Annotated in this window: 49 protein-coding genes (1 of these 49 cut by a window edge); 22 read left to right on the top strand and 27 right to left on the bottom strand. The window is 70.0% G+C overall.

Annotated elements, in window-relative coordinates:
* The coding region (locus tag H5965_RS11885; RefSeq protein ID WP_310969651.1) for an IS481 family transposase at positions 1-631 on the top strand (631 nt) is incomplete at its 5' end.
* Here the strand turns inward: H5965_RS11885 and H5965_RS11880 are convergent.
* The 3 genes from H5965_RS11880 to H5965_RS11870 all read right to left on the bottom strand — a co-directional run bounded on the left by H5965_RS11880 (position 628) and on the right by H5965_RS11870 (position 3461).
* Positions 628-1443, bottom strand: coding sequence for a GNAT family N-acetyltransferase (locus H5965_RS11880; RefSeq protein ID WP_310969650.1), 816 nt, complete (start codon positions 1441-1443; stop codon positions 628-630). The two genes, H5965_RS11885 and H5965_RS11880, sit on opposite strands and share 4 nt — an antisense overlap.
* A gap of 11 nt (positions 1444-1454) precedes the next feature.
* Positions 1455-1727 carry a helix-turn-helix transcriptional regulator gene (locus H5965_RS11875; protein ID WP_310969649.1) on the bottom strand — a complete coding sequence of 91 codons (273 nt, stop codon included), beginning with the start codon at positions 1725-1727 and terminating at the stop codon, positions 1455-1457.
* A gap of 114 nt (positions 1728-1841) precedes the next feature.
* Entirely contained in the window at positions 1842-3461 is a 1620-nt protein-coding gene (locus tag H5965_RS11870) for an alpha/beta hydrolase (RefSeq protein ID WP_310969648.1), read from the bottom strand.
* 191 nt (positions 3462-3652) lie between these two features.
* Between H5965_RS11870 and H5965_RS11865 the strand changes: the two genes are divergently transcribed.
* Complete coding sequence (locus H5965_RS11865) at positions 3653-3931, top strand: DUF3311 domain-containing protein (protein ID WP_310969647.1); 279 nt, start codon at positions 3653-3655, stop codon at positions 3929-3931.
* Positions 3928-5583 (top strand): monocarboxylate uptake permease MctP, encoded by a 1656-nt coding sequence (gene mctP / locus H5965_RS11860; RefSeq protein WP_310969646.1) that lies wholly within the window; start codon positions 3928-3930, stop codon positions 5581-5583. The genes H5965_RS11865 and mctP overlap by 4 nt, the downstream gene beginning before the upstream one ends.
* Here mctP and H5965_RS11855 read toward each other — a convergent pair.
* From H5965_RS11855 to H5965_RS11850, 3 genes are all read right to left on the bottom strand, one after another.
* A complete protein-coding gene (locus H5965_RS11855) occupies positions 5580-6182 on the bottom strand; it encodes a hypothetical protein (protein WP_310969645.1) in 603 nt (200 codons plus the stop codon). The genes mctP and H5965_RS11855 overlap by 4 nt on opposite strands.
* Entirely contained in the window at positions 6179-6754 is a 576-nt protein-coding gene (locus H5965_RS46130; RefSeq protein WP_396136895.1) for a hypothetical protein, read from the bottom strand. The genes H5965_RS11855 and H5965_RS46130 overlap by 4 nt, the downstream gene beginning before the upstream one ends.
* Positions 6755-6829: 75 nt before the next feature.
* Complete coding sequence (locus tag H5965_RS11850; protein WP_310969644.1) at positions 6830-7000, bottom strand: hypothetical protein; 171 nt, start codon at positions 6998-7000, stop codon at positions 6830-6832.
* Positions 7001-7079: 79 nt separating this feature from the next.
* Here H5965_RS11850 and H5965_RS11845 point away from each other — a divergent pair, with 79 nt between their 5' ends.
* On the top strand, positions 7080-7655 hold the full coding sequence (locus H5965_RS11845) for a peroxidase-related enzyme (RefSeq protein WP_310969643.1): 576 nt from the start codon (positions 7080-7082) through the stop codon (positions 7653-7655).
* On the opposite strand, the gene H5965_RS11840 is transcribed toward H5965_RS11845, so the two are convergent.
* From H5965_RS11840 to H5965_RS11825, 4 genes are all read right to left on the bottom strand, one after another.
* Positions 7652-8581, bottom strand: coding sequence for a bifunctional helix-turn-helix transcriptional regulator/GNAT family N-acetyltransferase (locus H5965_RS11840; RefSeq protein ID WP_310969642.1), 930 nt, complete (start codon positions 8579-8581; stop codon positions 7652-7654). The two genes, H5965_RS11845 and H5965_RS11840, sit on opposite strands and share 4 nt — an antisense overlap.
* Positions 8582-8805: 224 nt before the next feature.
* Positions 8806-8955, bottom strand: coding sequence for a hypothetical protein (locus tag H5965_RS11835; RefSeq protein WP_167344411.1), 150 nt, complete (start codon positions 8953-8955; stop codon positions 8806-8808).
* Between the two features lie 260 nt (positions 8956-9215).
* Positions 9216-10406, bottom strand: a complete 1191-nt coding sequence (locus H5965_RS11830; RefSeq protein ID WP_003058004.1) for an ATP-binding protein — start codon at positions 10404-10406, stop codon at positions 9216-9218.
* 508 nt (positions 10407-10914) lie between these two features.
* Positions 10915-11643 carry a MerR family transcriptional regulator gene (locus H5965_RS11825; protein WP_310969641.1) on the bottom strand — a complete coding sequence of 243 codons (729 nt, stop codon included), beginning with the start codon at positions 11641-11643 and terminating at the stop codon, positions 10915-10917.
* Positions 11644-11822: 179 nt separating this feature from the next.
* On the opposite strand from H5965_RS11825, the gene H5965_RS11820 reads away from it, so the two are divergent.
* Positions 11823-12362, top strand: coding sequence for a DoxX family membrane protein (locus tag H5965_RS11820; protein ID WP_310969640.1), 540 nt, complete (start codon positions 11823-11825; stop codon positions 12360-12362).
* A 44-nt stretch (positions 12363-12406) separates the two neighbouring features.
* Here the strand turns inward: H5965_RS11820 and H5965_RS11815 are convergent, their stop codons facing one another.
* A complete protein-coding gene (locus tag H5965_RS11815) occupies positions 12407-13696 on the bottom strand; it encodes an acetyl-CoA C-acetyltransferase (protein ID WP_310969639.1) in 1290 nt (429 codons plus the stop codon).
* Between the two features lie 92 nt (positions 13697-13788).
* Here H5965_RS11815 and H5965_RS11810 point away from each other — a divergent pair, with 92 nt between their 5' ends.
* Both H5965_RS11810 and H5965_RS11805 read left to right on the top strand, forming a co-directional pair.
* Positions 13789-15123 carry a 3-oxoacyl-ACP reductase gene (locus H5965_RS11810; protein ID WP_310969638.1) on the top strand — a complete coding sequence of 445 codons (1335 nt, stop codon included), beginning with the start codon at positions 13789-13791 and terminating at the stop codon, positions 15121-15123.
* A gap of 1 nt (position 15124) precedes the next feature.
* Complete coding sequence (locus tag H5965_RS11805) at positions 15125-15967, top strand: MaoC/PaaZ C-terminal domain-containing protein (RefSeq protein ID WP_310969637.1); 843 nt, start codon at positions 15125-15127, stop codon at positions 15965-15967.
* Here the strand turns inward: H5965_RS11805 and H5965_RS11800 are convergent.
* Entirely contained in the window at positions 15959-16615 is a 657-nt protein-coding gene (locus H5965_RS11800; RefSeq protein ID WP_043787198.1) for a TetR/AcrR family transcriptional regulator, read from the bottom strand. The genes H5965_RS11805 and H5965_RS11800 overlap by 9 nt on opposite strands.
* Positions 16616-16742: 127 nt before the next feature.
* Between H5965_RS11800 and H5965_RS11795 the strand changes: the two genes are divergently transcribed.
* The 3 genes from H5965_RS11795 to H5965_RS11785 are packed head-to-tail and all read left to right on the top strand — an operon-like array spanning position 16743 to position 19267.
* Entirely contained in the window at positions 16743-17405 is a 663-nt protein-coding gene (locus H5965_RS11795; RefSeq protein WP_310969636.1) for an SCP2 sterol-binding domain-containing protein, read from the top strand.
* A gap of 60 nt (positions 17406-17465) precedes the next feature.
* Entirely contained in the window at positions 17466-18017 is a 552-nt protein-coding gene (locus H5965_RS11790; RefSeq protein ID WP_310969635.1) for an SCP2 sterol-binding domain-containing protein, read from the top strand.
* Between the two features lie 53 nt (positions 18018-18070).
* Complete coding sequence (locus H5965_RS11785; RefSeq protein WP_310969634.1) at positions 18071-19267, top strand: YDG/SRA domain-containing protein; 1197 nt, start codon at positions 18071-18073, stop codon at positions 19265-19267.
* On the opposite strand, the gene H5965_RS11780 is transcribed toward H5965_RS11785, so the two are convergent.
* Both H5965_RS11780 and H5965_RS11775 read right to left on the bottom strand, forming a co-directional pair.
* Positions 19268-19744: an FxsA family protein gene (locus tag H5965_RS11780; protein ID WP_310969633.1), complete on the bottom strand. Its 477-nt coding sequence runs from the start codon at positions 19742-19744 to the stop codon at positions 19268-19270.
* Between the two features lie 41 nt (positions 19745-19785).
* Positions 19786-20337 (bottom strand): helix-turn-helix domain-containing protein, encoded by a 552-nt coding sequence (locus H5965_RS11775; protein WP_310969631.1) that lies wholly within the window; start codon positions 20335-20337, stop codon positions 19786-19788.
* An 80-nt stretch (positions 20338-20417) separates the two neighbouring features.
* Between H5965_RS11775 and H5965_RS11770 the strand changes: the two genes are divergently transcribed.
* Complete coding sequence (locus tag H5965_RS11770; RefSeq protein WP_310969630.1) at positions 20418-21317, top strand: zinc-binding dehydrogenase; 900 nt, start codon at positions 20418-20420, stop codon at positions 21315-21317.
* On the opposite strand, the gene H5965_RS11765 is transcribed toward H5965_RS11770, so the two are convergent.
* From H5965_RS11765 to pdhA, 5 genes are all read right to left on the bottom strand, one after another.
* Complete coding sequence (locus H5965_RS11765; RefSeq protein WP_310969629.1) at positions 21314-23260, bottom strand: ABC transporter ATP-binding protein; 1947 nt, start codon at positions 23258-23260, stop codon at positions 21314-21316. The two genes, H5965_RS11770 and H5965_RS11765, sit on opposite strands and share 4 nt — an antisense overlap.
* Before the next feature lie 20 nt (positions 23261-23280).
* On the bottom strand, positions 23281-23865 hold the full coding sequence (locus H5965_RS11760; protein WP_310969700.1) for a helix-turn-helix domain-containing protein: 585 nt from the start codon (positions 23863-23865) through the stop codon (positions 23281-23283).
* Between the two features lie 123 nt (positions 23866-23988).
* On the bottom strand, positions 23989-25317 hold the full coding sequence (locus tag H5965_RS11755; protein WP_310969628.1) for a dihydrolipoamide acetyltransferase family protein: 1329 nt from the start codon (positions 25315-25317) through the stop codon (positions 23989-23991).
* Between the two features lie 16 nt (positions 25318-25333).
* Positions 25334-26326 (bottom strand): alpha-ketoacid dehydrogenase subunit beta, encoded by a 993-nt coding sequence (locus tag H5965_RS11750; protein ID WP_310969627.1) that lies wholly within the window; start codon positions 26324-26326, stop codon positions 25334-25336.
* Positions 26326-27531: a pyruvate dehydrogenase (acetyl-transferring) E1 component subunit alpha gene (gene pdhA / locus H5965_RS11745; protein ID WP_310969626.1), complete on the bottom strand. Its 1206-nt coding sequence runs from the start codon at positions 27529-27531 to the stop codon at positions 26326-26328. The genes H5965_RS11750 and pdhA overlap by 1 nt, the downstream gene beginning before the upstream one ends.
* 360 nt (positions 27532-27891) lie before the next feature.
* Between pdhA and H5965_RS11740 the strand changes: the two genes are divergently transcribed.
* Positions 27892-29310 carry a M20/M25/M40 family metallo-hydrolase gene (locus tag H5965_RS11740; RefSeq protein WP_310969625.1) on the top strand — a complete coding sequence of 473 codons (1419 nt, stop codon included), beginning with the start codon at positions 27892-27894 and terminating at the stop codon, positions 29308-29310.
* On the opposite strand, the gene H5965_RS11735 is transcribed toward H5965_RS11740, so the two are convergent.
* Positions 29307-29867 (bottom strand): helix-turn-helix domain-containing protein, encoded by a 561-nt coding sequence (locus tag H5965_RS11735; RefSeq protein ID WP_310969624.1) that lies wholly within the window; start codon positions 29865-29867, stop codon positions 29307-29309. The genes H5965_RS11740 and H5965_RS11735 overlap by 4 nt on opposite strands.
* Before the next feature lie 81 nt (positions 29868-29948).
* Here H5965_RS11735 and H5965_RS11730 point away from each other — a divergent pair, with 81 nt between their 5' ends.
* Positions 29949-30947, top strand: coding sequence for a hypothetical protein (locus tag H5965_RS11730; protein ID WP_310969623.1), 999 nt, complete (start codon positions 29949-29951; stop codon positions 30945-30947).
* Here H5965_RS11730 and H5965_RS11725 read toward each other — a convergent pair.
* From H5965_RS11725 to H5965_RS11715, 3 genes are read right to left on the bottom strand one after another with little or no spacing between them, the layout of a single operon-like run.
* Positions 30944-31786, bottom strand: coding sequence for a transglutaminase family protein (locus tag H5965_RS11725; RefSeq protein ID WP_310969622.1), 843 nt, complete (start codon positions 31784-31786; stop codon positions 30944-30946). The two genes, H5965_RS11730 and H5965_RS11725, sit on opposite strands and share 4 nt — an antisense overlap.
* A complete protein-coding gene (locus H5965_RS11720; RefSeq protein ID WP_310969621.1) occupies positions 31783-32730 on the bottom strand; it encodes an alpha-E domain-containing protein in 948 nt (315 codons plus the stop codon). The genes H5965_RS11725 and H5965_RS11720 overlap by 4 nt, the downstream gene beginning before the upstream one ends.
* Before the next feature lie 10 nt (positions 32731-32740).
* Positions 32741-34399: a circularly permuted type 2 ATP-grasp protein gene (locus H5965_RS11715; RefSeq protein WP_310969620.1), complete on the bottom strand. Its 1659-nt coding sequence runs from the start codon at positions 34397-34399 to the stop codon at positions 32741-32743.
* Positions 34400-34548: 149 nt separating this feature from the next.
* Between H5965_RS11715 and H5965_RS11710 the strand changes: the two genes are divergently transcribed.
* The 5 genes from H5965_RS11710 to H5965_RS11690 all read left to right on the top strand — a co-directional run bounded on the left by H5965_RS11710 (position 34549) and on the right by H5965_RS11690 (position 40212).
* Entirely contained in the window at positions 34549-35487 is a 939-nt protein-coding gene (locus H5965_RS11710; RefSeq protein WP_310969619.1) for an ABC transporter substrate-binding protein, read from the top strand.
* A 15-nt stretch (positions 35488-35502) separates the two neighbouring features.
* Positions 35503-36435, top strand: a complete 933-nt coding sequence (locus H5965_RS11705; protein ID WP_310969618.1) for an amino acid ABC transporter permease — start codon at positions 35503-35505, stop codon at positions 36433-36435.
* Positions 36432-37205, top strand: coding sequence for an amino acid ABC transporter ATP-binding protein (locus tag H5965_RS11700; protein WP_310969617.1), 774 nt, complete (start codon positions 36432-36434; stop codon positions 37203-37205). The genes H5965_RS11705 and H5965_RS11700 overlap by 4 nt, the downstream gene beginning before the upstream one ends.
* Before the next feature lie 56 nt (positions 37206-37261).
* Positions 37262-39565 (top strand): oxidoreductase, encoded by a 2304-nt coding sequence (locus tag H5965_RS11695; RefSeq protein ID WP_310969616.1) that lies wholly within the window; start codon positions 37262-37264, stop codon positions 39563-39565.
* 164 nt (positions 39566-39729) lie between these two features.
* A complete protein-coding gene (locus H5965_RS11690; RefSeq protein WP_310969615.1) occupies positions 39730-40212 on the top strand; it encodes an SRPBCC family protein in 483 nt (160 codons plus the stop codon).
* Here the strand turns inward: H5965_RS11690 and H5965_RS11685 are convergent.
* The gene (locus tag H5965_RS11685) at positions 40202-40777 is read right to left on the bottom strand and encodes a hypothetical protein (RefSeq protein ID WP_310969614.1); all 576 of its coding nucleotides are present in this window, start codon (positions 40775-40777) and stop codon (positions 40202-40204) included. The two genes, H5965_RS11690 and H5965_RS11685, sit on opposite strands and share 11 nt — an antisense overlap.
* 165 nt (positions 40778-40942) lie before the next feature.
* On the opposite strand from H5965_RS11685, the gene H5965_RS11680 reads away from it, so the two are divergent.
* The 3 genes from H5965_RS11680 (at position 40943) to H5965_RS11670 (ending at position 45339) form a co-directional block, all read left to right on the top strand.
* On the top strand, positions 40943-42760 hold the full coding sequence (locus H5965_RS11680) for an NHL domain-containing thioredoxin family protein (RefSeq protein WP_310969699.1): 1818 nt from the start codon (positions 40943-40945) through the stop codon (positions 42758-42760).
* Position 42761: 1 nt separating this feature from the next.
* Positions 42762-43094 carry a co-chaperone GroES gene (locus tag H5965_RS11675; RefSeq protein WP_013230909.1) on the top strand — a complete coding sequence of 111 codons (333 nt, stop codon included), beginning with the start codon at positions 42762-42764 and terminating at the stop codon, positions 43092-43094.
* Positions 43095-43299: 205 nt separating this feature from the next.
* The gene (locus H5965_RS11670) at positions 43300-45339 is read left to right on the top strand and encodes a VanW family protein (protein WP_396136894.1); all 2040 of its coding nucleotides are present in this window, start codon (positions 43300-43302) and stop codon (positions 45337-45339) included.
* A gap of 4 nt (positions 45340-45343) precedes the next feature.
* Here H5965_RS11670 and H5965_RS11665 read toward each other — a convergent pair whose 3' ends face one another.
* Together H5965_RS11665 and H5965_RS11660 are read right to left on the bottom strand one after the other, a co-directional pair.
* On the bottom strand, positions 45344-46051 hold the full coding sequence (locus H5965_RS11665) for a leucine-rich repeat domain-containing protein (RefSeq protein ID WP_310969612.1): 708 nt from the start codon (positions 46049-46051) through the stop codon (positions 45344-45346).
* Positions 46048-46887, bottom strand: coding sequence for a helix-turn-helix transcriptional regulator (locus H5965_RS11660; RefSeq protein WP_310969611.1), 840 nt, complete (start codon positions 46885-46887; stop codon positions 46048-46050). Before H5965_RS11660 ends, H5965_RS11665 begins: the two co-directional genes overlap by 4 nt.
* A 111-nt stretch (positions 46888-46998) precedes the next feature.
* On the opposite strand from H5965_RS11660, the gene H5965_RS11655 reads away from it, so the two are divergent.
* Complete coding sequence (locus H5965_RS11655; RefSeq protein WP_310969610.1) at positions 46999-48402, top strand: MFS transporter; 1404 nt, start codon at positions 46999-47001, stop codon at positions 48400-48402.
* A gap of 61 nt (positions 48403-48463) precedes the next feature.
* On the opposite strand, the gene H5965_RS11650 is transcribed toward H5965_RS11655, so the two are convergent.
* Positions 48464-48621: the 3' portion of a GlsB/YeaQ/YmgE family stress response membrane protein gene (locus H5965_RS11650; RefSeq protein ID WP_176173976.1), read on the bottom strand. The gene runs 118 nt beyond the window's last position; 158 of the gene's 276 nt are visible here — the last part of the coding sequence; its start codon lies off the right edge, out of view; its stop codon occupies positions 48464-48466.

Genomic DNA, 48621 nt, shown 5'->3' with positions numbered 1-48621 from the left:
CACCGGCGAACCGCTGCGCCGCTACGAACACGACCACCCCGGCTCGCTGATCCACGTCGATGTCACCAAGTTCGGCAACATCCCCGACGGCGGCGGCCACCGCTACGTCGGCCGGCAACAGGGCGAGCGCAACAAACGCGCCACCCCAGGCCTGGCCCGCGGCGCGGACTACAAGCCCCGCACCGGCACCGCCTTCGTGCACACCGTCATCGACGATCACTCCCGCGTCGCCTACGCCGAAATCCACACCGACGAAACCGCCGCCACCGCCACCGCAGTCCTGCGCCGAGCCGTGGCCTGGTTCGCCGACCTCGGCGTCACCGTCGAACGCGTGCTCTCGGACAACGGCTCGGCTTACCGGTCCCACGCTTGGCGAGACACGTGCACCGAGCTCGGTGTCACCCCGAAACGGACCCGGCCCTACCGGCCACAAACCAACGGCAAGATCGAACGGTTCCACCGGACGCTGGCCGACGGGTGGGCCTACGCCTGCTTCTACCCGACGGAGACACTGCGGCGGGCGGCGCTGCCGGGGTGGCTGCACTTCTACAATCACCATCGACCCCACAGCTCAACCGGCGGCAAGCCGCCGGTCACCCGGCTGACCAACCTCCCCGGACATCACATCTAGCGGAAGTCGTACCCGCGGAACGCGGCGATCGGGACGAAGCCGAGGCGCCGGTACAGGGCGTTGCTCGTGACGTTGGCGGGATCGGTGTAGAGGACCACGTCCGTCGCGCCGGCGGCGAGCGCGGCCTGGCTCGCCGCCACCGTCACCGCGCCCGCGTAGCCCCGGCCGCGGAACCGGACCGGGGTGTAGACGGGGTCGATCCAGACCATGCCGGCCAGCACCGGGGTCGAGCCCGCCATGGCGACCGGAACGCCGGTCTCCCAGAACGTGAACCGCTTGCCCGCGAAGTTCGAGGCGGCCCAGGACCGCTCGTCGGCCAGAGGCGCGTCCCCGACCGCGGTGGCGAACTCGCTGCACCAGCGCACGACCTCCGCGTGGTCCGGCGCGGCCGAAGCGCGGCCTTCGGGCATCGGGTCGGGCGGGGTGAGCGTGCCGAGCCGGTGCAGGCGCACCCGCACGCCCGGCTCCGGTGTCATGCCGGTTCGGCGGTGCCACGCCTCGGCGAACGCGGTGGCCGAGTCGTCCTCCGCGGTCACTCCGCACAACGCGTGGCCGGCCAGGTCCGCGGCGAGGGCGTCGGCCTCGTCCGGTGCGACCGGAGTCAGGATCAGGCGTAGCGACGGGCGGAGGTAGCAGATCGCACGGACCTCGCCGTCCCGCTCCAGCCGGCCGAAGAGCGTGCCCTTTTCTTCTCGGGCGCGCAGCTTCTCGAGCCGGGTCAGCTGCGAGGTGTGCAGCGCGGGCCGTGAGCGCAGGAAGTCCCCGGCCCGGGCGAGGAAGTCCTCGATGTCGCCGGTGAGGTGCCAGCGCATGTCCGGGGCGGTCAGCTCGCCTGCGAAAGTGGCGGCGACGCGGCAGGCGTGACGGCTGCCCGCAACTCCTCCAGCGGCAGCCCGACGGCATCCGCAATAGCCGCCACCGTGAAGAACGCCGGCGTCGGAATCCGGCCGGTCTCGATCTTCCGGAGCGTCTCGACCGAGATCTCCGCCTCGGCGGCGACGTCGACCATGCTCCGGCCGGCGCGTGCCGCCCGCAGGGCCTGGCCGAGGCGTTCGCCCCGTTCGCGCTCTTCGTCCGTCAGCGGTACCCGCACCATGAGCGTGATTCTAATACCACTAGTTGTCCACGGCCTGTGGACAACTCTGTGCACAGGTGTGGAAAAGGCCCCGCCGAACCGGAGTTCGGCGGGGCCCCACCACATCTAGTGCCCTCAGGCGCCCGCAGGCACCGGAAGTGGCATGCCGGGCAGGCTCTGGTCGTTCGGCACCACGCCGTCGATCAGGTAGGCCTCCACGACCTTGTCCACACCCGCGTTGCCGCCGGCGTAGATGCCGTGGTCACCCTCACCGGTGATCGTCAGCATCCGCGAACCCGCGAACGCCTTGTGCGCGCGCTTCGCGCCCTCGATCGGCGTCGCCGGGTCGTGCTCCGACTCGACGATCAGCACCGGCGGGACACCCTTGCCGTCGAGCACGGGCAGCGGGGACGGCGGCTTCTTCCAGAACAGGCACGGCTGGATGAACCAGCCGGCCCCCAGGAGCGGCAGCTGCTTGTCGATCAGCTTCTGCGAGTCCTTGATGGCGCTGTTCGGCGAGCCGGTCCACGGACCCTCGTTGCACGGGATGGTCCAGAAGCTGGCGTCGTAGGAGTCGCCGTCGGCCGGCACCATCAGCGGCTGCGCGCCGTAGGTGACGGTGCTCTTGTCGGCGGCCTTGGCCTTCTGCGCGGCCGACGACTTGGCCGCCGCCGAAGCGGTGCCCTGGGTCAGCGTGCGGACGCTGACCAGGTAGTCGGCCAGGCCGGGGAAGGCGCGCTTCGAGTAGATCTGCGACGCGATGAACGAGTCGAGGCCGTTGGCCGAGACGGTCGAACCGTCGGGCAGGGTGACCGCGCCCTGGGTCAGGGCGTAGCGGACCTGCTCGTAGGTCTGGCGGGCGGCCTCGCCGGTGGTGCCGAAGTGGTAGAGCTTGTCGTACTTCGCCATCCACGGGAGGAAGTCCTGCCGCCAGCGGCGCTCGAAGCCGAGCGGCTGCCAGTCGAACGACTTCTGCCAGGTCGTGGTGAACTCGGTGGCCGAGTCGAGGACGAACCGGCCGGTGCGCGTCGGGTAGGCCTGCGCGTAGTGCGCACCCATCCAGGTGCCCGCCGAGTAGCCGACCCAGTTGATCTTGTCGCGGCCGAGCAGCACGCGCAGCAGGTCGATGTCCTTGACCGTCTGGTCGGTGTTGATCAGCGGGCCCAGCTCGCCGGACTTCTGCTGGCAGGACAGCGCCGCGTACTTCGTCGCCTGCAGGATCAGGTTCAGGTTGCCGCGGTCGCGGTCACGCGGGTCCAGGTCCGACCCGGTGCCGATGGCGCCACCGCAGGTGATGTTGGTGCTCTTGCCGGTGCCGCGCGGGTCGAAGCCGACGATTTCCTGGTGCTCGCGCAGCTTCGTCTGGTTGCGCAGGCGGGCCGGGAAGTTGCGGCCAGGCGCGCCCGGGCCACCGGGGTTGGTGACGACGCTGGCGGTCGCGTCCTGCGTCGCCTTCAGGCGGCTGACCGCGATGGTCAGGTCGATCTGGGCGTTCGCCTGGTACCAGTTGCGCGGGGTCTTGTAGGTCGCGCACTCCATGTCCTCGGCGCCCGCGGGCGGGGCCGTCGGCAGCTCGGAGGGGACAGCGCACTTGTGCCAGTCCAGCTTCTGGTTCGCGTACTGCGCCGGGATGTTCGTGGAGTTCAGCGGCTGTTTACCGGCCGCGACCTCCTGGCCTGCGAACGCAGGAGTGAACCCGGCCAGCAGGGTGCCGGCGATCGCCGGGATCACCACCGCGTAGCGGAGTCGTGTCATACGGTTGCCCCTTTTGGGTTTTGCGCGTGCGGAGTCGGCTATTGATATCGGGCCGGTACGGGCGGGGCAACCCACGTTCGTCGGAGAGCTTTGCGCGGGGCGATCAAATCGATATCGGACAAGCGTGACTCGCTGTCACCCAGGTCTTAAGGTCAGTCAGTCGGTTACGGAAGTGTCAAGGGTGAGGTCCGATGTCGACTGTGAAGCACGACGGAAAGGTGCGCGGGTTCCAGTTCAGCCCGTGGAACCTGCTCCTGATCGTCCCGTTGCTGGTCCTGGTCACGCCACTGTTCAACATGGACGGTCCACGGCTGTTCGGGATGCCCTTCTTCTACTGGTTCCAATTCCTCATGGTCGGCGTCGGGGTGCTCAGCACCTGGATCGTCTACCTGATGACGCGGGACAAGCCGACCGTCGACGCGCCGGACAAGCTGAGCGTCGAGGACCTGGACGAGGGGGACGCTCGATGAGCAACCTGCAGTGGCCCGAGCTGATCATCTTCACGCTCCTGTTCGCCCTGGTCACCGTGCTCGGCTTCATGGCGTCGCGCTGGCAGCGCGGCAGCACGCTGGACCACCTGGACGAATGGGGTCTCGGCGGCCGCAAGTTCGGCTCGTGGATCACCTGGTTCCTGCTCGGCGGTGACCTCTACACGGCGTACACGTTCGTCGCGGTGCCCGCGCTGGTGTTCAGCGCCGGCGCGCTCGGCCTGTACGCGCTGCCGTACACGATCGTCGTCTACCCGATCGTCCTGCTCCCGGCGCTGCGGATGTGGTCGGTTTCGCGGGTCCGCGGCTACGTGACCCCGGCCGACTTCGTGCGCGGCCGCTTCGGCTCGCCGATCCTGGCCCTGCTGGTGGCGATCACCGGCATCGTCGCGACCATGCCCTACATCGCGCTGCAGCTGGTCGGCCTCGAAGCCGTGCTGCGGACGATGGGCATCAACGGCTCCGGCATCGTCGGGCACCTGCCGCTGCTGGTCGCCTTCATCATCCTGGCCTTCTACACCTACCAGTCCGGCCTGCGGGCGCCCGCGCTGATCGCGTTCGTCAAGGACATCCTGATCTACCTGGTGATCCTGGTGGCGATCATCTACCTGCCCTCGAAGCTCGGCGGCTGGTCGCACATCTTCGACGCGGCGGCGAAGAAGCTCGGCACGCCGAGCCCGGCCACCGGCAAGCCGTCCGGGTCGATCCTGCTCACGGCCAACAACCAGCTGCAGTACGCGACGCTGGCCCTGGGGTCGGCGCTGGCGCTGTTCCTGTACCCGCACTCGCTGACCAGCGTGCTGGCCTCGCGCGGCCGCAGCGTGATCAAGCGGAACATGGTCGCGCTGCCGGCGTACTCGCTGGTGCTCGGCCTGCTGGCGCTGCTCGGCTATGTGGCGATCACCGCCGGTGTGAAGCCGCTGACGAACGCGGCGACCGGCAAGGCGGACGGCAACACGATCGTCCCGGTGCTGTTCGACAACCAGTTCTCGTCCTGGTTCGCCGGCATCGCGTTCGCCGCGATCGGCATCGGTGCCCTGGTGCCGGCCGCGATCATGTCGATCGCCGCGGCCAACCTGTGGACCCGCAACATCTACAAGGAGTACCTCCGCAAGAACGCGACACCGGCGGAAGAGGCGAAGCAGGCGAAGCTGGCTTCGCTGGTCGTGAAGCTCGGCGCGGTGGCCGTGATCATCCTGATCGACCCGCAGTTCTCGATCGACCTCCAGCTCATCGGCGGCGTGCTGATCCTGCAGACGCTGCCGGCCGTGGCGCTCGCGCTGTACACGCGCTGGTTCCACCGCTGGGGCCTGATCGCGGGCTGGATCGTCGGCATCGGCTGGGGTCTGATCATGCTGTACGGCATCCCCAACCCGGCCAACGGCAAGCTCCACTTCGGCGGTTCGGCGCTCGCACTGGGCAACATGTCGATCTTCGGCTGGCACCCGTTCGCGGGCTCCCAGGTCCAGATCTACGTCGGTTTCGTGGCGCTGATCGCCAACCTGGTGGTCGCGGCGATCGTCACCGTGATCGCCCGGCAGCTGAAGGTGTTCAACGGCACGGACGACACCGAGCCGGAGGACTACCACACCGACGAGCACGACAAGAACCTGCGCCCGATCGGCGTCCACTAAGTCCACTGAGGACGGATGATCGCCCGGGAAACGAGGTAGAGCACCAGCCCGTTGAGCAGGTGCCAGAGGAAGTGCGTGCCGGCCGGGACGTAGTCACAAACGTCCCGGTCGAGCGTGCGCAAGCTCAGTGAAAGCGCGAAAACCGCGCCCGCGACGGCGAACTGCGGCCAGGCGGTGTCGCGCTGGAAGGCGAGCACCACGGCGAAGACGCCGAGACCGATCAGCGCGGAGAGGTACAGCCCGCCGCCCAGCAACGCGGAGGCCGCGGTCAGCACGAGGAACGCCGGCGCGGCCACCCACGCCCACCGCCTGCTCCAGTGCTCCCGCACGAACACCACGGCGTACACCAGCACGAAAACGAGGATGGCGCCCGAGTCCGCGGCGCCGGCCCAGCGCGTCGCCAGCACGTGGAAGACGCTGCTGGCCACGAAGATGAGCCCGATCAACCCGGCGAGCACCCGGCTGGTCCGGTTCCCCGCCGCCAGCCGCCACACCAGCACCGCGGCCACCAGGAAAGCGAGGTTGCTGAGACTGTTGAGCGGTTCACCCCAGAGCCCGGGCGCGAGGCGTTCGCAGTACCCGTCGACGTAGTCCGTCACGCGACCAGCCAACCAGGGGTCACCCGCACGCGGCCAGCCGCTGTTCCCGGAACGCCCGTTGTGGCCGTGAAGCCGGCAAGGCCGGCGCGCGCCGGTAGTGGCGCGCGGCCTCGGTGGCGTCGCCGCCCCGCAGGTACAACGCTCCGAGCGCGGCGGGCAGCGGCAGGTGCCCGGGCAGTTCGGCGCCCAGCGGCGCCAGCTCGGCGATCCCGGCCAGCGGCCCTCGCTGAATAGCAGGTAGAGCACGTCGAGCACACCGTCGAGCCGCGGTTCGGGCGAGTCCGGCACTTCGACCGCCTCGCCGGACTCGCGGACGACGCCATGGCGATCTCACGCACGCCGAGCCCGCCGACGATCTTGAGCGTCAGCACGACCTGGGAGGCGCGCGGCAGGGCGGGGTGGCAGCACAGGAACGCCGGCTCGCCGTCGTCCGCCTCGGGCGCGTCTTCTGTCAGCAGGGGCAGCTTCGCCCGCAGTGTCCGTTCGCGGCGGACGACGTCGAGCGCCCGGTTGCGCGCGACCCGGAACAGCCAGCCGCGCGCATTGGCCGGTACGCCCGTGTCAGGCCACACGCGCAAGGCGAGTTCCAGTGCGTCGGCCAGGCAGTCTTCGGCCAGGTCCAGCCGCTCCCGGTCCGAGTGCCCTGGTCAGCGTGGCGAGGATCGGGCCGGTGCTCTGCCGGAACAGCCGCTACTCGACTCCGTGAACGGCCCGCTGGTGGCGCCGCCCGCGGGCACCACCCGGGATTCCGGCGCCAGGCCGGCCGCGGCCACCAGGTGCCCGCTCGCCCGCAGCTCCTCCGCGGCGAATGTCGGCATGTCCGCTCCTTCGTCCGGGACGACAATGCTCCCCAGACGAACAACGCGCCACGGAATCGACACGACTAGCGTGCGGGGTATGAGCGACGCGGTGAGCCGATTCCCGGTGACGGAACTCGAAGACCTGCCCGACGACCTCCGCGAGCGCGTCGGCGTGATCGCGGAGAAGTCCGGCTTCGTGCCGAACATCTTCCGCGCCCTCGGCCACCGCCCCGCCGAGCTGCGCGCGTTCCTCGACTACCACGACGCCCTGATGGAACGCACCGACGGACTCAGCAAGGCCGAACGCGAGCTGGTCGTCGTCGCGACGTCCGGCGCCAACCACTGCACGTACTGCGTCGTCGCCCACGGTGCGATCCTGCGCATCCGCGCCAAGGACCCGGAGCTGGCCGACCGGGTGTCGAGCAACCCGTGGCAGGTGGAGCTGGACGAGCGCGGCCGCGCGATCGTCGACCTGGCACTCGCCCTCGCCCAGGACTCCGCCCTGTTCGGCGAAGGCGACCTCGAAGCCGCCCGCAACGCCGGCCTGACCGAAGACGAGATCTGGGACATCGGCGCGATCACGGCGCTGTTCGCGATGTCGAACCGCCTCGCCCACCTGACCGCGCTGCGGCCGAACCCGGAGTTCTTCCTGCTCGGCCGCGTCCCGCGCTAGAACTCCAGGCGCCAGGTTTCGTCGGTCAGCTTCGGGCCCCAGTCGTCGAACTCCGTCTCGGCGACCAGCTGGAACCCCACCGCGCGGTAGATCGACCGCGCGGCGTCGAGGATGGACACCGTCGACAGCTCCATCGCGCGGTAGCGGTGCGCCCTGGCGAACGCCACGCACTCGGTCACCAGCCGCTTGCCGACGCCGTGGCCGCGCGCCGACGGCTCGATCAGCAGCAGCCGGATCTTCGCCGTGTCCGCGTCCGGGCCCCGGCCGCAGCCGATGCTGCCCACCCGCTCGCCGTCGAGCTCGGCGATCCAGAACGCCTGTCGCGGGTTGTCGGTGTTGTCGAGGAAGTGCGCGGCGAGCCGGGCGACGAGCGCTTCGAACGGGGCACCGAAGCCGTACTCGCGGGCGTAGAGCGCGCCGTGCCGCTCCACCACCCATCCGAGGTCGCCCGGTCGTGGCGGGCGGAGGACGAGGGCCGGGTCGCGGCGGCGGTCGCCGACGAGGTCGCCGATCGTGCGCATCGCGGTCAGCAGGCGCTGCTGGTCCTCGTCGGCGAACCGCCGCAGCAGCCCGCCGATCTGGTCAGTCGACCGGCGGTTCAGCACCGCGAAGGCGTCCCGGCCGGCGGCGGTCGGCCGCACGAGCTGGCGGCGGGCGTCCTCCTCGGACCGTTCGCGCACGACCAGCCCGCGGGACTCGAGGCGCGCGAGCAGCCTGCTGGCGTAGCCGGCGTCGAGGTCGAGGCGTTTCCGCAGGTCCGTGACCGGAAGCGGGTCCTGGTGGGCGAGTTCGAAGAGCACGCGGGCTTCCGGCAGCGAGTACTCGGCGTCCGCCGGTCCTTCGTCGAGCACGCCGATGACCGACGTGTAGAGCCGGTTGAAGGCGCGGACCGCGGCCACCCGGTCGGCCAGCTGAGCCTCGTTCATTGACCACCTCAACAAGTTCGTTGACGAAGTCAAAGATTACTGCGGAAAGCGCCGGAGGCAAGAGGGTTTCCGGGGAAATGGGAAACCCCGCGATGCTGCCAGGTCGGGGGTCCGCCAGCATCACGGGGTCGTACTGGGTATCGACGCCCCTCCGGGCGGCGTTACACCATGAGCACGATGTGGCCTAGGTCACTCGAATGGGCGACCGCCACGGGGTGAGAAGATCAGCGCATGTAGCCCGAGCGAGCCTGCGCGATCGCGATGAGTTCCTGACGGACCGTCGCGGTGGCGGCGGTGTCGATCGCCCGGTTCAGCGCCCGGCGAGTGCGAGCCTCGGCGCGACGGGCACGGAGCTTGGCGGCGATGTTGTTCATCGGTTTCTGCATCCCCTTCGAGGGTCTTGGTGGCTTGTAGGTCTAGTATGCGCCTTTTTTCACAAGGATGCCAATGAATATCCGGTGACTTGGCGCACTCGCCGATGAATCATCGGCAAACTTGGGTATGCGCCGGAGAGATCGCGGGTGGCGCCGGTCACGGCGAAGCAACCCACTACAGGCTTCTAGTGTTATCTAGTAAAAACACAAGACAGTCATAGTGACGCTCATAGACCGCGAGACGACGGGAAAAGCGCAGGTCAGTCGCGGCCGAGCAGGTAGTGGCCGAAGTGCGGCACGGTGAAGGCGATCTGCCCCCGCTCGGCGGAGTACACGAGGCCCTTCTTCATCAGGCTGTCGCGTGCCGGCGAGAGCGACGACGGCTTCCGCCCCAGGAACACGGCGACGTCGGCGGTGCCGGCGGGCTCGTCGCGGCCCTGGGTCAGCGAGGCCATCGCCTGCAGGTATTCCCGCTCGGCCGGCGTCGCCCGCTCGTAGCGCGACCCGAAGAAGCCGACCGCCAGCTCGGACTCCGCCTCGGGCGCCGCGACCTGGACGTCCTTGACGGTGATCGGGTCGGACGGCGCCGCGTCCCAGGCCGCCTTGCCGTAGGCCTGGATGAAGTAGGGGTAGCCGCCGGACGCGTCGAAGAGCGCGTCGAGGGCCTCCGGCTCGATGCCCGCGTCTTCGCGTTCGATCGGCGCCATCACGGCGAAGTCGGCGTCCTCGCGGCTGAGCCGGTCGATGCGCGCGTACCGGAAGAGCCGCTCGGAGTAGGACTTCGACGCCGAAAGAACGGCGGGCACGTGCGGCAGCCCGGCCCCGACGACGACGAGCGGCGCCCCGGACTGCGAGAGCTCGTGGCAGGCCGCGCACAACGCCGAGACGTCGTCCGGCTGCAGGTCCTGGATCTCGTCGATGAGCAGCGCAACGCCGGTGCCGACGTCCGCGGCGAGCTCGGCGACATCGGTGAACAGCTCGACGAGGTCGATCTCGATGTCCCCGGAGTCGGCCCGCCCCTGCGCGGCGGGCACGTCGATGCCCGGCTGCCACCGGTCGCGCAGCTTGGCGTCGGGCTTGTTGGCCCGCAGCGCAAAAGCCTTCAGGACCCCGAGCACCTCTTCGACCCGGTCCGGCGCCCGATGCCGCACGGCGAGGTCCCGGATGGCCCGGTGCAGCGCGGCCGACAGTGGCCGCCGCAGCTCGGCGTCCGGCCGCGCCTCGATCTTCCCGGCCCCCCACTTGTGCCGCACGGCCATCGCCCGCAGCTCCCCGAGGAGGACGGTCTTCCCGACGCCACGAAGGCCGGTGAGCACGAGACTGCGTTCGGGCCGCCCTCGCGCAACGCGTTCGAGAACCACTTCGAAGGCTTTGAGCTCACGCTCCCGCCCGGCCAATTCGGGCGGCCGCTGCCCGGCGCCCGGCGCGAAGGGGTTGCGGATGGGGTCCACTCTGCCAAGCTATCGGCGTTTCTAGCGTGAGCCCGATATTCCGCCATAGACGCCTAGCGCGTGTCGCGCAGGTTCGACCGGACGGCCGAGCGATCCCCTGGTGGACCGAGCGGCGGCGGTGGCGCCGAGAACAGGATGCCAAACGCACCGAGCTTCGCCGCACGGTCCACGGCGACTACCTCGCTGCATTGCACGCCGCCAGCGAAGGAATCCGCGACGTTTCGGAGGAGAGCTACTGGCACCGGTGGAGGTGGTCACGGTCGCGAAGCTGGCGTTCAGGCAGCTCCGGGAACTACGCGACCTCGCCGGCGCAGATGCACCGCGAAAGGCCCGGCACTACGACTCGGTACTCGTGGAGTACGGGGTCACGCTGGCCCGGTTGCGCAACTGCATGCGTGAGGATCTCGGCATCCCGGCCGGGACCCGAAAGCTCGAAGCGCGTACATAGAGACGAACAGGTCTGCAGCCCTGCTCGTCCCTACCCCCAGTGCGCCCTTACGACGCACCACTAGTCACTCAGGTTCCGTTCCGCGTAGATCTTCATCGCATCCCGGACGAACTCGGCCGTCTGGCCTTCGAGCCCGTACCGTGGGTCGTCCACGTACAACTGCCCGAGGCCCGCGAAGTACCCCGCGGACACCGACGAAACCGCCGGCCGGAGCCACTCGTGCAGCCGCCGCGTGATCGCCTGGACCTCTTCCGAATCCGGGGCGAGGCCGGAAGCCGCTTCGAACGCGGCCACGATGTCGCGCTGCTCCCGCTGGTGGGCCTCCTTCTCCGCGGCCGGCAACGAGCTCCACCACCGGTCGCCGCGCCGGTACGCGTCAGCGCCCCAGCGGCGCGTGACCTCCTCCTCGTAGCGGGTGTGGTCGAAGCCGTCGAACACCTCTTCCGCCATCAGTCGTTCACCTCCCTTCAGTTTCCGGAGGGTCGTGCGGACCGACTCGATCTGCCGTCCGATCCGCCGCTGCTCGCCTTCGAGCAGCTCCAGGTGGGTCTCCAGCGCCGCGGCGCTGTTCTGTTGCCCGTCGAGCACTTCGGCGATCGCCGGCAGGCCGAGGCCGAGCTCACGGAGCAGCAGGATCCGCTGCAGCCGGACGAGCGCCTGCTCGTCGTAGTAGCGGTAGCCGTTGCTGCCGACCCGGCTGGGTTCGAGCAGGCCGACCGCGCCGTAGTGGCGCAGCGTCCGGCTCGTGGTCCCGGCCGAGCGGGCGATGTCCTGGATCGACCACTCCATGCCGTCGACGATAGAAGTTGACGCTGCGTCAAGGTCAACCGCTAAGTCTCTATAAGTCTTTCTAGCAACATAGCTATAAATAGTCAGAAAGCCCGATGAGGATTCGAGCACGGGCCGAGCGGGCACCCACGGAGTAAGTTCGACCAGGCAGCGGCCCCGGATGAGGAAGGCAAACGACCGTGATACTCCGTCGAGTGGCCCGTCCCCTGCTCGCCACGATCTTCGTGACGGGCGGGATCAATGCGCTGAGGCAGGCCGAGGGCCACGCCAAGGCGGCGGAACCGTTCCTCAACAGCACGCTCGAGAAGTTCGGCGACAAGCTCCCGGAGCAGATCCCGCGGGACCCGGTGACGCTCGTCCGGATCGACGCCGCGGTGAAGGTCGGCGCCGGTCTCGCGCTGGCGGCCGGCAAGGCGCCGCGTCTGGCGGCGGGGCTGCTGCTCGGCAGCCTGGTGCCGACCACGCTGTCGACGCACAGCTTCTGGGCCATCAAGGACCCGGGCGAGCGCCAGCAGCAGCAGATCCAGTTCTTCAAGAACGCCAGCCTGGCCGGTGGCCTGCTGCTCGCGGTCGCCGACACGCACGGGAAGCCGTCGGCGGCCTGGCGCGCGAAGCACGCGGCGAAGGACGTCGGCGCCGCGGCCGGGAAGCTGAGCCGCAAGGCCGAGAAGCGCGCGAACAAGCTCGCGAAGCGGGCGCAGAAGGCGCTCCCCAATTGAGCCTACGCGTAAGTGCCACCCGAGGGTGGCACTTACGCGTAGGGCTACTTCTCCAGGATCGCGGTGACGCCCTGGCCGCCGGCCGCGCAGATGGAGATCAGGCCGCGGCCGGATCCCTTCTCGTGCAGCAGCTTCGCCAGCGTCGCGACGATCCGGCCGCCGGTCGCGGCGAACGGGTGCCCGGCCGCCAGCGACGAGCCGTTGACGTTCAGCTTCGCCCGGTCGATCGCGCCGAGCGGCTCGTCCAGCTCCAGCTTTTCCTTGGCGAACGCCGGGTCCTCCCACGCCTTGAGCGTGGCCAGCACCTGCGACGCGAACGCCTCATGGATCTCGTAGTAATCGAAGTCCTGCAAGGACAGCCCGGCGCGCGCGAGCATCCGCGGCACGGCGTAGGCGGGCGCCATCAGCAGGCCCTCGTCACCGTGGACGTAGTCGACGGCCGCGGTCTGCGAGAACGTCAGGTAGGCCAGCACCGGCAGCTTGTGCGCCTTGGCCCACTCGTCCGTGGCCAGCAGGACCGTCGACGCGCCATCGGTCAGCGGCGTCGAGTTGCCCGCCGTCATCGTGCCCTCGGGGCCGCCGAAAGCCGGCTTGAGCTTGGCCAGCTTCTCCGCCGTCGAGTCCGGCCGCAGATTCTGGTCGCGCGCGAGCTTGAGGAACGGCGTCACGAGGTCGTCGAAGAACCCGCGGTCGTAGGCGGCGGCGAGCTTCTGGTGGCTGCTCGCGGCCAGTTCGTCCTGCGCTTCGCGGGTGATTTCCCAGACCTTCGCCGTCAGCGCGGCGTGCTCGCCCATCGACAGGCCGGTGCGCGGCTCTTCGTTGCGGGGGATCGCCGGGACGATGTGCCCGGGCCGGATCTTGGCGACGAGCTTGACGCGGTCGCCGAGCGTCTTGGCCGCGTTGAGCTGGATGAGGATCTGGCGCAGGTCCTCGTTGACGGCGAGCGGCGCGTCGCTGGTCGTGTCGACGCCGCCGGCGATGGCCGAGTCGATCTGGCCGAGCGCGATCTTGTTGGCGACGTTCACGATCGCCTGCAGGCCGGTGCCGCACGCCATCTGGACGTCGGACGCGGGCGTAGCGGGCGAAAGCTTGCTGCCCAGTACGCTCTCGCGGGCCAGGTTGAAGTCCTTCGAGTGCTTGAGCACGGCGCCGGCGGCGACCTCACCGATCACCTCGCCCTGCAGCGAGAACCGGCTGACCAGGCCGTCGAGGGCGGCGGTGAACATGTCCTGGTTCGACGCCTTCGCGTACGGCCCGTTGGACCGCGCGAAGGGGATCCGGTTGCCCCCGATGATGGCGACCTTGCGCACGGCGGGTGTCTTCTTCGGCGGCATGACTTCACCTCTCTGGTCGTGTCCCTCACACTTTAACCTACTCGGGAGTAGGTTAGACTGCGACGTGACGCAGACTGCACGGGAGGCAACCGATGGCTGACAGGTACCAGCAGTTCACGAAAACCCCGTTGGGGAAGTTCGTGGTGCCGAAGCTCGGCCTGCCGAACCCCGCGACGCTGCGCCGCTACAAGCCCGGGCAACCCGCTCTCGAGGGTCCCGCACTTCTCGGCGCCGCGCCCGGCGGACGGCTCGAGAAAACCCTTCGTGACCAGCTGGCCGACGCCGGCATCGAGGTGATCGCGTCGGCCGCCGACCGGCACGCCGCGCTCGTCTTCGACGCCACCGGCGTCACCGACCCCGCCCGCCTGCGCGAGGTCTACGACTTCTTCCACCCGGTGATCCGCAGCGTCGGCCCGTCCGGCCGGGTCGTCGTGCTGGGCACGCCGCCCGAGCAGGTCGAGGGCCGCGAGCGGATCGCCCAGCGCGCGCTCGAAGGATTCATCCGTTCGGTGGGCAAGGAACTGAAGCGCGGCGCGACCGCGCAGCTCGTGTACGTCGCCGAGGGCGCCGAAGAGGCCACGGACTCGACGCTGCGCTTCCTGCTCTCGGCGAAGTCGGCGTTCGTCGACGCGCAGGTCATCAGGATCGGCACCGAAGGCAAGACGGCTACGGCGCCGGCGAACTGGGAAAAGCCCCTGGACGGCAAGGTCGCCCTGGTCACCGGCGCGTCCCGCGGCATCGGCGCGGCGATCGCCGAGGTGCTGGCCCGCGACGGCGCGCACGTCGTCGCGCTCGACATCCCCGCCCAGGGCGGGGACCTGTCGAAGGTGGCGAACAAGGTCGGCGGGTCGTCGTTGCAGCTCGACATCACTTCGCCGAGCGCACCCGCGAAGCTCGCGGAGTACCTGAAGGAGCGTCACGGCGGCGTCGACATCGTCGTGCACAACGCGGGCATCACGCGCGACAAGACGCTGGGCAACATGAGCGAAAGCGCGTGGGACTCGGTGATCGCCGTCAACCTCGCTTCGCAGCTCGCGGTGAACGACAAGCTCCTCGCCGATCGCGTCCTGAACGAGAACGGCCGCATCATCGGCGTCTCGTCGATCGCGGGCATCGCCGGCAACGTCGGCCAGACGAACTACGCGACGTCGAAGGCGGGCGTGATCGGCATGGTGAACGTCGGCGCGCCGCAGCTCGCGGCGTACGGCGGCACGATCAACGCCGTCGCGCCCGGGTTCATCGAGACCAAGATGACGGCCGCGGTCCCGCTGTTCATCCGCGAGGCCGGGCGGCGGCTGTCCAGCCTCGGCCAGGGCGGTCTGCCGGTCGACGTCGCCGAGACGATCGCCTGGTACGCGAACCCGGCGTCGGCCGCGGTGAACGGCAACGTGGTCCGCGTCTGCGGCCAGGCCCTGCTGGGGGCGTGACGTGGCGATCCGCGAACTCGACAGCACGCCGAGCCTGGCCACGCTGTACCCGAAGGCCCTGCTCGGTGGCGTCCTGCGCAAGCCGTCGGGGGGCGAGCTGCCGGACACGGAGCTGGTGCGCACCGGCGTCGTCGTCGACCCGGCCCACCTGGCCGCGTACAACACAGTGTGCGGCTTCCGGCTGAGCGACGAGCTGCCGGCGACGTACCCGCACATGCTGGCGTTCCCGCTGCAGATGGCGCTGATGACCGAGCCGGGGTTCCCGTTCCCGCTGCTCGGCATGGTGCACGTGGCGAACCGGATCACCCAGCACCGCGCGCTGCGGGTGGGCGGGCCGCTGACCGTGCGCGTGCGGGCGGAGAACCTGCGTCCGCACGAGAAGGGGCGTCAGTTCGACGTCATCAGCGAAGCCCAGGCCGGCGACGAGACGGTGTGGACGGACGTCAGCACGTACCTGCGTCGCGGAGGCTCGTCGGGTGCTTCTTCGCGGCGTGAGCAGCTGGCGCCGCCGACCCCGGACGCGATCTGGCGCATCCCGGGCGACATCGGCCGGCGCTACGCGGAGGTCTCGGGCGACCGCAACCCGATCCACCTGCACCCGCTGACGGCGCGCCTGTTCGGCTTCCCGGCGGCGATCGCCCACGGCATGTGGACGAAAGCCCACGCGCTGGCCGCGTTCGAAGGCCGCTTGCCGGAGGCGTTCACCGTGGACGTCCGCTTCAAGCAGCCGGTGCTGCTGCCGGCCAAGGCGGCCTTCACGTCCTGGCCGGTGGACGACGGCTGGGCGTTCGAGCTGTGGAGCAAGTCGAAGCCGCACCTGGAAGGGACGATCAGCTCACTCTGACGGCTTCCAGACCGCGCCTTCGATGAGATCGTTGAAGCCGAGCCAGACGAGGTTCATCAGCCAGGAGGCGAGGACGCCGTCGGAGATGTCGGGGTGGTCGAGGGCCCAGTCGGCCAGGGACTCGGCTCCCCCGACCAGCGAGGCGGCCAGGCCTTCGCCGGAGAACTCGGCCTGCTCGCCGACGCCCTTGCGGGTGCCGGCGGACACCACGAGCGCGGCGACGAGCTGGATCGCGCGCGCCCGCATGTCGGTGATCTCCGCGGCGAAGGCCCCACCGACGGTGAGGGCCTGGCGGTGCAGGACCGTCCAGGACTCGCGGTACTCGGCGACGAAGCGGTAGAAGGACCGCAGGCCGTGCCAGAGCTGCATGTCCGGCGGCAGGTCGGGCTGCACGCCGGCCTGGATGGCCTCGAGCAGGCGCGTCGCCTCGCGGCGGATGCACGCGCCGAAGAGGTCTTCCTTCGAGCCGAGGTAGGTGTAGATCATCGGCTTCGAGACACCGGCGACGTCGGAGATCTCGTCCATCGACGCGGCGTGGTAGCCGTGGCGCGAGAAGACCTGGACGGCGGCGTCCAGGATCTGCCGCTCGCGCACGGCACGCGGCAGCCGCCGGGCCCGCTCGGGCGGACGCTGATCTTCCTCTGACACGCTGGACCTCCTCGTTGCTGCCCGGAGACGGTACCGGCAGTGGACCCGTCAGGGTGATTTCGGCACGCTTGCCCGCCTACCTACTGACAAGTAGTATTACCCTCGGGTAACTGGGAGAGGGGTGACCATGGCCGAAAACGCCGGGATGACCAGCGCCGATCGGATCGCGGACCTCCGCGGCACGGCACTGCTCGACGCCCTGGAGCGCCTCGACCCGCTGGGCCCGGAGGCCCACGCCCTCGACGTCAACACGCTCGTCGAAGCCCTCGACCCGGCCGAGCTCCGCAAGGACGACTTCCGCCGGTTCCTGAAGGTCCTGCTCACGCTGGCGTCCCGCGCGCCGGCGTTCGACCTGAGCAAGGTCGAGCCGGCCCGCTTCGCGTCCCTGGTGGCCTCGGCGTCGCGCGCGCAGCTGGAGAGCGTCGTCGCGGACAGGTCCCTGCGCGAGCGGGTGCTGGACGAGATCTTCGCCCGCATGGGCGCCCACATCAGGCCGGACCGAGCCCGCGACGTACAGGCGGTGGTCCACTGGCGCCTGTCGGGCGGAGCGGGAGAGGGAGGCTTCGACCGCTACGAGACGACGATCGCCCACGGGTCGTGCACGGTGAGCAGGTCGATGCACGCCACTCCGCGAGTCACGATCACCATCGCCCCGGCCGACTTCTTCCGTCTCATCACGCACCAAGCGACCCCGGCGGTGTTGTTCGTCACGGGAAGAATCAAGGTAAAAGGCGACCTGGCCTTCGCAGCGGGGTTGATCGGTTTCTTCGACTTACCGAAGCCCGTATAGTCCGCCGTGCCCCGAAACGCGAGATGGCGCCGCCCCCGCACCCTTCGCGGCGGCCACGCGGTGAACGCGTTCGCGGAGAAGCTGGTCATCGGCCGCCTGACGCCGTCCCAGTTCGTCCAGGTCCTGGAAACGTTGCACATGCTGGGCTCCGCGGGTGCCGGCATCGAGCTGAGTTCCCTGTCGACGGACGTCCTGGTCGACGTGGTCCGCAAGGCATCCCGCGAGCAGTTGAAGGCCATCGCATCTCATCCAGAGCTGCGCGCGGTATTTTTGGACGAGATTTTTCGTCGAATGTCGGAGCATTTCTCGCCTTCGCGTGCACGCCACGTCGACATAGTCGTTTCGTGGCGCTTCTCGGAGGGCACCGGAGAGGACGGTTACGACCGTTTCCAAACGGTAATCGAGGACGGCGTGTGCGTGTCATCGACGGACCTGTCCCGAACCCCGGACACGACGATCACGCTGTCGGTGGACGACTTCATCAGGATGGCCACGGGCAACGCGGCAGTGGCGGCGATGTTCGTGACGGGCCGCGTGAAGGTGAAGGGCGAGTACGCCCCAGCGGTGCGGTTCTCGAGCTACTTCGACATCCCGAAGCCCTCCGTGGACTAGCTGTCGCAGCTCGGTGACACCAAACTGTCGGTGTCCCACCTTAGGGTGGTCCCATGAGCCTCGCCGACGTGTACCAGGAGCATGTCCTCAAAGCTATCGCCGAGTTCGATGACCTCGGTCGTGATGCGTTCTTGGACAAGTACGGCTTCGGCCAGTCGCGACGGTACGTCGTGCTCTATGGCGGCCAGCAGTACGACTCGAAGGCACTTCTCGGCGCCGCCCATGGGTATGCGACCGGCCAAGCCCTTACCGCCAGAGAGTTCAGCGGTAGGGTGCAGACCGTCGTAGCGCGGTTGACCGCGTTGGGCTTCGACTTCCGAGACCTCGACGTCATGCCAGCCGCGGGCGTTGCGTCGGGCATCGGTGAGATCGCCGGGTACCCAGAAGGCACAGTCTTCGCCAGCCGGGCTGAGGTGGCGGCGAGCGGCGTCCACCGTGCACTTCAGGCGGGCATCGTCGGAACCGGCAAGACGGGTGCGGAATCCATCGTGTCGTCGGGCGGTTACGAGGACGACGACGATCACGGGGACGAACTGCTCTACACCGGCCACGGAGGACGGGATAGTCGTGGTCGACAGGAGACCGATCAAACCTTTGAAGCGCCGGGAAACGCTGCTCTGCGAACGAGCTGGTTGACCGGTGCTCCGGTTCGGGTGGTGCGCGGCGCGGATCGGAAGTCGCCACACGCGCCCGATTCGGGTTACCGCTACGACGGTCTGTTTCGAGTCGACGAAGCCGCGCTGGTGCCAGGTCAGGGCGGCTACCAGATTTGTCGATTCCGCATGGTCAAGATGACCGCGGGCGTGGACATCACCTTCGTCCGGCAAGACGTCTTGCTGTCTGCGGAACTGCACCACCGCGAGGCCCCGGTCGGCAACATCCAGCCCGAGCGCAAGAAGGTCGTCACGCAGCGGACTGTGCGCTCGACTGAGGTCGTGGAGTACGTGAAGAAGATGTACGACCACACGTGTCAGATCTGCGGTGTCCGCTTGTCAGTGGGTGATGGCCGGGGGTATTCCGAAGGGGCGCACATCCGGGCGCTCGGCGGCATCCACCGCGGCCCTGACCTGCCGCCCAACGTGCTGTGTCTTTGCGCCAACTGCCACGTGCAGTTCGACCGCGGGGCCATTGTCATCGACCCAGACCTCACGATCATTCGCCACGGGCAGCCGGCGGGCGTGTTGACCGTGCAGGAATCCCACAACCTCGGCAGCGAGTTCCTCGAGTACCACCGCGGGACGCACGCATGATCAGTTCTCCACGATCCGCCCTTCGATCACCGTAGGCTGCTCCCGCCGCCGCGGGTCCTCCGGCGACGGTGACACAACCTCACTATCGACCACCATCACCGGCCCACGCCGCTGGTTCGCGAACAGGACCGCGCGCTTCTCCATCCGCTTCAACCACAGCCGGCGCGCCACCGCCCGTGACGGCGGCAGGATCAGCAGCAGCCCCAAGACGTCCGAAACGAACCCCGGCACCAGGATCAGCACCCCGCCGAGGCCGACCAGCATGCCGTCGGTGAGTTCCTTCTCCGATGGGCGCCCCAGGCGAGCCGACTCGACGAACGCCCTCATCGCCTTGCCGCCCTCGCGGCGGGCCAGCCACGAGCCCAGGAACGCGCCCGCCAGGAGGAGGCCCAGCGTGCCGAGCACGCCGACGGCCGAACCCACCGCCCAGATCGCGGCGATCTCGGCGAACACATACAGCAGGAACGCGACAGCCATACCCCTACAACGAACGACCTGTCCGTTTTGCTCCCGGACGGCTAGCGCAGCAACGTCGTCACCATCGATCGCAGGCCTGTGGCCAGCCGGTCCGTCTCGCCCGTCTTCAAAAACCGCAGCATCAAGTCGCTGTGCAGCGAACCCAGCAGCAGGTGCGCGATCAGGTCCGCATCGAGGGACGGCGACGCCGCCGCGATCAGTCCCGACACGTGGGCGTGCCACGCCAGGTAGATCGGGCTGTTCAGCCGGTCCGTCGATGCCTGCTCGAACGCCGCCATCACCTTGACGTTGCGGGTGGCCAGCTCGACCACGGCGTCGAAGAACGCCGCCAGGCGCGAAGCAGGGGGTGCGCCCGGGCCCAGGGGCGGCGGGCCCGAAGCCACGGCGAGAGACAGCGACTCGATTCGCGATTCCACCAGTGCGCGCATCAGGCCTTCGCGGTTGCCGAAGCGGTGGAACACCGTTCCCTTGCCGACGCCGGCCGCGGCTGCGACGCGGTCCATCGACACCTCGGACAACTCGTGGGAGGACAGCAGCTCCTCCGTCGCGCGCAGGATCGCCCGGCGGTTCCGGGCCGCGTCCGCGCGCTCCATAACGACTCCTCGACAAGTTGACCGGCGGTCCATATAGTAGGCCATCGTAAGTTGACCGACGGTCCAGTTAGGGGACGCAGATGCGCGCGGTGGTGCAGTACGGCACGGGTGGCCCGGAAGTGCTCAAGGTCGACGAGCGGCCCGTTCCGACGAGGAAACCCGGCGAGGTTCTCATGAAGACCGAGGCGATCGGGGTGCCGTTCTACGAGACCCAGCTGCGGTCCGGGCTGCTCCCGGCCGGCGACGAGCCGGCCATCTTCGGGCACGAGGCCGCCGGAATCGTCGTCGAGGCCGATGACGAAACGCTGCGTGGACGCCGGGTCGTCACCGTGTCCTTCACCGGGGGTGCGTACGCCGAGGTCGTCGCCGCGAGCCAGTACACGCTCGTGCCTGACGAGCTCACACCCGAGCAGGCCGTCGCCGCCGCTGTGCCGGCCTCCGTGGCGCTCGCTTTGATCAAGACCGCGGACCTCCAAGCGGGCGAGACCGTGCTGGTCGAGGCCGCCTCCGGGGCGATCGGCGGTTACCTGGCGCGGCTGGCCGCAGAAAGAGGCGCCCGGGTCGTCACGACCGCCGGCGAGGGGAAGGCCGACATCGACCACGACGACCCGGAGTGGCGGCAGCAGGTCCCCGACGGCGTCGACGTCGTCTTCGAGTCGATCGGCGGCCCGCGCGCGGCGGAGCTCCTCGCGAAACTCGCGCCACACGGCCGGATCCTCGCCTACGGCCTGCTCAGCGGCGAATTCCCGACCTTCCCCGTCGCCGGCCTCATCGCCCGCGGCCTCACCCTGATCGGCTTCGGCGGGCCGGACGCCTACGGCAAGCGGGTCGCGGCCGTCCGCGCCGAGGCACTCGGCCTGGTCGCGGACGGCACGCTGACCCCGGTCATCGACCGCACCTACCCCCTCGCGGACGTCGCCGCCGCGCACGCGCGCGTCGAGAGCCGCGAAGGGGTCGGCAAGGTCGTGCTCATCCCCTAGCTCGGCACCTCGTCCAAGTACGCCCGCGCCTGCAACGTGAACAGCTCGGCGTACCCCGCCTTCGCCGCCATCAGCTCCTCGTGCGTGCCGTACTCGGCCACCTTCCCGTGGTCCAGCAACAGGATCCGCTCCGCCTGCCGGACCGTCGAGAACCGGTGCGAGATGTACAGCGTCGTCCGCCCTTCGGACAGCGAACGCAACCGCGAGAACAGGTCGTGTTCGGCCTGTGCGTCCAACGCCGACGTCGGCTCGTCGAGGATCAGGATCGGCGCCTCCCGCTGGAACGCCCGGGCCAGGGCGATCTTCTGCCACTCGCCGCCGGACAGGCTGACGCCCTGGTCGAACCAGCGTCCGAGTGGGCTGTCGTACCCCTGCGGCAGCCGCTCGATGCGCTCGTCCGCTCCGGCCCGCCTGGCCGAATCCTCGATGTGCGGCCGATCCTCCAGCCGGGAGAGTTCACCCAGGCCGATGTTCTCCGCCGCAGTTCCCTGGTACGTCACGTAGTCCTGGAACATCGCGCTGATCCGGGCGCGCAGTTCGACCGGGTCGTACTCGCGGATGTCCACGCCGTCGAGGCGGATGACCCCGCCGGTCGGGTCGTACAGCCGGCACAGGAGCTTGAACAACGTCGACTTGCCCGCGCCGTTGCGGCCCACCACCGCCACCGTCTCGCCCGGGCGGATCTCGAAGCTGACGTCCTCCAGCGCCGGCTCGTCCGAGCCCGGGTAGGCGAAGGTCACCGAATCGAACTCGATGTGACCGTCCACAACGGACGGGAACGGCCGGGGTGCCGCGGGCGCCGTGATCTCCGGCTTCGTGTCCAGGAACCGGTACAGCGTGTCCAAGTAGAGATTGTTCTCGTACATCCCCGAAAACGCCGTGAACAGCCCGGACACCGACGTCTGCACGGATGTCGCCGCGGCCGTGTACAACGCCAGGTCGCCCAGGGTGAGCCGGCCGCCGACCGCCTCCAGGGCGATGTACAGCGCGATCGCCGAGCCCGCGAGCGTGCTCAGCAGCCCCCAAGCCGTCGAGCTGACGTTGCGGTTGATCGTCAGCTTCCGCTGCCGCTCGTACGAGACCACGCCGAGCCGGCGGAAGCGGTCGACGAAGTACGGGCCGAGCCCGAACAGCTTCGTCTCCTTGGCGTACGTGTCCGTTGTGACCAGCGAAGACAGGTAATCCATCCGCCGCTTGATCGGTGACATCAGGAACGTCAGCCAGAACGCGCGCGAGCCGTACTTGGACTGCGAGATGAACGCCGGGATCGGCGCCACCAGCGCGACCAGCGCCAGCAGCGGGCTGATCGCGACGAGCAGCGCGATCATGCTGCCGAACGTGATCAGCGTCCGCACGAGCCCCAGCGCGGAGTTCATCATCGACAGCGGTCGCGTCGGCGCTTCTTGCGCGGCCTGGCGCAGCATGTCGTAGGACGCCGACCCCTCGAAGTACGCGAGGTGCAGCTCGCTCGCGTGCGCCATCACCTGGTGGCGGATGGTCAGCGTCATGCGCTCCTGCAGCAGCGACTGCGCGATCGACGTCAGCGCGCTGCTGATCGCGGTCGCGGCGAGCACGCCGAACTGGAACAGGGCGACGTTCACGATGTCGCCCGTGGTCCCCTTGCCCTGGATCGCCGCGACGACGGCGTCGAGCAGCAGCTTCGCGACGTACGCGGTCACCGTCGGGAGGAGCCCCGACAGCAGCGTGATCAGCGCCAAGAGGATCGTCAGGACCGGGCTGGCCTGCCAGGTCAGCTTGACGACCTTCGGCAGGCCGCGGACCGTGCCCGCCACCGACGTCTTCGCGCGCCGCAGCCGCGAGCGCAGGTCCTTCGGCTGGTCGTCCTGCTTCGGTTCGGGAATGTCGACGGGCCCGGTGAGCCCGCTCTCCGGCACCGTGACGGCGTGCCGCCGTCTTCCTCGCCGAGCCAGCATGAACTCCATGCCGCCCCCACCGCCCGGGATCACTGAGCCTCCACCGCGCCGTGCAGGAAGACGTCGACCACCTGGCGCGTGGTGGGCGCGTCGTCGACCGGGGCCATCCGGCGGCCGCCGAACAGCAGGGTCAGGAACAACGCGGCCAGCTGTTCGGGGCTCAGCCGCAGCCGGTCCTTCTCGGGCTCGAACAGTTCGGTGATCGCGCCGCGCATGGCGGCCATCGACTCGCTGCGGCCGCCCTTCATCGTGCGGTTCTTCAGGCGCTGCTCGGGGTCGCGCTGCTTGTGCCTGCCGGTCGCGTGCAGGGCGCCCATCAGCGCGCCCATCCGCTCGAAATGCGCGCCGAGCGCTTCGGCGGCCTCGACGAGCCGGTCCGCCAGGGGTTGTTCGATGGGGATTTCGGCGATCGCGTCGAGGACGTGGTCGGGGCGCAGCACCTCGGCGGTGCAGGCGTCGAACAGCTCGTCCTTGTCCTTGAACGCGCGGAAGATGGTGCCCTCGCCGATGCCGGCGGCGCGGGCGATCTGGCTGGTCGTGACCGCCGTGCCGTGCTCCATCAGGAGCGGCAGCACCGCGTGCACGATCATGGCACGCCGGTCTTCGGCGCTCATGCTCGGCGCTCTGCGCCGGGTCTCGGGTGCTGGTGTCATGCCACCAGTGTGCGGAGTGAGCGCTCACTCCGTCAAATGAGTAAAAGTGAAGGCCGCCCGAAGGCGGCCCTCACCTGCGAAAACTCAGTACGTCATGGCCATCGCCGGGTCGGCCAGGAGGGCGCCGACGTCGGCGAGGAACTCCGAGCCCTGCTGGCCGTCGACCACTCGGTGGTCGAAGCTCAGCGACAGCTGGAGCACCTTGCGGACCTTGATCTCGCCGTCCACCACCCACGGCTGGTCCTTGATCGCGCCGAGGCACAGGATCGCGGACTCGCCCGGGTTGATGATCGGCGTTCCGGTGTCGACGCCGAACACGCCGACGTTCGTGATCGTGATCGTGCCGTTCGCCATGTCCGCCGGGGACGTCTTGCCCTCGCGGGCGGTGTCGGTCAGGGCCGTCAGCGCCTGAGCGAGCTCCTTCAGCGACATCGAGTCGGCGTCACGGACCTTCGGCACGATCAGGCCGCGCGGAGTCGCCGCGGCGATCCCGAGGTGGACGTAGTCCTTGTAGACGATCTCCTGCGCCGCTTCGTCCCAGACGGCGTTGACGTCCGGCGTCCGCTTCGCCGCCAGGCACACGGCCTTCGCGGCGAACGTCAGCGGCGTGACCTTGACCCCGGCGAACTCCCGCGACTTCTTCAGCTTCTCGCGGAACTCCATCATCGGCGTGACGTCGATGGTCAGGAACTCCGTGACGTGCGGAGCGGTGTACGCGCTCTGCACCATCGCGGCCGCGGTCATCTTCCGGACGCCCTTGATCGGCACGCGCCGCTCGCGGGACCCGTTGTCCGCGACGGCGGTGACGACCGGAGTTCCGTTGGCGGCACGCTCGACGTCGTCGCGGGTGATCACGCCGCCCTCGGCGGTGCCGGTCAGCGCGTGCAGGTCGACGCCGAGGTCCTTCGCCAGCTTCCGCACCGGCGGCTTCGCCAGCGGGACGTACCCACCGCGCGGAGCAGCCGGGGCCGCGGGCGCCGGAGCGGCAGGGGCCGGAGCAACAGGCGCCGGAGGAGCCGCAACCGCGGCCGCGGGAGCCGCACCCTTGCGGGCACGCCGCTGCGTGACCACCGTCTTGGAGCCGTAGCCGACCAGCGGCTTCATCTCCTCCTCGGCCGGTTCGGCGGCCGGCGCGGCCGGTGCCGGAGCGGGCGCCGCGGCGCCGCCGGGGTCGACGTCGATGGTGAGGATCGGCGTGCCGACCTCCACCGTCTGCCCCGGCTCGACGTGCAGCTCCGTGACGACCCCGGCCCACGGGATCGGCAGCTCCACGGCGGCCTTCGCGGTCTCGATCTCGACCACGATCTGGTTCACCGTCACCGTGTCGCCCGGCTTCACGTGCCAGGACAGGATGTCGGCTTCGGTCAGCCCCTCCGCCGTGTCGGCCAGGGGGAATTGCTTGTACGTGGGCATTGCGCGGAGATCCCCCTTACCAGGCGAGCGAGCGGTCGACGGCGTGCAGCACCCGGTCCAGGTCGGGGAGGTAGTGCTCCTCGAGCTTGGCCGGCGGGTACGGCGTGTCGAACCCGGTCACCCGGAGGACGGGCGCTTCCAGCGAATAGAAACACTCCTGCTGGACGCGCGCGGCGATCTCCGACGTCAGCGACGACTCCGAGGGCGCCTCCGACAGTGCGATCAGCCGTCCGGTCTTGCGCACCGACTCGAACACCGGGCCGAGGTCCAGCGGCGAGAGCGTGCGCAGGTCGATGACCTCGAGCGACTTGTCCTCGTCCTCGGCCGCGGCGGCCGCGTCGAGGGCGACCTTCACCGACGGGCCGTACGCCACGACCGTCGCCGTCGTGCCTTCGCGCACGACCTGCGAGGAGAACGCCGGAACCGGTGTGCCGGTGACGTCGATTTCGGCCCGCAGCGCACCCGAGTGGTACAGCCGCTTCGGCTCGAAGAACAGCACCGGGTCGTCCGACTTGATCGCCTCCTGGATGCCCCAGTAGGCGTCGACGGCGTTCGAAATGGACACGACCTTGAGGCCCGGGATGTGCGCGAACAGCGACTCCGGCGACTCCGAGTGGTGCTCGACCGCGCCGATCCCGCCGCCGAACGGCACCCGGATCACGACCGGCATCTTGATCTTGCCCTGCGTCCGGTAGTGCAGCTTCGCCAGCTGCGAGGAGATCTGGTCGAAGCCGGGGAAGATGAAGCCCTCGAACTGGATCTCGCAGACCGGCCGGAAGCCGCGCACGGCCAGGCCGACCGCGGTGCCGATGATGCCCGACTCCGCGAGCGGCGTGTCCAGGACGCGCTGCTCGCCGAAGTCCTTCTGCAGGCCGTCGGTGATCCGGAAGACGCCGCCGAGCTTGCCGACGTCCTCGCCCATGATCAGGACCTTCGGGTCCTCTTCCATCGCGCGGCGCAGGCCGAGGTTGAGGGCCTTGCCGATGGTGAGTTTCTGGAGGTCGGACATCAGTGCTCACCCGCCGATACGAAGCCGTCGAGGTAGGACAGGAACTCTTCGCGCTGCGCGTCCAGCACCGGGTTGCCCTCGGCGTAGACGTTGCTGAAGATCCGCTCCGGCGGTGGCTCGGGCATGTTGAACGTGTACTCGCGCAGGTCGGCGGCGAAGGTGTCCGCCTCGGCCTGGACGCTGTCGAAGAACGCCTGGTCGGCGTAGCCGCCGCGGGCCAGGTACGCGCGGACGCGCTCGATCGGGTCCTTGAGCTTCCACTCCTCCAGCTCGTCGGAGAGCCGGTAGCGGGTGGGGTCGTCGGTCGTCGTGTGCGCGTCCATCCGGTAGGTGAACGCCTCGATCAGCACCGGGCCGTTGCCGTGGCGGCACTCGTCGAGCGCCCAGCGCGACACCGCCAGGCAGGCCAGGACGTCGTTGCCGTCGACGCGGATGCCGGGGAAGCCGTAGCCGCGGGCGCGCTGGTACAGCGGCAGGCGCGACTGGCGCTCGGTCGGCTCCGAGATGGCCCACTGGTTGTTCTGGCAGAAGAAGACGAGCGGCGCGTCGTAGACGGCGGCCCAGACGAAGCCCTCGTGGACGTCACCCTGCGAAGTGGCGCCGTCGCCGAAGTAGACGATGGTCGCTTCGCCGTCGTCGTCGCCGACCTTGCCCTCGAACTTCTGGCCCATCGCGTAGCCGGCGGCGTTGAGCACCTGGTTGCCGATCACGATGGTGTACGGGTGGAAACCGTGCTGCCGGTAGTCCCAGCCGCTGTGGTCGGTGCACCGGAAGATGCCCAGCAGGTCCTTCATGTCGACCCCGCGCGCGTACGCGACGCCGTGCTCGCGGTAGCTGGGGAACGCCATGTCGTGGGCCTTCAGCGCGCGGCCGGAGCCGATCTGCGCGGCCTCCTGGCCGAGCAGTGGGACCCAGATGCCGAGCTGGCCCTGGCGCTGCATGGCGTTGGCCTCGCGGTCGGCCCGCCGGACCAGCACCATGTCGCGGTACAGGCCGCGGAGCGCCTCGGCGTCGACGTCCTCGACGTACTTGTCGAACTGGGGCGAGGGAACCCGTTCGCCTTCGGGGGTGAGCAGCTGAGTCAGCTCAGCGCCACCTTCGCTGGTTGCCCGCAATCCGGCGATCACCTGCTCGGGGGACGGCTGGGCCGCGACGGCGGCCGGCCCGTCTCCGGGCTCCGGGTGCGTCCACTGTTCGGACGGCATGCGCAGTACTCCTCGGTGTCGGTGCCTCTGGCGGCCGCTTGTGGCGACCACAGCGACTGCACCGGCGGGGACCAGCGCATCGGGTCCGAAGCGCTCGGTCACCGTCGGCGTTGACGGTTCACGCCGACATCCTGGCACGAAGGTCCGCGCTTTGGTGAGACGCGGTTGCTGATTTGTTGCTGAGAAAGGGGCCCTGAACAGGGGAAACGCTAGGAAGCCCGAGCATCGGACCTACGAGAGTAGGGAATCGACGCGCGCCCTCACCAGGCGTGCTTCGGCCGGGTGATCACGTGATCACCCGCGTTGGTGGCGATGTTGTGACGTGCCGCACTGTCGGACCCCCGTGGCACGATGGGCCGGGTGGAGCAGAAAACCGTGCGTGAATCCGTAGTGGCGTCGTGGACCGGCGACGTCATCCCGAGCCTGTCCGGACTGGTGGCGATCCCCGCCTTGTCCCCGGCCTTCGACGCCGACTGGGCGAACAGCGGCCACCTCGCCGCCGCCGTCGACCACGTCCGCGCGTGGATCGCCGGGCGTGACCTGCCCGGCGCCACCCTCGAGGTCGTCCAGCTCGAAGACCGGACCCCGCTGTTGCTCGTCGACGTCCCGGCGACCCCGGGCGCGGCGGACAAGGGCACCGTCCTGATGTACGGCCACCTCGACAAGCAGCCCCCGGTCGGCGGCTGGTCCGAGGGGCTCGGCCCGTGGACCCCGGTGATCCGGGACGGCCGGCTGTACGGCCGCGGGTCCGTCGACGACGGCTACTCCGGCTACGCGGCGACCACGGCGATCGAAGCCGTGCACGCGGCCGGCGGCGAGCACGCCCGCATCGTGCTGCTGCTGGAGACCGGCGAGGAGTCCGGCAGCCCCGACCTGCCCGCCTACGTCGAGCACCTGGCCGACCGGATCGGCGAGGTGTCGCTGGTGATCTGCCTCGACGCCGGCGGCAGCGACTACGAGCGGTTGTGGCTGGTCACGAGCCTGCGCGGAATGCTGCACCTGGACGTCACCGTGCAGCTGCTGGGTTCGGCGCAGCACTCGGGCATCGCGTCGGGTGTCGTCGCGAGCTCGTTCCGGATCCTGCGCCACCTGATCGAACGCCTCGAAGACAGCGCGACCGGCGAGCTGCTGCTGGACGAGCTCAAGGTCGACGTCCCGGCGAACCGGCTCTCCGAGCTCAAGGCCGTCTCGCAGGACTTCCCGGAGGCGCTGTCGAAGGCGTTCCCGCTGGTCGAAGGCGGCCGCGTGATCACCGAGGACGCGCTGGAGCTGATGCTCAACAACGCGTGGCGCCCGACGCTGTCGGTGATCGGCGCCGACGGCTTCCCGAAGCCCGCCGACGCCGGCAACGTCCTGCGCGAGAGCACGACGTTGACGCTGAGCTTCCGCCTCCCGCCGACGGCCGACGCCGAGAAGGCGCTCGAAGCCGTGAAGCGCGCCCTGACCACGGACGTCCCGTACGGCGCGAAGGTGACGCTCGGCTCGCCGCAGGCGGAGAACGGCTGGAACGCGCCGACGGAGTCGCCGTGGCTGACGACGGCCCTGCGCACGGTCAGCGACGAGGTCTTCGGCCGCCCCCACCGCGCCACCGGCATGGGTGGCTCGATCCCGTTCATGGGCCTGCTCTCGCGGAAGTTCCCGGAGGCGCAGTTCCTGGTCACGGGTGCCTGCGGAGCCGACTCGAACATCCACGTGCCGGACGAGTGGCTGCACCTGGACTACGCGCAGCAGGTCACCGAGGCCGTCGCGCACATCCTGGACGCGCACGCGCGCGGCTAGCGGCAAGCCTCCCGGAACGCTTCGGCGGCCGCGTCGAGGTAGGCCGGGAAGTCGTGGGCGCCGCCCGAGTCGATCCAGCGGTCGAAGGCGTCGCCGAGGATGATCGCCGCGACCTGGGCTGCGGGTTTCGCCAGCTCGGGCGCGGTGCCGCGGCGTTCGAGGGCGTCCCGGATCGCGGCCGTGATCGCGGCGGCCTTGCTCCGCTCGCGTTCGCGGAGTTCGGGCGTCGCCGCGATGACCGTCCGGCGTTCCGGTGACGGGTCGACGAGCTGCGTGACCCGCGTGCCGACTTCGGCCAGCGCGGTGAGCGCGGTCCGAAGCGGTGACTCGCCTTCTTCGGCGGCGAGCACCGCTTCGGCGACCGCGGGCGGCAGCTGTTCCGCGCCGGCGAAGAGGACTTCGCGCTTGTCGGGGAAGTAGCGGAAGTACGAGCGGCGCGTGATCCCGGCGCGCTCGGCGATCTGCGTGATCGTCACGGCGTCGTAGCCGTGCTCGGCGTACAGCTCCAGCGCGGCTTTCCGCAGCCGGTCCGCGGTCCCGGGATCCCATCTGGCCACGGCTCACCCTAACCGACGTCTCAGTGTGTCATCACATGCTAGCCTCAGTGATGACACACTGAGACGTCACTGGAGGAAACCGTGGAGATCTGGGTTCTCGGCGCAGCGGGCCGCACCGGCCGGGCCGTCACCGCCGCACTGACCGCACGCGGGCTGCCGGCCGTGCTGGTCGGGCGCGACCGGGCGCGGCTCGAGGCGCTCGGCGGGGAGTTCGTCGTCGCCGACGGGGCCGACGCCATCGCGGCCGAAATCCGGCGCCGGCGGCCGGCGGTCGTCATCAACACGATCGGCGAGTACGCGGCGACGGCCCCCGCGATCGCCCGCGCGTGCCTGCCCGGGGGTCACTACCTCGACCTGGCCGCGGACCTCGTCGCCGTCTCGCGGCTGCTCGACCTGCACGAAGAGGCTCAGGCCGGCGGCAGCACCTTCCTGACCGGGGTCGGCTTCGGCGTCCTGGCCACCGAGGCCGTCGTGGTGAAGCTCTGCGAAGGACAGCCGACGCCGGCCACGGTGCGGGTCGACGCACTGGCGTCCGTCGCCGTCGAGGGAGGCGCCGTGGGGGTCGCGCTGGCCGCCAGCATCGTCGACGCCCTCACCGGGGCCAAGTCCGGCGCGGCCCCCAGAACCATCGCCCTGCCGGACGGCGAGTCGGTGACGGCGGCGGGTGTTTCCTCGGGCGAGGTGATCGCCGCCCAGCGTGCGAGCGGCACGCCGGACGTCACGGTCTACTCCGGACTCGCGCCGGTGTCGCCGGTGGTCCGGGCGCTGGTGCCGCTGCTCGGCCGGCTGGTGGCGATCCCGGTCGTGCGCCGGTTCGCCGTCCGGCGGCTCGCCGCGGTCCGCTCGAAGCCCGCTCCTCGCCCGCGCACGCACTCCTGGGGCCACGCGGTCGTCACCTGGCCGGACGGCACGACGCGCGAAGGCTGGCTCCGCGCGGGCGAGGGCATGGACTTCACGGCGGCGGTCGTCGCCGAGACGGCCGCCAGGCTCGCCCGTGATGACGGCAAGCCCGGCGCCCACACCCCGGCCGCGGCGTTCGGGGCCGGCTTGGCCGAAGCCGCGGGCGGGACCTTCCTCTAAGCCAGCCGGGTCAGGTGCACCGAGACGTCCAAAGTGGACTGCCCGCCGCCGGTGAAGATCCCCTTCAACGGCGCCACGTCCGCGTAGTCCCGCCCCATCGCCACCCACACGTGCCGCGGGCCGACCGGGATCGCGTTCGTCGGGTCGTACGCCCACCAGCCGCCGGTCCAGACGTCGACCCACGCGTGGGACTCGCCTTCGACCACCTCACCGAGTTTTGCGTCCGGCTTCGTGTGGAGGTAGCCCGACACGTACCGCGCCGGGATGCCGATCGCGCGCAGCATCACCAGCGTCACGTGCGCGAAGTCCTGGCACACGCCTTCGCGCGCCTGCCAGGCGTCCGTCGCCGTCGAGTGGACGCCGGTGGTGCCCGGCTGGTACTTGAGCTGCTTGTTCACCCACTCGCACACCGCCAGCACCGCGTCCGCCGGGTCGAGGCCCGTCCGCAGTGAACGGGCCTCGCGCGCCAGCGTGACGTCTCGCGGGGTGTAGTCGGTCGGGGTCAGGTACTCGGTGCGGTGGTCGATCACCGTCTCGGACCGCAGGTCCTTCCACGACGCCGTGCGGATCGGCTCCGCTTCGTCGGCCGTCTCGACCACCGAGGTCGCCAGCACGGTGAACTCGGTGTGCGGCGCGTGGAGGTCGAACGACGTCACGACCGTGCCCCAGTAGTCCGTGTACCGGTAGGCACGGGTGGCCGGGGTCGTCTCGATGCGCGTCGCGACCGTCGTCTGGCGGCGGTCCGAACGCGGGGTCAGCCGGGCCTCGTTGTACGACTGCGTCGCCGGTGTCGCGTACCGGTAGCCCGTCCGGTGCGCCACCCGCAGCTGCCACGTCACAGTGAAACCTCCGCACCGCTCCACGCCACCCACGGCGACGTGCTGAAGTACTGCAACGACACCGCTTCCCCGATGTCCCTGATCGACGTCTGCAGCGCCGCGAGCCGCCGCGGCAGATCGGTGAGCAGCTCCGACGGGCGGAGGAACTCCAGCTCGCTGCGGGCGCGGCCGAGCTCGCGCAGGGCTTCGGACTTCTCGTTGCTGCGCGAGCCACCGCCCGGATCGAGCCGCTGCAGGCATTCTTCGGCCTGCCGCAGCGCGTGGAACACCGAGCGCGGGAACAGCGTGTCCCGCAACAGGAACTGGACGACGCGGCCGGCGTCGAGCGCGCCCCGGTAGGTCCGCAGGTAGGTGTCCTGCGCGCCGGCCGAGCGCAGCACCGTGATCCAGCCCGGTGAGGACGCGCGGTCGGCGACCCGGGACAGCAGCAGCCGCACCACCATGTCGGCGCGTTCGATCGAGCGGCCGAGCACCATGAACAGCCAGCCGTCGTCGCGCGACATCGTCGAGTCGGCGAGCCCGGCGAACATCGCCGCGCGCTCCTCGACGAACGACAGGAACGCGTGCGGGCCGGCGCGCCGGGCGTAGCGCTGCCGGTCGGGCACCGCGTTCCAGGTCGCGTTCAGGCATTCCCACAGTTCGGTCGAGACGACTTCGCGGGCGCCGCGCGTGTTCTCGCGCGCCGAGTTGATCGAGCCGACGATCGACGCGGGGTTGTCCTTTCCGTACGCGACCAGCTCGGTCAGCTTCCACACGTCGAGGGACTCCGTGCCCGCCGGGTCGATGCCCAGGACGGCCAGGAGCTGGCGGCTCGCGTGGTCCGGGTCGACGGTCGCGTCTTCGAGCAGCTGGTGGACCGAGACGTTGAGGATGCGGGAGGTGTCGTCGGCGCGTTCGACGTACCGGCCGATCCAGTACAGCGACTCCGCGTTGCGTGCCAGCATGCGGACCTCCCTAGCTCTGCTGTTGCTGTTGCTGCTGCTGGGACGTCGTCAGCTCGGGCCCCTGCTCGGCGGCCAGTCCATCCACAGCGGACATGGCGCCGAGTGCGGGCCGCTCCAGTTCGCGTTCGGCTGTCGACGCCCGGGACGCGAGCACCCAGGTGTCCTTCGAGCCACCGCCCTGCGAGGAGTTGACGACCAGGCTGCCCTCCGGCAGCGCCACCCGGGTCAGGCCGCCGGGGAGGACGAAGATCTCCTTGCCGTCGTTGACGGCGAAGGGCCGCAGGTCGACGTGCCGCGGCGCGAGCCGGTCGTCCACCTTGGCCGGCACGGTCGAGAGCTGGACCACCGGCTGCGCGATCCAGCCGCGCCGGTTCGCCCGCACCTTCCGCCGCAGCGTGTCCAGGTCCTTCTTGGACGCCTCCGGCCCGAACACGATCCCGTACCCGCCCGAGCCCTCGACCGGCTTGACGACCAGCTCGTCCAGGTGGGCCATGACGTGGTCGAACTCGTCCGGCAGCCAGCAGCGGAAGGTGTCCACGTTGGGCAGCAGCGGCTTCTCGTTCAGGTAGTACTTCACCATCTCCGGCACGTAGGTGTAGACGAGCTTGTCGTCGCCGACGCCGTTGCCGATGGCGTTCGCGACGACGACGTTGCCCGCGCGCGCCGCGTTCTGGATGCCGGCCACGCCGAGCACCGAGTCCGGCCGGTAGTGCACCGGATCGAGGAACTCGTCGTCGATCCGCCGGTAGATGACGTCGACCTGGCGCTCGCCCTCGGTGGTCCGCAGGTAGACGACGTTGTCGCGGCAGAACATGTCCCGGCCTTCGACGAGCTCGACGCCCATCAGCCGGGCCAGCAGCGAGTGCTCGAAATACGCCGAGTTGTGCACGCCGGGCGTGAGCACGACGACCGTCGGGTCGGCGACGTTGGCCGCGGACGCCGCCCGCAACGCCCGGAGCAGGTGCGACGCGTAGTCGCCGACCGGTCGCACCCGGTGCTGGGCGAACAGGTCCGGGAAGACCCGGGCCATCGTGCGCCGGTTCTCCATCACGTACGACACCCCGGACGGGTTGCGGAGGTTGTCCTCCAGCACCCGGAACGTGCCCTCTTCGTCCCGGACCAGGTCCACTCCGGACACGTGGATGCGCACGCCGTTCGGCGGGGTGATGCCGAAGGCCTCCCGGCGGAAGTGCTCGCACGAGGTGATCAGCCGCCGCGGCAGGACGCCGTCGCGCAGGATCTGCCGGTCGCCGTAGACGTCGGCGAGGAACGCCTCGAGCGCGCGGACGCGCTGGGCGACCCCGCGCTCGAGCTTCGTCCACTCGGCGGCCTGGATCACCCGCGGCACCAGGTCGAGCGGGAACGGCCGCTCCTGCCCGGACAGCGAGAACGTGATGCCCTGGTCGACCATCGCCCGGTCGAGGGCCTGGGAGCGGGACTGCAGGTCGTGCGCGTCGAGGGCGGCGATCGACTCGTACAGCGCCCGGTACGGGCCGCGGACCGTGCCGTCGGCGGCGAACATCTCGTCGTAGGCGCCGGCGTGCGGCCGTTCCGGCGAAAGGTATCCCTCGAACCGGTCTCCCGGACGGGTGATCCGGCTGGTCGCCGCCTTCCTCGCGCGTCGACCGGAGGGGGGCAGCCGCGGCGGGGTGGCGTTCATGGTCGACATCCTTACCCACTTCCCGGGCCGGACGCGATACCCGGCGGTACGACGAGCGACGGTCTAAACATCGCCGTAACTTCACGGTGCTGTGCTTTGGTATGGATGAGTGGCAATATGCGTGCTCTCAGAACCTGAGAACTACGAGGAGTGACGACGTGGCCCGAGGAACCCAGCTCAAGGCGATCGCCCTGCTGCCTGCGTTCGCCCTGGTCGGCTTGACCGTGGCGTGCGGCGCGGGAGGGAGCGGCGCGGGCAACGTCGGCAGCAGCAGCTCTGCTCCTGCCGCGGGCACCGGAACGGGTGACGCGGGTGCGGTCGCCAAGGACGACGCGCTGGCCGCCATGGTGCCCGCCGACATCAAGGCCGACGGCAAGATCGTGGTCGGCCAGGACCAGAGCTACCCGCCGAACGAGTTCGTCGACAACGGCAAGCCGGCCGGCTTCGACGTCGACCTCGGCACCGCCATCGGCCAGGTGCTCGGCGTCCAGATGGACTTCCAGAACGCCGCCTTCGACGGCATCATCCCCGGCATCGGCGCCAAGAAGTACGAGCTGGCGATGTCGTCGTTCAGCATCAACGCCGAGCGGCTGCAGTCGGTCGACATGATCTCCTACTACAGCGCGGGCACCTCGCTGGCCGTGCTGAAGGGCAACCCGGACGGCCTGAAAGCCGACGACCTGTGCGGCAAGAAGGTCGCCGTCCAGAAGGGCACCACGCAGGTCGAGGACCTCGACAAGAAGAACGCCGCCTGCACCGGCGCGGGCAAGCCCGCGATCGAGGTCACCCAGCTGCAGGCCCAGACCGACGTCAACCTGGCCCTCACCGCCAAGCGCGTGCAGGGCGAGCTGGCCGACTCCCCGGTCATCGACTACGCGGTGAAGCAGACCAACGGCCAGCTCGAGTCGGTCGGCGCGCCGTACGACACGGCGCCGTACGGCATCGTGCTGCCGAAGAACAGCGGTGACTACGGCAAGGCCGTCCAGGGTGCGATCCAGAAGCTGATCGACAGCGGCGCGTACAAGAAGATCCTGGACAAGTGGGGTCTCAACGCCGCCGGCGCGGTCACCAAGTCGGAGATCAACCCGGCTTCCTGAGATAGGACGTAGTTCGTGAGTTCCTCCGAAGCGCCTCCCGGCGAGGCGCCGATCGAAGCCGAGCCCATCAAGGCCGTCCCGGTGCGCCACTACGGGCGCTGGGTGGCCGGGGTGATCATCCTCTTCCTGGCGTTCATCGTGATCCGCAGCGTGATCACGAACGACGCACTGCAGTGGCCGGTCGTCGGGGACTACCTCTTCGACGACCGGGTGCTGCGGGGCCTGCAGAACACCCTCATCCTGACCGTGATCTCGATGCTGATCGGGATCGTCGGCGGCATCCTGCTGGCCGTGATGCGGCTGTCCCCGAACCCGCTGACCTCGGGTGCGGCGGCCATCTACATCTGGCTGTTCCGCGGCACGCCGCTGATCACGCAGCTGGTGATCTGGAACTTCCTGGCGCTGGCCTACCCGCGCCTCGGCCTGGGCATCCCGTTCGGGCCGGAGTTCGTCAGCTGGGACACCAACCAGCTGATCACCCAGTTCACCGCGTCGCTGCTCGGCCTCGGGCTCAACGAAGCCGCGTACATGGCGGAGATCGTGCGCGGCGGCATCCAGTCGGTCGACTCGGGTCAGCTGGAAGCGGCGAGCGCGCTCGGCATGAGCCGGACGAAGACGCTGCGGCGGATCATCCTGCCGCAGGCGATGCGGGTGATCATCCCGCCGACCGGCAACGAGACGATCTCGATGCTGAAGACGACGTCGCTGGTCGTGGCCATCGGGTACTTCGAGCTGATGGTCGCGGTGCAGACCATTTACTCGCAGAACTACAAGACGGTCCCGCTGCTGATCACGGCGGCCGCCTGGTACCTGTTCATGACGTCCGTGCTGACGCTGGTCCAGATCCAGATCGAGAAGCGGTTCGCGCGCGGGACCTCGCGGGACGTGGTCCAGCGGCAGGGCTGGGCGTCGCGGATGTTCAGCCGGGGTGGAGGGAACGTCACATGACGCCCGTGGTGTCCGCGCAGCGGATCTGCAAGAGCTTCGGCAGCGTCGACGTCCTCAAGGGCATCGACCTCGAGGTGCACGAACGCGAGGTGCTCTGCCTGATCGGGCCGTCCGGCTCGGGCAAGTCGACGCTGCTGCGCTGCATCAACCACCTCGAGAAGATCGACGCCGGCCGGCTCTACGTCGACGGCGTGCTGGTCGGCTACCAGCAACGTGGCGACAAGCTGCACGAGCTGCGCGAGAAGGAGGTCGCGCTGCAGCGCAAGGACATCGGCATGGTGTTCCAGCGCTTCAACCTCTTCCCGCACATGACGGCGCTCGAGAACATCATGGAGGCGCCGATCCAGGTCCGGCGCGAGCCGAAGGCCCAGGTCCGGCAGCGTGCGCTCGAGCTGCTGGAGCGCGTCGGCCTCGCCGACAAGGCGAAGAACTACCCGGCGCAGCTGTCCGGCGGGCAGCAGCAGCGCGTCGCGATCGCCCGGGCGCTGGCGATGCAGCCGAAGCTGATGCTGTTCGACGAGCCGACGTCCGCGCTGGACCCGGAGCTCGTCGGCGACGTCCTGGGCGTGATGAAGCAGCTCGCCAAGGACGGCATGACCATGGTCGTCGTCACGCACGAGATGCAGTTCGCGCGCGAGGTGGCGGACAAGGTGCTGTTCATGGACGGCGGGGTCGTCGTCGAAGAAGGGCCGCCCGACCAGGTCATCGGGGAGCCGCGTGAAGAGCGGACGAAGGCGTTCCTCGCCCGGGTGCTCAACCCGAACGCCTGACGAAACCCGTTCGGATTCGCTAGTTTGAAAGCGGGTGAGGGAGGGGGCGGGGACTTTTGTCGACCGAAAGCGCGCTGCCCCCTCTCGACCCGTTCGCGGGCATTCCCGACCGCCGCTACGAGGTCAAGGCCTCCGAGCTGCTGAAACCCGGCAACGCGGGCCTGATGCGCTGGCGGCGTCAGGCCACCAACGCCCCGATCGTCTACGTCGAGGACGCCTACATCACCGGGACGCTGGACCTGCGGGCCGCGGACCTGAAGTACCTGTTCCGGTTCGAGCGCTGCCGGTTCGAGCAGCCGCCGGACGTGCGCGAGGCGAACCTGCTCGGGCTGGTGTTCCGCAAGTGCTGGCTGCCCGGGCTCAAGGCCCGCAACATGCGCAGCCGCAACGACGTCCGGCTGATCCGCAGCGTCGTCCAGGTAGACGGCGACCGGCGGGAGATCGAAGAGACGACCGTCCAGCGCGGCGACGACCGCGAGCGCGGCATGCCGAACGCCGCGGTCAACCTGACCGACGCGGTGATCGAAGGCTCGATGGTGCTCACCCGCACGGTGATCTCGCACCCGCACGGCAAGGCGATCCAGGCCGACCGGCTGGTGCTGACCGGCGCGTTGCTGGCCTACCGGATGGTCGCGAACGGCGAAGTCCGGCTCCCCGGCGTCCGGACCGGCGGTAACGTCAACTTCTCGGGCGCCACGCTGAACAACCCGGACGGCTTCGCGCTCAACGGCAACGGCCTGCACATCGGCGGCAGCCTGCTGTGCGAAGTCGACAACTACGGGCCCGCCAGCCAACGGAAGCGCTTCTCCGCCACCGGGATCATGTACCTGCCGAGCGCCACCGTGGACAGCGACATCTCGCTGCGCGAGGCCAAGCTGACGGTGTCCCAGCACGGCCCGATCGCGGTCGACGCGTGGAAGTCCAACGACCCGTACATCGACCCGCGGCCGGCGCTGGTCGCCGACCGGATGCGCGTCGACGGCAACGTCGAGCTGTCGGACGGCCTGCAGGCGCTGGGCACGCTGCGCATGGTCAACGCCCGCATCGGCGGCTCGCTGCGCCTGGCGGGTGCCGAGATCCGCGTCGAGCGCGGCAAGACGGTGCCGTACTACGACCGCGCGCTGCACCTGGACGGCACCGAGATCGGCGGCGACATCGAGGCGACGAGCCTGCGCGTGCCGACCGGCCAGCTGCGCCTGGCCGACGTCACCGTCGGCGGCAACTTCCTGGCCTGGAACTCGATGTTCCGCCACCCCGGCCGGGACGTGTTCTCGGCCCGGCGGTCCAAGATCGCGGGGAACTTCCAGCTCACCGACGCCACCATCCACGGCACGCTGCGCCTGCAGGGCGTGGACGTCGGCGGCTCGATCAACCTGGCGGGCACCCGGTTGACGGACCCGGGCCGCCGCGCGACCAGCAGTTATTCACTCGACGTCCGGACGGGCCGCGTCGGCCGCGACCTGACGCTCCGGGACAACAACGGCCGCCCGTTCGTGGCCGAAGGCGGCGTCAACCTCGACGGCGCCCAGGTCGCCCGCCGCGTGGACCTGCGCGGTTCCCAGCTCGGGTCGCTGCCCCCGTTCGGCGTGGCCCTGGACGCGGGCGACGTCGCCTCGGACGAGTTCATCCTGACGCCGAGTTCGCCACCGGCCGGCCGCGTGGTGCTGAGGCGAGCCCACTGCGGAACGTTGAGCGACAACAACCAGTTCTGGGCGGCGTCCGACGGCATCGAGCTGGAGGACTTCCGCTACGACGCGTTGAAGAAGGGGATCCCCCTCGACGACGACAAGGCCCTCGACGAGCGCATCGAGCTCCTGCGCAGCGCGATGCGCGGCTACCGGCCGGGCCCGTACGACCAGCTCGCGCAGATGCTGCGCGCGGCGGGAAACGAAGAGCACGCGTCGACGGTGGCGTTGCGCAAGCAGCAGTTCCGCTACGAGGCATTGGCCCGCGGCTTCAAGTTCTTCGGCCCCGGTGTGCGGCTGTGGAGCTGGCTCCAGCGTTCGATGGTCGGGTACGGCTACCGCCCGGTCCGAGCGCTCGGCTGGCTGCTCACGCTGCTGGTGCTGGGCAGCCTGTGGTTCGGCTTGGGCACGGACGACTGCATCCACGACAAGTCGGGCCGGGTGGTGGCCAACGGCGAGCGCTGCGTGGTAAACCAGCAGGACACCGGGCTGCAGTGGAACCCGGTGATCTACACGGCAGACCTGCTGGTCCCGATCGTCGACTTCGGCAACAAGTCCAGGTGGTACATGCACGGCCCGGACAATTGGGTAGCGGCAGGCTTCACGGCGTCCGGCTGGATCCTGGCAACCACCGTGGCGGCCGGCGTGAGCCGCATGCTGCGCCGGGACAACTGAGCCCCCGGGCCACCAGCCGCCCAAACCAGCCCCGCCCTCTCCGGGGGCGTCCCCAGGTCCGGTTTATCGGCGGGCTCTGACAAGACCGGCCGTAACAGCGTTTTCGGTCCCGGCTCGCTTCCCTGACGCCGGTCTCTGACATACCCTCGGTATGTTCCCTCAACGTGGAGGTCCAGTTGCACGCACCGAACGCCACCGGCCGGATCGAGATCGATGCGGCTCCCGAGGCCGTCTACTCCCTGGTCAGCGACCCCGGGCAGCTCGCCGGCCTCGCCGAGGAGTACGCCGGGCACCGGTGGGTCGGTGGCGCCGACGGGCCCGCCGTCGGGGCCAAGTTCCGCGGTCGCAACCAGCGCGGGTTCCGGCGGTGGAGCACCCTCTCCACCATCACCGACGCCGATCCCGGGCGCCGATTCGGCTTCGAGGTCACCTCCGTGGCCGGGCTGCCCGTCGCGCGCTGGCAGTACGACTTCGAGCCCGCTCGCGATGGCTGCGTCGTCGTCGAAAGCATGTGGGAGCGACGGCCGGCGTGGTTCAAGGTGGCGACCTCGACCGTCACCGGGGTCTGGGACCGGGAGCAAACCAACGCCGCCAACATCGCCGCCACCCTGGCCCGGCTGAAGCGGGCCGCCGAAGCTAGTCGATGAAGCGGGACCAGAACGGGATGTAACGCGGGCCGTCCGGTGGGGCCGTGCTGATGCCGCCCGTCGCGAACTCGCGGTGCAGGTAATCGCGCAGGTCGGAGCCGTAAACGATGATGTCCGTCTGGTACACCGACAGCACCGGGTAACCCACCGTGCCCGGCAGGCCGGGCAGGTAGCGGTGCCCGCACACCGGCACCAGCTGCGGCACGTCGGCCAGCCGCCGGCGGGCCTCGCGGACCGCGTCCTCCGGGCCGACCGGGCGCGTGCCCCAGTCCGGCAGCCAGAAACCGTTGTGCTCGACGTCGTACAGCACGCCGTCGACCGGCCATGCCAAACGTTTGCGCAGCTGCTCGGCGTTGCCGCAGCGCCAGTCGGGCCAGCGGTCGCCGATCGGGACGCCCGCGGACAAGAACGTCCGGTGGTCCTCGGCGAAGCGGAAGCCGAACCGGCGCTCGACTTCGTCGAGCTCGGTTTCGCTCAGCCCGGGACGCACGGGTTCCCGGAGGTTCTCCTGCAGGTGCCGCGCCTCCTCCGGAGTGAGGGCGCCGGCCGGTTGGACGGGGGTCATGGCCCGAGCCTAAGCGGCGGCTCACCCGCCCGCGCGTCCTTTTTCGTGCCGACCTGGGGACCCACGGCCGGGTGAGTTTGTTCTCTCATCGGGGCGGATCGCGGAACAGAGCGTGAGCGCGTGTAGTTCACTCATGCCGTGACTTCTCCACGACCGCAGAGCCGCGTGCGTGCTCCCGAGCTGCGCGGCGACGTCTGGCTGAACACCGGCGACCGCCCCCTCACCCTCGCCGAGCTGCGCGGGCGCATCGTTCTGCTGGACTTCTGGACCAGCGGCTGCATCAACTGCCTCCACGTGCTGGATGAACTGCGCCCGCTGGAGGCCGAGTTCGCGGACGTGCTGGTCACCATCGGTGTCCACTCGCCGAAGTTCCTGCACGAGGGCGAGCGCGCCTCGATCGAAGCCGCGGTCCGGCGCTACGACGTGCACCACCCGGTGGTCAACGACCCCAAGATGGAGCTGTGGTCGCAGTACGCGGTCCGCGCGTGGCCGACGCTCGTCGTCGTCGACCCCGAGGGGTACGTCGTGCACGTCGCCGCGGGCGAAGGGCACGAAGAGGCGCTTCGCCGCGTCATCGCCGACCTCGTGACGAAGCACGAAGCGAAGGGGACGCTGCGGCGCGGCGGCAGCCCGTACGTGCCGGTCGAGGAGCAGCCCGGCGAGCTGCGGTTCCCGAGCAAGGCCGTTGCCACCGCCGAAGGGCGCGTCCTGGTCGCCGACACCGGGCACCACGCGATCGTCGAGTTCGCTTCGGACGGCGAGACCGTCATCCGCCGCTTCGGCAGCGGAGCCCGCGGTGGCCAGGACGGTCCGTTCGACATCGCGACCTTCACCGAGCCGTCGGGCATCGCGCTCCTGCCGTACGACATCGCCGAGCGCGTCGGCTACCACGCCGTCGTCGCCGACACGGCCGGCCACCGGCTGCGCGGCCTCGACCTGATCACCGGCGAGGTGACGACGGTCGCCGGCACCGGCGCCCAGTGGCGCAGCGGGCCGGACTCGGGCAAAGCCGTCACGGTCGACCTCACGAGCCCGTGGGACGTCGCCTGGTGGGGTCCGGCCGGCGGGGTGGTCGTCGCCATGGCGGGCAACCACACGCTGAGCGTGTTCGACCCGGTCGGCGGCACGATCCGCCGCTTCGCCGGCACGACCGTCGAAGGCCTGCGCGACGGCGACGCCGGCGAAGCGTTCTTCGCGCAGACGTCCGGCCTGGCCGTGGACGGCGACAAGCTGTGGCTGGTCGACGCGGAGACGTCGGCGCTGCGCTGGATCGAGCCCGACGGCGAGACGTTCACCGTGCAGACGGCGATCGGCGTCGACCTGTTCTCCTTCGGCCACACCGACGGCCCGGCCGACAAAGCGCTGCTCCAGCACCCGCTGGGCTTGGCGGTGCTGCCCGGCGACAAGATCGCGATCGCCGACACCTACAACGGCGCTGTCCGCCGCTTCGACGTCTTCACCCGCGAGGTGACCACGATCGCCACCGGGCTCGCCGAGCCCCAGGGGCTGCTGCTGCACGACGGCGAGCTGCTGGTCGTCGAGTCCGCGGGCAACCGCCTCGGCCCGCTGCCGGCCGCCGAGCCGACGGTCGTCACCGGTGACGCGCACGCGGTCCGCCGCCCGCCGACGGTGCTCGCCCCGGGCGAGATCGACTTCTCGGTGGTGTTCACGGCCCCGCCCGGCGAGAAGCTGGACGACCGTTTCGGCCCGTCGACGCGGCTGGAGATCAGCGCGTCCCCGCCAGCGCTGCTGGCCGACGGCGGCGGGACGGGGACGGATCTGAACCGCAAGATCCGCCTGGCCCCGGGCGTCACGGAGGGTGTGCTGCAGGTCGTGGCCCAGGCCGCGAGCTGCGACGACGGTGGCGAGCACCCGGCGTGCCGGATCACCCGCCAGGACTGGGGCGTCCCGATCCGCATCGAGGACGGCGGCGTCAGCGAATTGAGCCTGGTCATGGCCGGTACGCCCGCGACCGGCGGGTAACATGCAGGCCGTGTCTGACGGGCCGAAACTCGAAATCCAGATGCTGCACGACCGGGTACTCGTGCGGCTGTCGCCGGAAGAGGGAGAGCGCCGCAGCAGCGGCGGCATCGTGATCCCCGCGACGGCGCAGGTCGCGCGCCGCCTGGCGTGGGGTGATGTACTGGGCGTAGGCAACAGCGTGCGAAACGTCAAGACCGGCGACCGCGTGCTCTTCAACCCGGAGGACCAGCTCGAGGTCGAGATCCAGGGTGAGGGGCACCTGGTGATGCGCGAACGCGACATCCACGCGGTGGCGACCGAGCGCACCGAGCACGGGACGGGGCTCTACCTGTAGGTCGGGTCCCGCGAAAGGCAGGCGCGTGGCAGACGAAGAGGTAAGCGAGGGCGCGGAGGACCGCAAGCTCGCCACCGAGGGGGCGATTGCGGAGTTGCCGGCCACGGCCGCCGAGCCGGGGCCCGCGGACGCCGCCGAGCCGCCCGCGAGCGTCGCCGCGCCGACTGCGGCTGAGCTCGAACCGGGACCTGCGCCTGGTGAGCCGCTGACCGCGGCCGAGCTGGCGCCTGCGCCGGCCGCCGAGCCCGAGACCGCTCAACCACCTGCGCCTACCGCCGTTGAGTCGCCGGTGGCGGAGCCGGTCGATCCGGCGCCTGAGTGGCCCACTGCCGTCGAGGTGCCCGCGGTTGCCGCCGAGGCGCCGACCGCGGTCGGGGTGATTGCCGCGCCCACGACCGAAGTCGTTCCTGCTTGGCCTCCTGTTGTCCCGGCGCCGGCTCCTGACAATGGCGGGACCGATCTCTTCTCCGATGATCTGCTCGGCGAGCTCCTCGAGACCCCCGCGCCGCCGCCGGTTCCCGATACTCCCGCCCGGAAGCTGCGCAAGGGTGTTGCCCGGACCATGATGACCATCGGGCTCGCCCTCGGGCTCTTCGTCATCCTTTACGCCATCGATCTCGCCGTCAGCGCCGGGGACGTGCCGCGTGGGGTCACCGTGGCCGGGATCGACGTTGGCGGGCTCAGCCATGCCGAGGCCGAGGCCAAGCTGCGGAAGGAGCTCGAACCTCGGCTGATTCGGCCCGTCGTCGTGCACGGCGGGGATGTTCAAGGCGAACTCGTGCCTTCGCAGTCCGGGCTGGGGCTCGACTGGCCGAACACCCTGGGGCTCGCCGGGCACCAGCCGCTCAGTCCGATCACGCGGATCATGTCCTTCTTCACCAGCCGCGAGGTCGGGGTCGCCACGCGCACCGACCAGAACCGGATCGCCGAGGCCGTTCGGGAGCTGGCCGAGGGCAAGCTGAACCACCCCGCCACCGAAGGCTCGGTCGGGTTCACCCCCATCGCCGGCAGCGACGGCGGGGTCAGCGCCCACCCCATCCTGCCGCGGCAGGGCCAGCAGCTCACCGATCTGGCCGGGGCCGTGCACACCGTCACCGATCACTGGCTCGACCGCGGCGGGGTCACGCTCGCCATGGCGATCACGCCCGTGCGCGCGACCGCCGCCGGGGTGCAGGCCGCCTGTCAGCAGATCGTTGTCCCCGCCGTCGCGAAGCCCGTCGTCGTGCACGGCGAGGGCAAGGACGTTCCGCTCAAGCCCGCCACTATCGCGTCGTCGTTCCAGTTCGCCGCCGTCGAAGGCGGGGCCGTGGAGGTCCGCATCGACCAGGGCAAGCTGCAGGCCGCCCTCAAGGACCCGCTGGCGAGCACCGAGACCGACGGCAAGGACGCGCAGATCGTCTTCACCGGCGACCAGCCGACCGTCGAGCCCTCCGAGGACGCCCGCAAGGTGGACTGGGAGAAGACCTTCCTCCCCCTCATCGACGTGCTCAAGAAGACCGACGGCCGAGACCTGCCCGTCGTCTACAGCGCGTCGACGCCCAGCGTGACCACCGACGCCGCCAGCGCGCTCGGCATCAAGGAGGTCATCGGCGAGTTCACCACCGGTGGCCTGATCGGCCCGGCCGAGACGAACAACCGGACGCTCGCCGCGCGCGTGTCCGGCACGATCGTCAAGCCCGGCGAGACGTTCAGCCTCGGCGGCCGCTCCGGCCCGCGCACCGCGGACGCCGGCTACGTGCCCGCCCCGGTCGACGAGGACGGCACCGGCCCGGACGTGGTCGGCGGCGGCGTCTCCCAGCTGGCGTCCACTTTGTACAACGCCGCCTACCTCGCCGGCCTGACCGACGCCGGCCACCTCGAGCACGACCACTACCTCGACCGCTACCCTGTCGGGCGCGACGCCAAGGCCGTCAACGCCGACGGCAGCCCCGTCGAGCTCAAGCTCACCAACGACGCGACGACCGGCATCGCCGTCCAGGCCACCGTCTCCGGCGGCTCGGTGACCGTCCGGATCTGGGGCACCCGGCACTTCCGCGTCGAGGGCCAAACCGGCGCGCAGACCCCCGGCGACCCGCCGCCCATCCAGTTCGGCTCCGGTGGGGCGGCCGCGTGCCAGCCGTCGATCGGCTCCTCCGGTTTCAGCGTCACCGACACGCGCGTGCTCTACGACCTCGCGAGCGGCACCGAGCTCCGGCGGACGTCGCACACGGCCACCTACGGCCCGCGTCCGACCATCCTTTGTTGAGTTGTCAGCGAAGGACCATGCACCCCGCCTCCTCGAAGTCGCGCAGCCACGCCGGCTCTCGCAGCTGCTTGTTCCACCGGAGATCCAGCTTGTCCAATTTGGACAGCCGGGCGAGCGACGCCGGCAACGTCGTCAACGCGTTCTCCCGCAGGTCCAGCTGACGCAGCTCGCTCAGCAAGCCGATCGACGACGGCAGTGAAGTGAGCCGGTTGCCGCGTAAATGCAGCTCCCGCAACGCACCCAGCGCGCCGATCGACTCGGGCAGCGAGGTCAGCTCGTTGCGGTACAACCGGAGCTCGCGCAGCGCCGCGAACCCCGAGAGGTCCGACGGCAACGACGTGAGCCGGTTGTCCGTGCACCCCAGGTACCGCAGCTTCCCCAGCCCGCACCAGGCGTCCGGGAACTTCGTCAGCCGGTTGTCGCTGACGTACAGGTACTCGGTGAGCCCGGCCAGCTCGCCCAGCTCGCCGGGCAACGACTCGAACCGGTTGTGCGCCAGGTCGAGCGTGTGCAACGACGTCAGCGCCGAAATTCCCGGCGGCAGCACCGAAATCCGGTTCGCCGCCAGGTTCAGCACGCGCAACGACGTCAGCGACCACAGCGACGCGGGTACCTCCGCGATCGCGTTCTGGTACAGATCGAGCCGCGTGACATCGGGTGGAAGCAACGGCACCGACGTCAGCCCCTGATCGCTCAGCTCCACTGATGTCATGACGATCTCCGGGTCAACGGCAGCAGCGCCCACGTCGACGCGTCGTCCGGAGTGGACACCTGGATCCGCAGGCCCGGTGCCTCCGACACGGCCAGCTCGGTCAGGCGGAGGCGCATCCGGCCCGCCCGCGGGTGCTGGAACTCCCGCAACCGCGGCCGCGGTTCCGCGACCTCGTGCCGCGCCCACAGCTCCGCGAATTCGGGGCTCAGCTCCGCCAGCCGCCGGATGTCCTCGTCCCACGACGGGTCACCGACGTGCCTGCCGTACTCGGCCCGCATCCGCGCGACCATGTGCGGGACCTCCTCGTCGTAGTTCAGCAGCATCCGCCGCGCGTTCGGCTCGGTCACGCAGCACCACAGCAGGTTCTTGTGCAGGCACGGCAGGCTGTGCCACTCCCAGAACAGCTCCTCCTGCGCCGCGTTCGACGCGAGGATGTCGAACCGGCCGTTGATCACCGTGGCCGGCAGCGGATCGAGCGCGCGCAGCACCTCGCGCACCGCGTCCGGCACGACCTCGACCGACGACGGCAGCCGCGACGGTGTCAGCTCCGCCAGCCGGTACAGGTGCTCCCGCTCGGGGTGGTCCATCCGCAGCGTGCGCGCCACCGCGTCGAGCACCTGCGAGCTCGCGTTGATCGGCCGCCCCTGCTCGAGCCACGTGTACCAGGTGACGCCGACGCCGGCGAGCAGCGCGACCTCCTCCCGCCGCAGCCCGCTGGTGCGGCGGCGCACGCCGGGCGGCAGCCCGACCTCCTCCGGGCCGATCCGCGCCCGGCACGCCTTGAGGAACTGGCCGAGTTCCTCCCGGCGGCTGGTGTGGACCTGCGTTGACGTCATACCGAGCATGGTGCCGGAGGGGTACGACATTTTTCGCCGAAGCGGGTGCTGCCGGTACCAGCATCAGCAGGCTCTCTCCGCCCGCAACCGAAGAACCCCAAGGTCAGAGCCATGACTCTGACCACCGAAGCCCCGGCCATCCCGGACCGGGCCGCGCGGCCGTGGTTCATGCTGGCCGTCCTGCTGCTCGGCCAGTTCATGGCGCTGCTCGACGTCACCGTCGTGAACGTCGCCATGACCGACATCCGCACCGACCTGCACGCCTCCGGCGCCGCGCTGCAGCTCGTCGTTTCCGGCTACACCGTGGGCTACGCGATGCTCCTGATCACCGGCGCCCGCCTCGGCGAGCTGTTCGGGCGGCGACGGCTGTTCGTCACCGGCGTCATCGCCTTCACCGTCTGTTCGCTGCTCTGCGGGTTCGCGCCGGACCCGGTCACGCTGATCGTCGCGCGGATCGCCCAGGGCGCCGGCGCGGCGCTGATGATGCCGCAGGTCATCAGCGTCATCCAGGCGCAGTTCAGCGGCGCCGCGCGGGCCAAGGCGCTCAGCGCGTACACCGCGGTCATCTCGGTCGCGTTCGTGTCCGGCCAGGTGCTCGGTGGCGTGCTCGTCGGCGCGGACCTCTTCGGCGCGGGCTGGCGGCCCATCTTCCTGGTGAACGTGCCGATCGGGGTGCTCGTCGCCGCGCTCGCCGTGCGTCTCGTACCCGGCGGGGCGGCGAAAGCGGGCCGCCGGCTCGACCTCGCCGGCCTGGCCCTCGCCGTGCCCGCGGTGGTGCTCATCGTCCTGCCGCTCGTCCTCGGGCACGACACCGGCTGGCCGGTGTGGACGTTCCTCTCGCTCGCGGCGGGCGCCCTGCTGGCGGTGCTGTTCGTGGTCGTGGAACGCCGGGTGCGCGACCCGCTAGTCAACCTCGGCGTCCTCAAGATCCGCGGGGTCGCACCGGGACTGGCCGCGCTGGCCACCGGCGTGGCGTCCTACGGCGGTTTCCTGTTCTGCGTGGCCTTGCACCTGCAGGCCGGCCTCGGGGAGACGGCGCTGGCGGCCGGGCTCACCATGGCGCCCGGCGGCGTGGTCTTCGGCATCTGCGGGTTCTTCTGGCACAAGCTGCCCGAACGCGTCCACGCGGCACTGACGCCGTGCGGCTACGCGGGGTCTGCGGCCGCCTACGCGTTGCTCGGGTTCAGCCTGAAGGACGGCGGAAAGGGTGGTGCGCTGTTCTTCGCCGCGCTCCTGCTGTTCGGCCTCTCCATGGGCCTGGCGTTCGGGTCGCTGATGGCGCACGCGCTGACCCACGTCCCGCTCGAAAGCGCGGCGGACGCGAGCGGCCTGCTCACGACGACGTTGCAGCTCGGCCAGGTGGTCGGCGTCGCGACGTTCGGGAGCCTCTTCCTGACGCTCGCCGCCAAGTCGTCCGCGCACGCCATCACCACGACGATGACCTGGGCCGCGGCTCTGCTGCTGGTGGGCGTCGGGTTCGCCGTCGCGCTCGCCCGCGCGTCGGCCCTGCGGTAGCCACGGAAAGGCCCGGCCGGTTCACCCGAAGGTGTACCGGCCGGGCCGAAAGCCGAAAGCGTTACCTCGTTACCCCGCGACGGCCGTAGGCACCCGCGGCGATGCTGACACCGATCGCGGCCAGCACGACCTGGGTGAGGATCTCCAGCCAGTCGATGCCGTTCGTGTCGGCGTAGCCCAGCCCACGGGCGATGGCCGTACCGATGAAGGCGGCGATGA

Source organism: Amycolatopsis sp. 505, from assembly GCF_031625235.1.
GTDB lineage: Bacteria > Actinomycetota > Actinomycetes > Mycobacteriales > Pseudonocardiaceae > Amycolatopsis.
The sequence above is the reverse complement of the archived record's forward strand: the minus strand, read 5'-3'. Positions and strand labels throughout refer to the sequence as shown.

Coding starts and splice junctions, on each gene's coding strand:
- H5965_RS11765 (WP_310969629.1), bottom strand. CDS start 23,260: ATGGAGTTCATGCTGGCTCGGCGAGGAAGACGGCGGCACGCCGTCACG.
- pdhA (WP_310969626.1), bottom strand. CDS start 27,531: ATGCCGTCCGAACAGTGGACGCACCCGGAGCCCGGAGACGGGCCGGCC.
- H5965_RS11660 (WP_310969611.1), bottom strand. CDS start 46,887: ATGACGTCAACGCAGGTCCACACCAGCCGCCGGGAGGAACTCGGCCAG.
- H5965_RS11785 (WP_310969634.1), top strand. CDS start 18,071: ATGAGCCTCGCCGACGTGTACCAGGAGCATGTCCTCAAAGCTATCGCC.
- H5965_RS11750 (WP_310969627.1), bottom strand. CDS start 26,326: ATGTCCGACCTCCAGAAACTCACCATCGGCAAGGCCCTCAACCTCGGC.
- H5965_RS11770 (WP_310969630.1), top strand. CDS start 20,418: ATGCGCGCGGTGGTGCAGTACGGCACGGGTGGCCCGGAAGTGCTCAAG.
- H5965_RS11840 (WP_310969642.1), bottom strand. CDS start 8,581: ATGAACGAGGCTCAGCTGGCCGACCGGGTGGCCGCGGTCCGCGCCTTC.
- H5965_RS11780 (WP_310969633.1), bottom strand. CDS start 19,744: ATGGCTGTCGCGTTCCTGCTGTATGTGTTCGCCGAGATCGCCGCGATC.
- H5965_RS11715 (WP_310969620.1), bottom strand. CDS start 34,399: ATGTCGACCATGAACGCCACCCCGCCGCGGCTGCCCCCCTCCGGTCGA.
- H5965_RS11865 (WP_310969647.1), top strand. CDS start 3,653: ATGTCGACTGTGAAGCACGACGGAAAGGTGCGCGGGTTCCAGTTCAGC.
- H5965_RS11755 (WP_310969628.1), bottom strand. CDS start 25,317: ATGCCCACGTACAAGCAATTCCCCCTGGCCGACACGGCGGAGGGGCTG.
- H5965_RS11720 (WP_310969621.1), bottom strand. CDS start 32,730: ATGCTGGCACGCAACGCGGAGTCGCTGTACTGGATCGGCCGGTACGTC.
- H5965_RS11810 (WP_310969638.1), top strand. CDS start 13,789: ATGGCTGACAGGTACCAGCAGTTCACGAAAACCCCGTTGGGGAAGTTC.
- H5965_RS11685 (WP_310969614.1), bottom strand. CDS start 40,777: ATGACCCCCGTCCAACCGGCCGGCGCCCTCACTCCGGAGGAGGCGCGG.
- H5965_RS11870 (WP_310969648.1), bottom strand. CDS start 3,461: ATGACACGACTCCGCTACGCGGTGGTGATCCCGGCGATCGCCGGCACC.
- H5965_RS11775 (WP_310969631.1), bottom strand. CDS start 20,337: ATGGAGCGCGCGGACGCGGCCCGGAACCGCCGGGCGATCCTGCGCGCG.
- H5965_RS11880 (WP_310969650.1), bottom strand. CDS start 1,443: ATGCGCTGGCACCTCACCGGCGACATCGAGGACTTCCTCGCCCGGGCC.
- mctP (WP_310969646.1), top strand. CDS start 3,928: ATGAGCAACCTGCAGTGGCCCGAGCTGATCATCTTCACGCTCCTGTTC.
- H5965_RS11875 (WP_310969649.1), bottom strand. CDS start 1,727: ATGGTGCGGGTACCGCTGACGGACGAAGAGCGCGAACGGGGCGAACGC.
- H5965_RS11665 (WP_310969612.1), bottom strand. CDS start 46,051: ATGACATCAGTGGAGCTGAGCGATCAGGGGCTGACGTCGGTGCCGTTG.
- H5965_RS11760 (WP_310969700.1), bottom strand. CDS start 23,865: ATGAGCGCCGAAGACCGGCGTGCCATGATCGTGCACGCGGTGCTGCCG.
- H5965_RS11825 (WP_310969641.1), bottom strand. CDS start 11,643: ATGGAGTGGTCGATCCAGGACATCGCCCGCTCGGCCGGGACCACGAGC.
- H5965_RS11700 (WP_310969617.1), top strand. CDS start 36,432: ATGACGCCCGTGGTGTCCGCGCAGCGGATCTGCAAGAGCTTCGGCAGC.
- H5965_RS11675 (WP_013230909.1), top strand. CDS start 42,762: ATGCAGGCCGTGTCTGACGGGCCGAAACTCGAAATCCAGATGCTGCAC.
- H5965_RS11835 (WP_167344411.1), bottom strand. CDS start 8,955: ATGAACAACATCGCCGCCAAGCTCCGTGCCCGTCGCGCCGAGGCTCGC.
- H5965_RS11655 (WP_310969610.1), top strand. CDS start 46,999: ATGACTCTGACCACCGAAGCCCCGGCCATCCCGGACCGGGCCGCGCGG.
- H5965_RS11795 (WP_310969636.1), top strand. CDS start 16,743: ATGGCCGAAAACGCCGGGATGACCAGCGCCGATCGGATCGCGGACCTC.
- H5965_RS11850 (WP_310969644.1), bottom strand. CDS start 7,000: ATGCCGACATTCGCCGCGGAGGAGCTGCGGGCGAGCGGGCACCTGGTG.
- H5965_RS11815 (WP_310969639.1), bottom strand. CDS start 13,696: ATGCCGCCGAAGAAGACACCCGCCGTGCGCAAGGTCGCCATCATCGGG.
- H5965_RS11845 (WP_310969643.1), top strand. CDS start 7,080: ATGAGCGACGCGGTGAGCCGATTCCCGGTGACGGAACTCGAAGACCTG.